General features: G+C 46.6%; 43 protein-coding genes. 7 read left to right on the forward strand and 36 right to left on the reverse strand.

The features are described from left to right. Positions 1-277 precede the first annotated feature (277 nt). Positions 278-430, forward strand: coding sequence for a YpzG family protein (locus H539_RS30835; protein ID WP_081415881.1), 153 nt, complete (start codon positions 278-280; stop codon positions 428-430). A 51-nt stretch (positions 431-481) separates the two neighbouring features. On the opposite strand, the gene galU is transcribed toward H539_RS30835, so the two are convergent. Continuing rightward, positions 482-1,378 (reverse strand): UTP--glucose-1-phosphate uridylyltransferase GalU, encoded by an 897-nt coding sequence (gene galU, locus H539_RS0113750; protein WP_026694000.1) that lies wholly within the window; start codon positions 1,376-1,378, stop codon positions 482-484. 501 nt (positions 1,379-1,879) lie between these two features. Between galU and argS the strand changes: the two genes are divergently transcribed. Continuing rightward, a complete protein-coding gene (gene argS / locus H539_RS0113765) occupies positions 1,880-3,568 on the forward strand; it encodes an arginine--tRNA ligase (RefSeq protein WP_026694002.1) in 1,689 nt (562 codons plus the stop codon). A 45-nt stretch (positions 3,569-3,613) separates the two neighbouring features. Here argS and arcD read toward each other — a convergent pair whose 3' ends face one another. The 8 genes from arcD to H539_RS0113805 all read right to left on the reverse strand — a co-directional run bounded on the left by arcD (position 3,614) and on the right by H539_RS0113805 (position 10,998). Continuing rightward, complete coding sequence (gene arcD / locus H539_RS0113770) at positions 3,614-5,020, reverse strand: arginine-ornithine antiporter (protein WP_026694003.1); 1,407 nt, start codon at positions 5,018-5,020, stop codon at positions 3,614-3,616. A 766-nt stretch (positions 5,021-5,786) separates the two neighbouring features. Then, positions 5,787-7,271 (reverse strand): D-alanyl-D-alanine carboxypeptidase/D-alanyl-D-alanine endopeptidase, encoded by a 1,485-nt coding sequence (gene dacB, locus H539_RS0113775; protein WP_026694004.1) that lies wholly within the window; start codon positions 7,269-7,271, stop codon positions 5,787-5,789. Positions 7,272-7,507: 236 nt separating this feature from the next. Then, on the reverse strand, positions 7,508-8,251 hold the full coding sequence (locus H539_RS0113780; RefSeq protein ID WP_026694005.1) for a hypothetical protein: 744 nt from the start codon (positions 8,249-8,251) through the stop codon (positions 7,508-7,510). Positions 8,252-8,323: 72 nt separating this feature from the next. Then, positions 8,324-8,467, reverse strand: coding sequence for a hypothetical protein (locus tag H539_RS31540; protein ID WP_155890050.1), 144 nt, complete (start codon positions 8,465-8,467; stop codon positions 8,324-8,326). A 25-nt stretch (positions 8,468-8,492) separates the two neighbouring features. Further along, a complete protein-coding gene (locus tag H539_RS30840) occupies positions 8,493-8,648 on the reverse strand; it encodes a DUF1540 domain-containing protein (protein ID WP_081415882.1) in 156 nt (51 codons plus the stop codon). 89 nt (positions 8,649-8,737) lie between these two features. Beyond that, on the reverse strand, positions 8,738-9,646 hold the full coding sequence (locus H539_RS0113795) for a LysR family transcriptional regulator (RefSeq protein WP_081415883.1): 909 nt from the start codon (positions 9,644-9,646) through the stop codon (positions 8,738-8,740). Between the two features lie 83 nt (positions 9,647-9,729). Beyond that, complete coding sequence (gene clpP, locus H539_RS0113800) at positions 9,730-10,311, reverse strand: ATP-dependent Clp endopeptidase proteolytic subunit ClpP (RefSeq protein WP_026694007.1); 582 nt, start codon at positions 10,309-10,311, stop codon at positions 9,730-9,732. A gap of 24 nt (positions 10,312-10,335) precedes the next feature. Further along, entirely contained in the window at positions 10,336-10,998 is a 663-nt protein-coding gene (locus H539_RS0113805) for a sigma-70 family RNA polymerase sigma factor (protein ID WP_162144730.1), read from the reverse strand. Positions 10,999-11,215: 217 nt separating this feature from the next. Here H539_RS0113805 and H539_RS28540 point away from each other — a divergent pair, with 217 nt between their 5' ends. Further along, positions 11,216-12,466 (forward strand): cation:proton antiporter, encoded by a 1,251-nt coding sequence (locus H539_RS28540; RefSeq protein WP_035322664.1) that lies wholly within the window; start codon positions 11,216-11,218, stop codon positions 12,464-12,466. Positions 12,467-12,748: 282 nt separating this feature from the next. Here H539_RS28540 and H539_RS0113815 read toward each other — a convergent pair whose 3' ends face one another. The 4 genes from H539_RS0113815 to H539_RS0113835 form a co-directional block, all read right to left on the reverse strand. After that, on the reverse strand, positions 12,749-13,771 hold the full coding sequence (locus tag H539_RS0113815) for a glycosyltransferase family 2 protein (protein WP_026694009.1): 1,023 nt from the start codon (positions 13,769-13,771) through the stop codon (positions 12,749-12,751). Between the two features lie 26 nt (positions 13,772-13,797). Further along, complete coding sequence (locus tag H539_RS0113820; protein ID WP_026694010.1) at positions 13,798-15,474, reverse strand: DUF6044 family protein; 1,677 nt, start codon at positions 15,472-15,474, stop codon at positions 13,798-13,800. A gap of 242 nt (positions 15,475-15,716) precedes the next feature. Continuing rightward, complete coding sequence (locus tag H539_RS0113830; RefSeq protein ID WP_026694011.1) at positions 15,717-17,942, reverse strand: AAA domain-containing protein; 2,226 nt, start codon at positions 17,940-17,942, stop codon at positions 15,717-15,719. A 126-nt stretch (positions 17,943-18,068) separates the two neighbouring features. Beyond that, positions 18,069-18,989, reverse strand: coding sequence for an MBL fold metallo-hydrolase (locus H539_RS0113835; RefSeq protein ID WP_026694012.1), 921 nt, complete (start codon positions 18,987-18,989; stop codon positions 18,069-18,071). A 138-nt stretch (positions 18,990-19,127) separates the two neighbouring features. Between H539_RS0113835 and H539_RS28545 the strand changes: the two genes are divergently transcribed. Further along, positions 19,128-19,487: a hypothetical protein gene (locus tag H539_RS28545; RefSeq protein WP_051348578.1), complete on the forward strand. Its 360-nt coding sequence runs from the start codon at positions 19,128-19,130 to the stop codon at positions 19,485-19,487. A gap of 108 nt (positions 19,488-19,595) precedes the next feature. Next, positions 19,596-19,895 carry a DUF2268 domain-containing putative Zn-dependent protease gene (locus H539_RS0113845; RefSeq protein ID WP_218970918.1) on the forward strand — a complete coding sequence of 100 codons (300 nt, stop codon included), beginning with the start codon at positions 19,596-19,598 and terminating at the stop codon, positions 19,893-19,895. Between the two features lie 9 nt (positions 19,896-19,904). Here H539_RS0113845 and H539_RS0113850 read toward each other — a convergent pair whose 3' ends face one another. The 4 genes from H539_RS0113850 to H539_RS28550 all read right to left on the reverse strand — a co-directional run bounded on the left by H539_RS0113850 (position 19,905) and on the right by H539_RS28550 (position 24,164). Beyond that, entirely contained in the window at positions 19,905-20,369 is a 465-nt protein-coding gene (locus tag H539_RS0113850) for a (2Fe-2S)-binding protein (RefSeq protein WP_026694014.1), read from the reverse strand. Then, a complete protein-coding gene (locus H539_RS0113855; RefSeq protein WP_026694015.1) occupies positions 20,362-21,204 on the reverse strand; it encodes an FAD binding domain-containing protein in 843 nt (280 codons plus the stop codon). Before H539_RS0113855 ends, H539_RS0113850 begins: the two co-directional genes overlap by 8 nt. Next, positions 21,201-23,522, reverse strand: a complete 2,322-nt coding sequence (locus H539_RS0113860; RefSeq protein ID WP_026694016.1) for a xanthine dehydrogenase family protein molybdopterin-binding subunit — start codon at positions 23,520-23,522, stop codon at positions 21,201-21,203. The genes H539_RS0113855 and H539_RS0113860 overlap by 4 nt, the downstream gene beginning before the upstream one ends. 150 nt (positions 23,523-23,672) lie before the next feature. Next, positions 23,673-24,164, reverse strand: coding sequence for an FUSC family protein (locus tag H539_RS28550; protein WP_218970919.1), 492 nt, complete (start codon positions 24,162-24,164; stop codon positions 23,673-23,675). A 246-nt stretch (positions 24,165-24,410) separates the two neighbouring features. Between H539_RS28550 and H539_RS31545 the strand changes: the two genes are divergently transcribed. Then, the gene (locus H539_RS31545; RefSeq protein WP_155890052.1) at positions 24,411-24,572 is read left to right on the forward strand and encodes a hypothetical protein; all 162 of its coding nucleotides are present in this window, start codon (positions 24,411-24,413) and stop codon (positions 24,570-24,572) included. A 12-nt stretch (positions 24,573-24,584) separates the two neighbouring features. Here H539_RS31545 and H539_RS0113880 read toward each other — a convergent pair whose 3' ends face one another. The 19 genes from H539_RS0113880 to H539_RS0113970 form a co-directional block, all read right to left on the reverse strand. Beyond that, the gene (locus H539_RS0113880) at positions 24,585-24,830 is read right to left on the reverse strand and encodes a hypothetical protein (protein WP_026694017.1); all 246 of its coding nucleotides are present in this window, start codon (positions 24,828-24,830) and stop codon (positions 24,585-24,587) included. A 120-nt stretch (positions 24,831-24,950) separates the two neighbouring features. Then, positions 24,951-26,810, reverse strand: a complete 1,860-nt coding sequence (locus tag H539_RS0113885; RefSeq protein ID WP_026694018.1) for an ABC transporter ATP-binding protein — start codon at positions 26,808-26,810, stop codon at positions 24,951-24,953. Next, entirely contained in the window at positions 26,807-28,537 is a 1,731-nt protein-coding gene (locus H539_RS0113890; protein WP_026694019.1) for an ABC transporter ATP-binding protein, read from the reverse strand. Before H539_RS0113890 ends, H539_RS0113885 begins: the two co-directional genes overlap by 4 nt. A 257-nt stretch (positions 28,538-28,794) precedes the next feature. Further along, complete coding sequence (locus H539_RS0113895; protein WP_026694020.1) at positions 28,795-29,445, reverse strand: GDSL-type esterase/lipase family protein; 651 nt, start codon at positions 29,443-29,445, stop codon at positions 28,795-28,797. Positions 29,446-29,517: 72 nt separating this feature from the next. Then, positions 29,518-29,790, reverse strand: coding sequence for a YokU family protein (locus H539_RS0113900; protein WP_026694021.1), 273 nt, complete (start codon positions 29,788-29,790; stop codon positions 29,518-29,520). 3 nt (positions 29,791-29,793) lie between these two features. Further along, the gene (gene kamA / locus H539_RS0113905) at positions 29,794-31,203 is read right to left on the reverse strand and encodes a lysine 2,3-aminomutase (protein ID WP_026694022.1); all 1,410 of its coding nucleotides are present in this window, start codon (positions 31,201-31,203) and stop codon (positions 29,794-29,796) included. Positions 31,204-31,249: 46 nt separating this feature from the next. Beyond that, positions 31,250-31,717 (reverse strand): GNAT family N-acetyltransferase, encoded by a 468-nt coding sequence (locus H539_RS0113910; RefSeq protein ID WP_026694023.1) that lies wholly within the window; start codon positions 31,715-31,717, stop codon positions 31,250-31,252. A 20-nt stretch (positions 31,718-31,737) separates the two neighbouring features. After that, positions 31,738-33,231, reverse strand: a complete 1,494-nt coding sequence (locus tag H539_RS0113915) for a M81 family metallopeptidase (protein WP_026694024.1) — start codon at positions 33,229-33,231, stop codon at positions 31,738-31,740. Between the two features lie 19 nt (positions 33,232-33,250). After that, a complete protein-coding gene (locus H539_RS0113920; protein WP_051348580.1) occupies positions 33,251-34,708 on the reverse strand; it encodes an aldehyde dehydrogenase family protein in 1,458 nt (485 codons plus the stop codon). A gap of 12 nt (positions 34,709-34,720) precedes the next feature. Further along, the gene (locus tag H539_RS0113925; protein ID WP_026694026.1) at positions 34,721-36,007 is read right to left on the reverse strand and encodes an aspartate aminotransferase family protein; all 1,287 of its coding nucleotides are present in this window, start codon (positions 36,005-36,007) and stop codon (positions 34,721-34,723) included. Continuing rightward, positions 35,991-37,376, reverse strand: a complete 1,386-nt coding sequence (locus tag H539_RS0113930; protein WP_245602184.1) for an aminotransferase family protein — start codon at positions 37,374-37,376, stop codon at positions 35,991-35,993. The genes H539_RS0113925 and H539_RS0113930 overlap by 17 nt, the downstream gene beginning before the upstream one ends. Then, a complete protein-coding gene (locus tag H539_RS0113935) occupies positions 37,361-38,557 on the reverse strand; it encodes a thiolase family protein (RefSeq protein ID WP_026694028.1) in 1,197 nt (398 codons plus the stop codon). Before H539_RS0113935 ends, H539_RS0113930 begins: the two co-directional genes overlap by 16 nt. Next, the gene (locus H539_RS0113940; RefSeq protein ID WP_026694029.1) at positions 38,557-39,231 is read right to left on the reverse strand and encodes a 3-oxoacid CoA-transferase subunit B; all 675 of its coding nucleotides are present in this window, start codon (positions 39,229-39,231) and stop codon (positions 38,557-38,559) included. Before H539_RS0113940 ends, H539_RS0113935 begins: the two co-directional genes overlap by 1 nt. Beyond that, positions 39,228-39,890, reverse strand: a complete 663-nt coding sequence (locus tag H539_RS0113945) for a CoA transferase subunit A (protein ID WP_026694030.1) — start codon at positions 39,888-39,890, stop codon at positions 39,228-39,230. Before H539_RS0113945 ends, H539_RS0113940 begins: the two co-directional genes overlap by 4 nt. A 143-nt stretch (positions 39,891-40,033) precedes the next feature. Continuing rightward, complete coding sequence (locus H539_RS0113950) at positions 40,034-40,363, reverse strand: DUF3870 domain-containing protein (protein ID WP_245602185.1); 330 nt, start codon at positions 40,361-40,363, stop codon at positions 40,034-40,036. A 255-nt stretch (positions 40,364-40,618) separates the two neighbouring features. Then, positions 40,619-41,593, reverse strand: coding sequence for an HD domain-containing protein (locus H539_RS0113955; RefSeq protein ID WP_026694032.1), 975 nt, complete (start codon positions 41,591-41,593; stop codon positions 40,619-40,621). Positions 41,594-41,611: 18 nt separating this feature from the next. Continuing rightward, positions 41,612-42,001, reverse strand: a complete 390-nt coding sequence (locus H539_RS0113960) for a thiol-disulfide oxidoreductase DCC family protein (RefSeq protein WP_425414721.1) — start codon at positions 41,999-42,001, stop codon at positions 41,612-41,614. A gap of 14 nt (positions 42,002-42,015) precedes the next feature. Continuing rightward, positions 42,016-42,333, reverse strand: coding sequence for an MGMT family protein (locus H539_RS0113965; RefSeq protein ID WP_026694034.1), 318 nt, complete (start codon positions 42,331-42,333; stop codon positions 42,016-42,018). A 44-nt stretch (positions 42,334-42,377) separates the two neighbouring features. Continuing rightward, positions 42,378-43,235: a patatin-like phospholipase family protein gene (locus tag H539_RS0113970; protein ID WP_026694035.1), complete on the reverse strand. Its 858-nt coding sequence runs from the start codon at positions 43,233-43,235 to the stop codon at positions 42,378-42,380. A gap of 153 nt (positions 43,236-43,388) precedes the next feature. Here H539_RS0113970 and H539_RS0113975 point away from each other — a divergent pair, with 153 nt between their 5' ends. Next, positions 43,389-44,144, forward strand: coding sequence for a (S)-benzoin forming benzil reductase (locus H539_RS0113975; RefSeq protein WP_026694036.1), 756 nt, complete (start codon positions 43,389-43,391; stop codon positions 44,142-44,144). Positions 44,145-44,450: the final 306 nt, after the last annotated feature.

A 44,450-nucleotide genomic window follows, 5' to 3' on the forward strand; every position in this document is an offset into this window, starting at 1 on the left:
TGTATCCCTATTCTATCAACTCTGACATTCCCTTCGAAAGTACCCAAAGAAGGATTATTTCTACATAATTCCCCTCCCTTCTCATACCATAGTTCCAAGTCCCCGAAGCGCCTGTCGTTTTGTGTCAAATCATCAGGGAAATGGGGACTGTTCCCATTTCCCTGATGATGTTTCTAGCGTATAAATACTCGATGACCAGAAAATACTAGATAAGCTGGTTTTAGCGGCAGGTCCCTTACCCAGCACCTGCAAATATGATCAGGATGGAGTGACTTGAATGAGCTATAGAGATCATTTAGATGCGCGCTCTAAGATGTTTCATCACAATTGGACACGTCCGAAAAGGTCGAAATCCCAAGTGAATGGCCACACGGCCATGTCTCAAACGAATATTATCTTAAGAAGCAACGCAAAAGCCCATCACTGGTAAAATTGCAGAACCATAAGGCGCAGGAGATATTTCCCCTGCGCCTTATCCTTCTTACTCTTCCATTTTCACCGCTCTTTCGGACTCCCTGTCAAACAAGCTCTCGAAGTATTCCAAGAGCTGCCTTCGCAGTTCAGGCCGCTGCAGCCCGACTTCCGCAATCGCCTTGATGTAGCCGAGCTTATCCCCAATATCAAACCGGCTTCCCTTTAATTCCACAGCCAGGATGGGCTCTTTCCTGCATGCTTTCCGGAGGGCATCCGTAAGCTGAATTTCATTTCCCGCCCCCTGTTCTGTCCTTTCCAGGTAGGAAAATACTGAAGGAGTTAAAATGTATCTCCCCATAACGGCGGTAGAAGACGGCGCTTCACTCAGTGAAGGTTTTTCCACTAAATCACGGATCCTGTACAGCCCTCTCTCCTTCCAGCTGGGAGCAATGATTCCATATTTTGAAACCTCTGAAAGATCGACCTCCTGAACCCCGATAACAAGCTTCTCATATTTTTCGAAAACCTCTATAAGCTGTGATAGTGCCGGCTGTTCTGAAATCATAATATCGTCGCCCAGCAGAACAGCGAATGGTTCATTTCCGACAAACTGCTTCGCACAAAGGATAGCATCTCCCAGCCCCTTTGGCTCTCTTTGGCGGATATAATGGATATTAGCCAGGGAAGAAATCTGCCTGACTTCCCGAAGCAGGTCATACTTTTCCTTTTCCTCCAGAAGCTGCTCCAGCTCAACCGACTTATCAAAATGATCCTCAATGGATTTCTTGTTTCTCCCGGTAACAAAAATAATGCTTTCGATACCAGATTGGACCGCTTCTTCAACAATGTATTGGACAGCCGGTTTATCGACGATCGGAAGCATTTCCTTGGGCTGCGCCTTTGTAGCAGGCAGAAAACGGGTACCGAGCCCGGCTACAGGGATAACCGCCTTTTTCACTTTCATTCGTTCCCCTTCTTTCTTCTTTTTCTGCAGGCCGGATCTTCCCTGAAGCTCTGATTTTCACGTAGCTGCACCAGGCTCAAGTGATCCGGGTCTATCTTAAAAGAAAATATATTCATCCCGTTCCCACCTCATGATTGGAAGAAATGAAAATGGCAGAAATGTGTGAATTTTAGGAAAAAAGTTATAGAGATGTTCTTGTAATTCAGAGAAAAACCGGCTATACTTTTTTACAACATTATAATGCCGAAAGTTTTTGATGAAGAGAGTAGCCGGAAACAGGCGGATCCAGCGAACCGGGGATGATGGAAGCCCGGTACCGCCCCCTGGTGAAACGCACTTCTGAAATGCTTATTGCCGGGGACATTCCCCCGTTATCAGGAAAAGTGGTTCTTAATGAACAAGTAGAGTGGCACCGCGGGCACATCCCGTCTCTTATTATAGAGACGGGATTTTTTTATTTCCAGTCCGATGAAAACCGCAAACTAAAATGGAGGTTGAACGATGAATTATCAATTATTGGCTGCAGAGCAGATTGAAGCACACATATCCTCATTATCAAAGGAAGAGATCCTCTCCCTGATGGAAATTCCTAAATTATCAGAGCATGGCGACATGGCCTTTCCCTGCTTCCGCCTCGCCAAGGAACTCCGCAAATCACCTGCTGCAATAGCTGAAGATCTGGCCGGGAACCTTCACCATGAATTATTTCAAACCATTGTGGCTGCAGGACCTTACGTCAATTTCTTTTTGAATAAATGTGTCGTTTCCCATGCCATCCTTACACAGATTCTCGAGGAAAAAGATCAGTATGGGAACGTAAATCTGGGGGCGGGAGGAAAAGTCCCGATTGACATGTCTTCCCCTAATATTGCCAAGCCGTTTTCCATGGGGCATTTACGGTCCACTGTGATAGGGAACTCTATCGCAAACATCCTCACAAAATGCGGCTATACGCCGGTGAAAATCAACCATCTTGGCGACTGGGGAACACAATTCGGAAAACTGATCACGGCTTATAAGGCGTGGGGCGATGAAGAGAAGGTCAAGGCCAATCCGATCGCTGAACTGCTGAAGCTGTACGTCGATTTCCATGAAAGAGCCGATACAGATCCGGATCTCATCCCCCAGGGAAGAGAATGGTTCAAAAAACTGGAGAATGGCAATGAAGAGGCCCTTCATTTATGGAAATGGTTCAGGGAAGAATCCCTGAGTGAATTCAATAAAATATATCAGCTTCTTGGTGTCAGCTTTGATTCCTTCCTTGGCGAAGCTTTTTATAATGATAGGATGGAGCCGGTCGTTGATCTGCTTGAGGAAAAAGGACTTCTTGTGGAAGATGAAGGTGCGATGGTCGTGAAGCTGGATGAAGAGGGCCTCCCCCCTTCCCTGATCAAAAAGTCGGACGGTGCCACCCTCTACGTGACAAGGGATTTGGCAGCAGCCATGTACCGGAATACCACCTATGATTTTTCAAAGGCGGTTTATGTGGTGGGGAATGAGCAGAGCCTGCATTTCAAACAGCTGAAGCTCGTCCTCAAGAAACTTGGATTTGATTGGGCCGATCAAATGGTTCATGTTCCATTCGGAATGATCTTAAAGGATGGAAAGAAAATGTCCACACGTAAAGGAAAAGTAGTCCTCTTGGAGAAAGTGCTTCAAGAATCGATTCAGCTCGCAGAGAAAAACATTCTGGCAAAAAATCCGGAGCTGAACAATAAAGAAGAAGTGGCACGGCAGGTAGGGGTCGGTGCGGTCATCTTCCATGACCTGCGTAATGACCGGATGAATAATATAGAATTTTCACTGGAGGATATGCTGAAATTCGAAGGAGAAACCGGCCCATATCTACAGTACACTCATGCAAGGGCCTGCTCCATCCTTCGAAAAGCAGAAAATCCCGAATGGGAAACTCAAGATGCAGGCCTTGGTGACCCGATGAGCTGGGAAATCGTCAAACAGCTTGCCGATTTCCCGAAATACATTGAAAGAGCCTGCCTGAAACTGGAGCCTTCCATTATCTCTAAATACCTGATTGACCTGGCACAGGCCTTCAACAGCTATTATGGCAATGTCCGCATCCTCGAACAAGACAGCAGCCTAAAAGAGAGGCTGAACCTCGTCTGCGCTTCAGCCCTCGTCCTAAAAGAAGGCATGAAACTGCTCGGACTGGAAGCGCCAATGGAAATGTAATCCTGGGAAATAAAAAGGGAAATGGGGACAGTCCCCATTTCCCTTTTAGATGGATATTTCTCCACGTATGAGCATGATGATGGCGACTACTGAAACTACCAGGATAGTTGCTGCCACCCACGGTTCGTATCCTTTGAATAATTTCTGCTGTTTCTGTTTCTGTGCAGCTGAATAGATGAGCATGCCCGGCAGGTATAATAAGATGGTCAATAACAGATAACCCAGCCCGCCTGCATAGATGAGCCAGACCGAATAAGCTGCCGCAATGATTCCAAGCAGCAGGTTCCATATCCTGTTTTTGCTTTTATGCTGCCATGAATGCTTAATCTGATACAAGGCAGAGAAAAGATACGGAAGCAGAATGGCAGAGGAAGCCAGGGAAAACGCCAGCTGGTATGGCTTCTCTGAGAATAGAAAGGTCAAAAGGAAAATTTGGACCAACAGATTGGATACTAACAGGGACCGGCTCGGTGCCTGGTTTTTATTTTCCTTTAAAAAGAAGTTCGGAAACAATTTCTCTTTTGCTGCTGCATACGGAATTTCCGCCGTTACAATAGTCCAGCCGAGCCATGCTCCCAACAGGGAGACGATCAGGCCGATATTCACGAGGGAAGCACCCCATTTTCCTGTCACTGCCTCCAGTACATAGGCAAGCGAAGGGTTCTTCAGCTTAGAAAGCTCTGCTGCATCAAGCACCCCCAAGGACGCAACAGAAATAAGCACATAAATGGCAAGCGTGGAGATCAAGCCAATTACGGTTGCCCTTCCAACATCACGGCGGTATGCTGCCCTTCCCGAAAGTAAAACCGCTCCTTCAAATCCAAGGAATACCCATAATGTGATGAGCATGGTGCTCTTTACCTGAGGAAATACATCTCCCAAGGAAAAATCAGCTGTTCCCCAGAATTGAGTTTTAAAGACTGCAGGATCAAATGCAAAGATGGTAATCACGATAAATAATAAAATCGGAATCAGCTTGGCTGCGGTTGTGATCATATTCACAATCGATGCGGATTTTACGCCCTGCAGCACCAAAATATGCACAGCCCACAATACAATGGATGCCGCAACGATAGAAGAAACATTTTTCCCTGTGAACTTCGGATAAAAATACCCTGCTGCATTGATGAGCAGGGTAGCAAAGGCAACATTCCCCAAAAAAGCGGAACACCAATATCCCCAGGCGCTATTAAAACCTATGTATTGACCGAAGCCTGCCTTGGCATAAGAAAATATTCCGCCATCTAAATCAGGACGCCTGTTATTTAGATTTTGAAAACTTAGGCCCAGAGCCAGAATTCCGATCCCTGTTATCAGCCAGCCTATAAGAATAGCCCCTGTGCCTGCTCCCTGTGTAATATCACTCGGCAGATTAAAGGCTCCTCCCCCGATGACCGATCCTATTACAAGCGCTACCAGCGGCAGCAGCCCTAACTTTCCACGAGCCTGCATTTCCTGTTCTTCCATTAAGTTCGGCCTCCTTCAATTCATTTGTCAGTTTTTCCAAAAGCAGCTTACTTATGTAAGAGGTTTTCCTATAATAAAGGAATTCAGGTTTTCTGACCGCGAAATTTAAAAATAGCACAGGGCACCGTTCCCTACAAGGATTTTTTCCATGGAAATGTGACCCAAAGATGATGGCACAGCTGCTTTACAGGTATGGAAGGGATTCTTCCTACCAATAAAATCGCCATTAATAAGAAAGCTCTATTCTAAGGCTCTTTTTTAAAAGATTGTTGTTTTTTTAAAGAGTCTGAAAGGGACCCCCATTATTAAACAGGTTGATTGGAGCGGAAGGTGCTAGACTCCTGATCCAGCTCCAAGCTGAGCCCCTCGAGTCATAAGCCAATCCGTCTATGGGAAGAAAAACACTCCCCACAGCCGGCTCGTCTTATGCTTGTCGGGTCTCTGCCTGCCAAGAGGTTCACTGCTTATTTTAATATAGATGAACATTGACCTCTTAATATTGTCATATTTAGCAGGCACCGCTTTCCGCTTTTCTAAGCGGGATTAGCGGGACAGGTGAGACCCCGCAAGCGCAGCCGAGGAGGCTCACCGCCCGCCCCGCGGAAAGCGAGCATCCTGGAGCGGAAATCAACCACCTTGTTCCAAAGCAACAAAGTTTGCGATAACAGCCTTCTAAAAAATCGTTGCTTAGGAACGGAAGGTGCTTAAATACAGCCTAAAAAAAGAAAAAAGCAGCGCGGCTGCTTTTTTCTTACTGATTCGCAAGGATGGCTGCTGCTTTATCTTCCACTTCCTTTCCTTTTGAATCGTCTATCAAATTGTTTAACAGAATGGAAAAAATCAATTTCTTCCCGCTTTTCGTCTTAACATATCCAGACAAGGAACTGACAGTCGAAATCGAACCCGTCTTCGCAATGATATTCCCTTTCAGCGGCGCAGTCTTCATCCTGTTCCGAAGTGTCCCCCCTGTCATCCTGTCACTGGCTCCTGCGACTGGGAGTGAATGCAGATAAGAAGAAAACCATTCCTCATCCTGTATGTGATAAAGCAGGTTCGTTACTTCATTGGCCGTAACGAGGTCCACGTGGGAAACCCCTGAGCCGTCCCTCATCACCATTGTCTTGGTGTTCACGCCAAATTTCGGCAGCTCACCATTTATTACCTCAAGGCCTTTTTTCCAGCTGCCTTCCCCTTTTTTCTTTTTACCCATTTCCTTCACTAGCGTTTCTGCATGTGTATTGTTGCTGAGTTTCATAAACGGAACAAAAAGATCGCTCATACTCATGGATTTATGTACCGCCAGAACCTTGGCTGTCTTGGGAGCTGTACCATCCTTTTCGCTGCCCGTCAGTTTGATTCCCTGTTCCTTCAGTGACTGTTTAAATACATTCCGTGTGTATCCAGTCGGGTTCCAGACAGCGGCCCATTCCTTTACGGCAGAAGCCTTGGCAGGAATGGTCCCTTCTACGGTGATCGTATTGCTGCCGTGATCCCTTTTATAGGAAATGTTCGATTTTCCGCCAGCTGCTGAAGTCTTTGCTTTGTTCACGACTTTCACATAATCATTTTTAGGGGTCACAGTGACAGACGCCTGTTTTCCAGCCGCAGAAGCCGGAACGATCGTTAGAATCACCGTCCCTGCATCATAATCTTCATTGGGAGAAAGAGTAAGAGCGGAAATCCCTGCCCCATAATACTCCATCTCATCGCTCCACGGAAGATCCAAGGAATATCGTTCCTTATCATACCAGCTGTCGTCACTGATAAGGCTTCCTTGAATGGTATAAATTCCTTTTTGCTTTAAATTCTTTGCCAGGTTATCCAAATCCTTCTCAAGCAGGGTTACATCCCCTTTGCCCCTTAAATAAACATTTCCCTGGAGCTCATGCCCTTTGATTTTTCCGTCCATTAAAACTTCCGTGCTGAACTTATAATTCTCACCCAGCACTGAAAGGGCAGAAGCAGCTGTAAACAGCTTCAGATTTGACGCCGGCCTTAGTCTTGTATTCCCAATATGCTCATAAAAAATTTTCCCATTATCCGCAGACCTGACACTGATTCCGGCAAGGCCGCCTGACAGAATCGGATCCTTGTTTAAAAGAGTATTCAAGCTGTCGGTTAAACTCCCTCCGCTTGCTCCCGCTTTTACTGCGGAATCATGGTCTGCGACCAAGGGGACAATGGCAAAAACCAAAATCAGAACCGAAACGACAACTATTCTTACATTTTTCCTCAATAAAAAGGCCCGCCTTTCCTATATTTTATATCTTAATTCGCCAAAAGTGCGAAAAATCCCTTTTTTTGTCATATAAATAAAAGAATTAGCGAGCCCTGCATAGACAGTTTGGAAATCATAAGCAGCAACAGTTTAGTATATACCTGCCGCCCAACATTTAGGACAGGGTATACATATCAAAAAAACCAGGCCTCCGCCACCCACTTCGTAAAGTGAATGCCGGGCCTGGCAGTTTATTAATAATAATCCATTTCTCTCATATGATCCATATTGCTTGCAATCATGGCAATGATCGTGCCTGCCTCTTCCTTGCTGAAAATAAAGTTGGTTTCATCCTTGATGAGGTCGTCATCCTCTGTCCAGATTCGGTTTACCCGTCTCAGAACACCGTCGCCCGTTTCCTGGACCACGCCGAATTGGTAAGTCACTTCTACCTCATCTTCCTTCATATAAGCCGTAACCTCAGGTGTTTCCCATTCCACATCCACCTGGTCGAGCATCTCGGATTCAACATCTTCATCGTCATAATCATAGTAGGTGTCATCCACCGCAGTAAGATCATCTGCGTATTGATATTCCACTTCAAACTCATCGTCCTGATCAGCAGCGGCATAGTCGAGTTCTTCATCTTCCGTGCCATCCGTTTCATACGTTTCATCGTTCAGATAGTCATGGAAGCTTTGGTGGACGGCATCGATGATGTCCTCAATATCGGACAAGACAATTTTCGCTGACTGCAGAAGGTCCGGTTCGAAGGAATCCATGTAAAATTCCTCATTATTAGGATCATAATTGAGTGTACAGAAATAATCTCTTTCTTCATCGCCTGCTACATCCTCAAGTTCTACATAAAATTCTATTCTTGGGTGTTTGGACGCTCTTTCTATTGACATATAAGCCATTTGGTCATATTTATCACAGATGGATTCCAGATGGTCCTGAAGCTCTGCGGCTGTTCGATCAAACCATTCCAGGGACATGGTATCAATCCTTTCAAAGGAAAATTTTATCATACTGGCTGACTTTGCGTGTTACTGGTCATTAAAGAGTAATCAGTCCTGATTTTGTGTCTGATACTCATGCAGATAAAGGTTTTCCACAGTTGCAAAACGGGCGGACTCCAGGCTTTCATTCGGATTCAGCCCGAATAATTCATCTATTGTTTTTTCTTGTCCCAGCGGGGAGGGCTTATCCATTTCTTTCCCTCCTGTCACTATATTGTCAATCATTCGGCTCGAAGGTTTTGCAATCAGTTTCCCGGCTGTTTCCTGCTCTTTCACCTGTGTGGCTTACAACATAAATTTCTGTGGCTCCACATTTCTGACCATGTACATTATGAACACAGTTGGCAACCTCACATAGGACATCCTGGGCCATGATCATTCAACTCCCTTCGTATATAGATTTGCCTGATTCGAAGGGAGAAATGTCTTGTAAGTCTTTACAGCTTTTGAGGAAAATGCTGGCTAATAATGCTCATTGAGCCACAGAGTGGTTGCGGCAATGAATTTCTCTGCGGAAGGAGAGAGGCTTTTTAAGGAAAGAGCGCCAATTCCAATGGAAATGGCGGATCCGCGGTCTGTAACCGGAATTTTCCTCACCCCTTCTGGTTCACCGGCGGCAATTTCGGGAAGGATACTGATTCCAAGCGAGGACTGTTTCACAAGGGACAATATGGAATGCTCATCCTCAAGCTGAAACAGGATAGCTGGCTGGAATTTTTGCTTTTTGCATAACTGGGTGATGAACCCGGCCGAAGACTTTTGCAGGATCAGCTTTTCTTTTTTCAGCTCACGCAGGCTGATTTCCTTTTTTACAGCCAGAGGATGAGAAGCAGCAGCCAGGCAGTACAGAAGCTCCTTAGTCAGATGCAGGACTTCAAATTCTTCAGAGGGCGCAAGAGAGAGAAACCCAAAGTCAATTTCTCCATCCAGGATCCAATTTCGGATTTCGTCCTGCTGGCCTTCCAGCAATTCTATTTTAATGTCGGGATACAACTCATGAAATCGCTGCAGGAGGCCAGGCATCCACCTCTGAGTAACAGAAGAATAAGTGCCGATCCTCACTGTACCAATTTCAAGTCCGCTGATTTCGCCCGCTTCCTGAAGCATTTTTCCGTTCAAATAGAGAATTTCCCTTATATAGAGAAGCATCCGCTCCCCATTTTCAGTGAGTTTAATTCCCCCTTTATTCCGTATCAATAATGAAAAGCCAAGTTCCTTTTCTAAATTGGCGATGGCATGGCTTACGGCGGATTGAGAAATATTGAGGGCAGAGCTCGCTTTTGTTAAACTTCCGGATTCAACCACTTTATAAAAAATTTCATACCTGGCAATCGACAAAAGTTCTCCCTCATTTACATCAATTTTGCTCATACTATATCATAAATCATTCCAATCTTTCATCTGACACGAATGTGAAAAGGCTGCCGATCGTCACGGCAGCCTCCATTACAGGATTATTTCGGGTAAATAATTTCGTCAATGATTCCATATTCTTTTGCTTCTTCCGCACTCATAAAATAATCCCGTTCTGTTTCCCGTGCCACTTTTTCAATCGGCTGACCCGTTCTCTCTGCAATGATCGTATTGATATGCTCCTTCAGCTTCAGGATGCGGCGGGCAGAAATTTCGATTTCGGTCGCCTGTCCGCGGGCTCCTCCAAGCGGCTGATGAATCATGATCTCGCTGTTCGGGAGCGCCATTCTTTTTCCTTTGGTCCCCGCTAAAAGGAGCATGGCACCAAAGGAAGCCGCCATTCCCGTACAGATGGTCTGAATTTCAGGCTGAATATGCTGCATGGTATCAAAAATGGCAAATCCTGCAGATGTGGAGCCGCCCGGGCTGTTTATATAAATGGATATGTCCTTTTCTGGATTGTCTGCTGCAAGAAACAGAAGCTGTGCTACTACACTGTTGGCCATTTGGTCATTGATTTCATCGCCAATCATGATAATCCGATCCTTAAGCAGCCTGGAATAAATATCATAAGACCGTTCTCCCCTGTTGGATTGTTCGATTACATATGGAATGGTACTCATATCGTTTCCTCCTTGCAAATGTGGCTATGCAGCCAATAATAGAGGGTTTGCAGAGTAGGAAATCTTCCTGTCTTTTGAAAAAAGTGCCTGGATGCGGACATGCTTGATCAATGGTCCGGGATCCTGATGCCGAATTGAATCTGCAATCAAAGGCAGCAGCTCCTCCTTCATGCGGTGATCCTGGGCTTCATAAAGCTTTCTGCCAATCTGATCTAGGCATATTCTCTTCTTGGCACGGTGGAGGATGGATTTTACACCCGTTTCATTTAGTCCGGCCAATTCCCCGATTTCCCTGGCTGTATAGCCAAAACCTTCCTTTAATAAGAAGATCACTGCCTGTTTCGAAGTGAGCTTCTCTAAAAGAAGTTCGGCTATTTCCAGGCTCTCTTTTGATCTGCTGCTAAGATTTTTACATGGATTCTCCTCGAGGATTTCCTTTTTTCTTTTCCGTGTCACATCAATCCAGGAGTTGTAGGCCATTTTTTTCAATAAGGACGGCTTCATCCCTTCAGATCCATAAGATTGGACGGCCTTCAGATAGACATCCTGGGCAATATCTTCACCATCCCACTTATTCTGAGCAAGAAAGCAGCAGTATTTGAGGAGCGTGTTATAGCAGCTCTCCATTTCATCCGATCCGCCGGCTATGTTAGTCATTTTTCTTTGATCATCTGCATTGGTGTACATGTTTTCCACTCCTTTTGAACCCTCTGCTTTTAAAACGAAACAGGAAGGGTAATTAGATACGGGTTGTGAATTTCTTTTCATGCAGGCATCCTTTTATAGTTGAAAATTGTGCAAGTTACCGATGCAAATGAAAGGTTTACGGGGATAGTAAACACAAGCGAAAAAAACTGCCACGTCTTATTAATCTTTATTTCACTCTAGAAGGAGATTATATAATATGCACAATTTTAATGAAATTTTCACGCAGATCTTATTAATCCTTGCAGTATCTGTAGGGGTGATCGCGATCGCCAAATTGTTCAGGCAGCCATATTCAATCGCGCTGGTTCTTACCGGTCTTATTCTTGGAATAACTAAAGCTCCGTATCTTGAGGATGCAGAGCAATTCATCACCGAATCCCATATCTTCCAGACCATTGTGATCACGTTATTTCTCCCCATCCTTCTTGGGGATGCGGCCATTAAGCTTCATTATTCTGATTTGATGAAACAAAGGAAGCCCATTCTTGCTCTTTCTTTTCCGGGAACATTTCTTTCTTTTTTGATCATAGGTTTTTGTTCCTATTATCTGACGGGACTTCCTCTTTCTATTGCCTTTACATTTGCAGCCTTAATGAGTGCGACAGATCCCATCAGTGTTATTTCGATCTTTAAATCTCTTGGGATATCAAAGAATCTTGTGACCATTATAGAAGGCGAGTCTTTATTTAATGATGGCATTGCAGTCGTCCTTTTTCAAATCTCTTCCATATTTTTGTTATCTTATATCGAAATGGGATGGATGGGACTTCTTCAGGGAATTCTGCTATTCATCAAATTCGCCTTTGGCGGTATTGCGGCTGGTGTTATTCTCGGTTTTATTTTTTCGCAGATACTCCGGTTATATGATGATTACCCGCTTGAAATAGCCTTTTCAGTTATCCTTTTTTTCGGCAGCTATTTCATAGCGGAGCATCTCCAGGTGTCCGGTGTCATTGCCGTAGTGGTGAGCGGGATTATCTTCGGTAATTATGGGTCCAGAATTGGAATGTCCGAGACGACCAAAACCAATATTGATTCTTTTTGGGATGTGATCACATTCATTGCAAACTCGTTTATCTTCCTAATGATCGGCCTTGAAATCCGTAATATTCATCTCAAGGATGATTGGAAGCTGATCGCTGCCTCCATTGTAATTGTTCTGGCTGCACGTACAGCTGCCCTTTATTTGAGCCTATGGCCGATTAAGGGCTTTTCTGAGAAATATAAAATCCTGCTCAATTGGGGAGGTCTCAAAGGGAGCCTGTCCATTGCCCTGAGCCTAAGTCTGCCGCAAACCTTTGAAGGCAGAGAAACCATTATTATTCTTACCTTCAGTGTTGTTTTATTTTCGCTCCTGGTTCAAGGTTTGACCATCAAGCCTCTGATCTCCTTCCTCGGCATCAAAAAAGAACCTGGCGAGACGTCTGCGGTAAATTCCGAGAATTAACAAAAAGCAACTATGCACATAACTAAAGGGTTCCAGCTTGAGATGCATTAAATGGATCGACTAACCAGCCAAAGTAAAATAAGAGAAGGTTTTCCGGTTAAATGCAGAATGGAGTTCGTTTCGCGGGATATAAGGGTAATTTCTCCGTCATGTTTTAGGTACATGACCTGATTCTCCAACCGATGATCCTTGATCCGGCTAAAATTCATGATGAAAAGACGTATGATCCTTCATACGTCCATTCTTGTATCATTTAATAAGAAAACAGAACCATTTAGCACACTACCCTTTCTCCCTCATGTCCGGCAGTTCCATATGGGGCAGGGAATCAGTCAGGTCCCGTTTTCCGGCTGCGGCCATAAAGGGATTGAAATCGATGATATATTTAGGACGGCGCTTTGTTTCCTTATAAATTTTACCGATATATTCCCCGATCAGCCCCATGGCAATGAGCTGCAGTCCTCCGAGCAGCCAGATGGAAGTGATCAGGGAGGTCCATCCGGATTCTGTCTGTCCAAATAATTTGAGAATAAAGAAATAAATACCACTGGCAAGGCTTCCAAAGAAAGAGAGCAGCCCAACCAACAGAACCATCCGGATAGGTGTAATGGAAAAGGATGTGATTCCGTCCAAGGCGAAGCTGACCATCTTCTTGAGCGGATATTTCGTTGTACCGGCCACCCGTTCCTTTCGGTCATAATATACCTTTGCCGTCTTGAAGCCGATCAAGGGCACCACGCCTCTAAGAAACATATTCGCTTCCTCAAAACGCTCCAGCTCATGAACGGCCCTTTTGCTCATTAACCTAAAATCCGCGTGATTGTAAATCATACTGACGCCAAGTTTAGCCATCAAAGAGTAAAACCATTCTGCCGTTTTTCTTTTAAACAGGGTGTCCTTGTCCCTGTTTTTCCTGACTCCATAAACAATATCACAGCCGCCGAGGTACTCTTCAATAAAATCCGGAATGACTTCTATATCATCCTGCAGGTCGGCATCAATGGATATCATGCAATCCGATACTCCCTTAGCGCTGAACAATCCGGCAAGCAGCGCATTCTGATGTCCTGCGTTTTTTGACAGCTTGAGTCCCTTAATGGATGGATTTTGCAGACTTGCTTGATAAATGATCGGCCATGTACCGTCACGGCTTCCATCATCCACATAAAGCACCCTGCTTTCTCTAGAGACCGAGCCTCCCTGTTTCATCCGCTGTAAAAGCTCGTCCAGCTGCTGGAGGGTATATGGCAGGGCTTCTTCTTCGTTATAGCATGGCACCACAATGGTCAGCACCGGTTCCAGCATAATAAGTTCCTCCTTCCGGTCCAAAGCTATAGGCTGACTTTATACAAATAAATTTTCCAGACAGCTTCTTTGGAAGAAAACGTTTTTTCAAGCACTAGATGATTTTCTTCAGCATTCATGATGGGGACAGCCGAAAAAATGTATTTCCCGCCAAGCTTTTTGAACGGCTCCATATCAAGCTGAAGGTGTTCCAGACGTTTTTTCGATTGTTTCTTAACCATATATTTTTTGCCAAGCTGAGAAGTGAATAGATAGCATCTGCCGCCCCACTCGTCAAAATACTGTTCGATGGTTTTGTTTTTATCCAGTTCTCTAGCAATGATTTTCCTGAATTCATGCTTGTAAGACAGCGGATAAAAATTATTGTATGTATCCAGGGTGTAAAAGCCATTATACTGGGCAATGGCAGGATGGAGTCCGATATTCGCGACCCGATAGCTTTCCTGCGGCTCCCCGATATAGTCTTTTATCTGGGCAAATAGTTTTTCAGAATAAAATTCTCTGACTGTAGGCTTGGAATGATAAATAATTTCGTCATTGCATCCTGCAAGCACACAGATCTGGAAAACCAGAAACCAGGCAGCTCCCTTCCTGTTGAACACTCTATGATTGAAGAGGATTTTCAGGGACAGAGCGAATAAAACATATAAGATGAGGGGCCTCAAAAAATGAAACCTTGCGAAATTGAAGGTATTCAAAAAGTGAAATTTAACAGTGGCTGGCTCCCAGCCCTTATAAAACCAGAAGGCATACCAGATGGAAAGCAGAACATTTACACCCATTAACAGGACGAAATGATATTCCTGCTTCCACAGCTTGTGTACCCATACAGCATAAAGGGCAATAAAGGTAAGCGGCAGGATGACCAGACCGTGGACCGTCATGTCATGAGTGTGCCCAAGCACGTAGTTTTTGACGGATAATTTCACTGCATCCATGAAGGAAAGCCTTGCATGCAGGTATTCATCCCTGCTGTTTGGTTCACCTGCCAGGAAAAAGGATGAGACCAGCCGATATTCAATACAGAGGTAAATCAAGGTCATCAGGCTGAGCGATCCAAGAAACCTCAAATTCACCCCCCTGCCCCGGATTAGATCGGTAACCCAGAGAATGCCCATTGCGCTAAGAAAGAAAAAGAACCCCAGCACAAAGCTTGAATAAAAGGGCAGAAAAACAAGAATGAGAAAATCTTTCCATGAATATCTACCTTTCCTTATATTCAGAAATGCATACAGAGCAAGCGGCATTCCAAGCGTACTCAGCATTCCGGATGGCCAGTAAGGAGTTAAAGCGAAGGTAAGAGAAGCTCCGGCCGCAATGAAGCCCCATTCCTTCTTTGGGAGGAAATGCCTTTTTAGCAGCAGATACATTCCGAGAAAGGCAATCATCCTAGTAAATGCCTGATTGACGGTGTAGGCAGCCATGGTCGGGAGCCAGGCAAAAATCCAGACAATGCCGCTCCATTCTGTCCCAAACGCATTCCGCGGCAGGCCATTAATGATCTGGGGAATCACCGCATGAATGGAACCGAACATTTGTCCGCTTGAAGCCAGCACCTTATACCAGGCGAGATTAGAATCCAGATTATCATGGACCCGGATATGTGCATCCTCCCCCAGCAGAATCAAAGGAGACAAATACAGCAAAATGATCAAAATCCCAAATCCAATCTGCCTGCGCTCACTTTCCCAAAAAAACCACACAAAACCACCTCCCCGTCCTTGTGCTCCAATAACCATAATGTGTGCCAGCATAAGAAAAATTATGCAAAATGAAGTGAGCTAAGCCCGAGACTGTTCCCATTTTCCAGAAACAAAACCCTGCCACAGCGACCTTCTTCCGGGGTCTGCCTCCCCATTTTCCAAGACCCGCCGGTCCACTCCAGAAAAAAAGGACTCCATGGGGGGTACAACATCCCCTTGGAGTCCTTAAAACGGTTATCGCCTTATTCAGTTACCGGCAGCATGCGCAGGAAGGCTTCTATAAAGGTCTTTGATTCTAATCGTACCGCGACTGAAGGCGGTCTCGTGTTTTTGATATTTTCAAATGGCATGCCGTACCACAGATATTTTTGATCAATCATGATAAAAGGAAACGGAAGCTCTCCTGAGAGCTTTTCGTCCGCTTTCACACCTGCAGCCATTCCTCCTGAAATGACCGTTTTCTTCACTTTCGTACGATTCACCATCTCCTGCCAATCCTTAGTCAAAACCATTCCCTCCGGCAGGGAGATAAGGATGGAGGATTGGGCACCTGCCAGATCCTGTCTGACTCTTTCCAAGTTTTTCGCATGAAACCATCCTAGTCTTGGATGATGATTTTTCACCCATGTCCCAATTTCCCCGGGATGAACGGCCTGATGCCCTGATGCCTGGTAATCGACCAGCTGCCTGATCGTCTTGCTAGGATAAACATGGCTTCTGATATAATTCATGTCGCTGATATGGATAAACTTGCTCTTGGATCTTGTGATGGCTACATTAATCAGCCGGCTGCTGTCTTTCCCTGTCAGCAGCATACCTGGCCGCGGGAAGGGGTAGGAGTCCACACTGTCAAAAACCATGACCTCCCGCTCACTTCCCTGGAAACGATGCACCGTCGCCGATGCCAGATTCCCCTGCGCCTTTTCTTCCTTATACAAATCATCAAGCAGAATGCCCATTAAATCAGCCTGGGCCCTGTAAGGAGTCACATAGCCGATGGACCTGCTCCCCGCCTCATACGACTCGTGAATAACCTGAAAGGCTTGAAAGAGATGCCAGGGATTCAAACGCGAATTCGAGAGCCTTGCACTGATGCTGTGCTCCCCCGTATAGCTGGTATCCACCAAAACAGATGCCTTTCCAGGAAACGGAGCAAGCCCGGCCGCTTGTTCACGGTTTTCCCTTACACTCTCATGATCCTCCACCAGGGAGTGATAAATATAGTTATTTGTAAAAGCCGAGATGTCAGGATGCATCCGCCTCTGCTGATTCAAAAGGAACAGCTGTGGATGAAGATCACCGTCTTTATTGGGCGCCACCCCTGCTTTTTCAAAGATATCCTTTCGCAGCCACTCATCTGCCGCATGGCTTCTGGAGGCCGCAATAGGAGGCAGCTGCTTAAAATCTCCGCATACAATGACCCTTTTTCCAAGCGATGCAGCAAATGCGGCCTGCGGGATATACGCCTGGCTGATTTCATCGACGATCACTAAATCATATTCATTTTCATAGATTGCAGGGTCTGTTGCGGCTTTCGCAAGGGTCGTCCCGATAATATCCGCATCCTTCATGAACTGGACTTCCTTCTGCCTGATTTTTTCCAGCACTCTGGCAATCTTGGTTTCAATCTCAAGCAGACGGCCCGAATCCCTCTGGCTGTAGGAGCCGATGAGATCCTGCTTTAAAAGCCGCCTTTCCTCTGTGAGCTGCCATTTATCCTGAGCAAGTTCAGGAAACTGTTTTTCCAGCAGGGCAGCTGTGGCAATGCTTTGGGCAAGCTCCGCACTCTGGGAACCAAACCGGAGAATGTCTCCTTCATGAAACATGTCCTTTTTTTCCAAAAAAGAATATACTTCGTTCATCAGCACATCTACCGCCTGATTGCTGTGCGATAAAATCAAAACTCTCTGCTTCTTTTTATATTTATTGGCCGCAACTCTTGCAAGCGTATAAGTCTTCCCGGTCCCAGGAGGTCCCCAGACAAAGGTTGCTGAATTGTACTTCGACCGTAAAATCAGCTCATGAAGGCTGCTCTTGGTTTCCTTTGGATGCAGGGATTCCCCTGAGGGCTCCATCAGGCTTTTTATTCTTTTACGTTTTCGCTTGCTTGTTTTCATTTCATCCAGACGGGAGGATAACTCATCAAGAAGCTTCCAGGGATCGTGATATAAAAAGCCCTCAGGAATCAAATCTCCAATGTGCCGGGTAAAGCTGATGATGACTCCTCTTCCTTCAGAAGAAAGGATCCTGCCCTCTTCACTGGTTCCCTGCCATTCAAAACGCACTTCTGTTCCATTGGGAATCCGGATGTTTTCCCCACTTTCAAAAAAATAAGAATAAGTATCCGAGCTTGCTGCCAGATGGCCATTCTTAAGATAATATTTTGTACTTCCATATTTCTTCAGGTGATAAATTTCCGCTGACAGTGCATCCTGCCATTCGGCGATATATTTTAAAGTTGAGGTCATTGCTAGTACTTCCTTACTGTAAAAAAGGAGACGGCCGCATGGCCTGCTCCTTCATAAAATTCTATTTAGATGGGCTGTACACCCAAACATTATATAACTATAACATGTTTCAGTTAAAAACACAGCCTACAGCCAAAGAGTCTCCCCGATCAGAAGCGCCTTCAGTGAACGTTCCGCAAGCTTCCTCTTTTCCCATTCTGCCAATAGCCGCCCTAACGCTTCCGGCCCTGTGTCATCCGCTAGTCGGTAAGCACCGTAATGCATGGGGATGAAAAGCTTTCCGTTCATTTCTAAAAATGCCTTTACTGCATCTTCCGGGTTTATATGGGAAACCGACATGAACCATTCCGGCTCGTATGCCCCGATCGGCATTAAAATAATATCGAGCTCAAATTTCTCCCCGATTTCCTTAAACCCCCGGAAGTATCCGGAGTCTCCAGCGAAATAGATCGACCGGCCTTCCTCAGGCTCCATGATCCAGCCTCCCCAATGGGAGGTGTTGGTATCCCGGAGTGTTCTCCTGGTCCAATGCTGGGCAGGCACAAACGTCAGCTTAAGCCCTGCGTGTGTAAAGTCTTCCCACCAATCTGCCTCAATCACCTTCTGGTATCCTTTCTTATTGAAAAGGGCCTTCAGTCCCGCAGGCACATAAAAGACGGGAGATCCTCCGATCTTTTTGATTGTCCCAAAATCAAGATGATCATAGTGTCCATGAGAGATTACCACAATATCAATGGCAGGAAGTTGTTCGATCGGAACGCCAGGAAGGGTCAGCCTTTTTTGCACACCCATTCTCCTTGCCCAGACTGGGTCCGTCAAAATGTTCAAGCCGTCCATCTGAATCAGGAAAGTAGAATGCCCGATCCAGGTAACGGAAGCCCTTGTTGTATTTTTCTTGATTTTTTCTGCCTGAATTTCAGGGGCATGGGGAATCTGTGTGATGAGGTCTTTCTTTTTCCCCCTTCGCTCCTTCGACCACCTCAGCATATCCCGAACGCCTTTTACATTTTCAATTCCATCCATATTTGCATATATTCTGCGTGCCATCTATAACTCTCCTTCTATTCCCGGTCATTAGCTGATTCTATTATTCCATATTTTTTTAGTTTCTAAAATGAAAAGGTAGATTAATCCATCCATCAGGGTGGTACTAGTAAAGAAATTGACATTAAGGGAGCTGTTGGCATGAAGGAGGATAAACAGAGCTATTACGTCGATATCGCAAACGGAGAGGTTCTGCAGGAAAGGATAGACGGAAGCCCCAATTTCCGCATCTATGCAAATGAGGAAGAATTGGCGGACTTAAGAGGCTGGTTCAGGGCAAATTATAATGACGATCTCAAAACATTTTCAAGATCGCATGTCCCTTTTTTAGAGCCCTCCAAAGATTCGCAGAATGATAAATATGAACACTCCATGAATGAAATTTACAAAATGATCTATGACCTTGGCGATGAGGAAGCCCGGAATTTCATTGAGGAACAAAATCTGTTAATTTCCTATAACGAAAATGACCGTGATGACATTGAACGCATGAAGGAATAATCCACGCCAGCAATCCCCCCGGGTATTAGAAGCCGGGGGGATTGCTGCTTCAAGGACATAAAATGACTATCTCCCAAAAATATACATTTTATGGTAATATGGTGGATAATGGATATTCAGGGGGTAACAAATGAAAAATATTCTAGTTGTTTTACTATGCAGCCCATTCCTGATGAACAGTTGAAAGAAACGTTATCCGGATTAAAAAATGATCGTCTTTCTTATGATCAATTGATGTTTGGAGATGAATCAAAGAACATCCCAAAACAAGCTAATTATATCGTCGGCTATAAAATCCTGCAGAGTTATTTAAAGCAGCATCCGCAAGAAAAAGTTGAAGACTGGACCACCCTGGATACAAATAAAATTATTCAAAACAGTGATTATGCAGATTTGATCAACAAATAAAATTTCTATTTATTCCTCTGCTAAAATAGACGCCACAGCCTCCTCAATTTCCTGATAGCTTGTGCATCTGCATATATTGGATTGCATCCATTCTTTTATGACAGCCTTGTCAGCATGCGGCTGCTTTTCGGCGAGGGAATGGCAGACCATAATGAAGCCGGGAGTGCAGTACCCGCACTGAAAGGCAAAATGCTTGATGAAGGATGCTTGCGTTTTCGTGTTGATTAAACCTTCAATCGTCGTGACTTTATGTCCCTCGGCTTCGATGGCAAGCATGATGCAGGATTTCATGGGAATTCCGTCTACCAGAACCGTGCAGGCACCACAGTCGCCATTCAGGCAGCCAGGCTTTGCTCCTGTCAGACCGAGTTTTCCGCGGAGCACTCCCAGAAGGGTATCAGCCGGCCTGAATACAATGTCTTTATCCTCATCATTTACGGACAGTATTAATACTTTTTTATTTGTTTCAGGCATTCTGCTCAACCTCCCATACAGTGAGTATATCGGTCAATGTATTTTTCAAAACAAAAAGGCGGTATTCCGCAGAACCTTCAATATCATTCAAAACCGGTGCTGGAATATGGCGCAGTGCACGGTCCATTCTCACATCCAGGGTTCCATCTTTTCTATTCAGCTCATCTTCCATTCGTTTTGAACGAAAAGGAAAAGAACATAGACCGCTGAATGCTGCCCTGATTTCCCCTTTCGCCTTTAGGGCAGCTATTGTGACGAGCGGATAGCCCGTTTCCCACTGCTGCCTGATTTTCACACTCATATATGGCATTCCTAGAAAATCTTTTCTTGTCAGGGTCTGGATTAGGAACTCTCCCCTTCCAAGCTGCATCGTCTGCTGAAAGGCTTCATGGGCTGGAAGGATTTTCACCCCTTGTGGTCCGCCTATGACAAATAAGCTGTCTGTCAACAATAGGGGCAGGACGGCTTCCCTGTAAAAGATTTCGCCGCAGATATTTCCTCCAAGCGTTATTTTATTACGGGCTGTATGGTCCGCAATTTCTTTTGACACAGAAGTTAATAAAGGAAAGGCGTTTCTTTCTTCAATTTGGGTTAACGTCAGGGAAGATCCAAGAACGAGGTAGTCCTCTCCCAATATATGCTCTCTGCATTCGTGAATGGCTTTAATATCGATAACGGCTTTGGTTTGAATCAAGTCCAGGCGGAGCAGCGTAATAATTTCGGTTCCGCCTGAATAATAAAGGGGAAGCATTTTCTGTCTGTCCAGCTGTTCATGAAGCCTGGCTGCCTCCTCAATGGACTCTGGCTTATAGTAGTCAAAATCAACAGGAATCATCTTTTACCCTCCTGCAGGGTCCTCCAGATCAACTCCGGAATCAGAGGAAGATGTATCATTTCTACTCCAGCTGCAATGGACAGTGCGTTCGCAAGTGCTGCAGGCATTCCAAGCAGTCCATGCTCCCCCGCTCCCCTTGCGCCAAAAGGGGCTTCCACATGAGGAGTATTCACGAACTCCACTACATACTTGGGCTGTTCCCCGTACCGGATCGGACGATACGTCCGCAGCTGAAAATTCAGCACTCTCCCCATCTCATCGAAATAAAATGTCTCCCTTCCTGCAAAAGAGAGCCCCATGCTCATCGCCCCCATCACCTGGCCCCTTGCAGCCCTTTCATTGAGCACTCTTCCAATATCCACCACTGAAATCGCCTTTAGAATCCTGTATGTGCAGTCCCTGGTATCAAACTCCACTTGGACGGCCTGTGCCCCTACAGCCCATTCAGGCCCTGGCCTTCCTGCACCTGTTTCTTTATCTATATTGGTCATGTTCCGGAGAATATAGCTACCCCTGCCTATGATCTGCCCGCCAATCGCATTTCCATTTGGATAGGTGTACCCATATACAACTTCCTTGAAAGAGAGGCCGATCTCAGGCTCCGCCTTTACAAATACTCGTCCCGAATCAATGTCCAGATCCTCTTCCCGAACCCTTAATGCACAGGAAGCAATCTCCTTGATCTGGCGGATCGCATCTTCTGCAGCCGCCATCACAGCCCTTCCTCCCATCAAGGTCCCCCTGCTGGCCACAGTCTTCCAATGCTCCGGCGTAGTCTGGGTATCAACGGTCATCTTGACATGGATCATTTCAACCGGAAGCCGCAGTTTTTCCGCCAGCATCTGGGCCAGAATGGTTTTCGTCCCCGTTCCTATTTCCACAACTCCCGACATCAAATTCACGCTTCCATCCGGGTTAAAGGTCAGGATCACACCCGAGCTTGCATTTGTATCGATCGTGGAGTTCTTCCATACACACGCTATACCTGCCGCCCGGACTTTACGGGGGTCATGCCCCGCATTGGGCTCCCATTCCTCTTCCATGATGTCCTTCAGCCTTTGAATGCAGCCCCTCACATCCCCTACATTGCTTTTGTTCACCAAAACCTGGGTTGGGGTTGTATGCCCCGGCAGAATAGCATTCTTAAAGCGAAGTTCAAGCGGATCCATCCCAAGTTTTTTCGCCAGAAGGTCCATGGTCCTCTCAAAGGCAAACAGCACTTCCGAATGTGCAAACCCCCGAAATGGTGCCGGATATGGGTGATTGGTATATAAGCAGTACGAATCGCACCATATATGTTCAATATGATAAGGCCCCGTACAATCCACAGCCCCTGCCCTGCATAAATCAGGCGATTTATCCGCATAGGCGCCTCCGTCAAAAAGATAGAGTATTTCAGCAGACTTCAGGATCCCTTCAGAGGTGCAGCCCAGTCTGATCGTGGCATCAAGCCCAATATGGCATGGTGCTGTCAGGATGTCTTCTTCCCTCATGTATCTCAGCTTTACCCTTTTCCCCCCTACGGCCCTTGATGCAATGAAGGCCAAGAACTCCCATTGTACAGATGCCTTCCCTCCATATGCGCCTCCTACCAGCGGCGTTTTTACGATGATTTTTCCTGCTTCAATATCAAAATACGAACCTATTAATTTCTTGATCATAAAGGGCGCCTGAGAGGAGGAAGTGATCAAAACATCTCCATCAGCCCGGATTTCAGCCGTACAGCTTCTCGTTTCTATGGCCGCATGGTCGGACGGACCGAAAGAATAACGTCCCTCAACAAATACAGCACTTTCACCGATTCCCCTGCTGAGATCCCCTTTTCGGATTTTTGTTTTGTGGGCGATATTTGTTCCTGGTTCTGGATATACATTCTGTCCTCTTTTATAATGTTCAACATGTTCATGGACCAAGGGAGCACCAGCCTGATACGCCTGGCTTGGGGAGTTCACTGCTGAAAGCGGCTCATAGTCGACCTTTATCAGGGAAGCAGCCAGAGCTGCCTTATCGAGCTTTTCAGCCACGACCAGGCACACGGCCTCACCATGATGGCGGACCTTTCCCTGTGCAAGAGGCGGCCTGTCCGTGATCTCTTCACCTGTCAGAGGCAGGCCTTCCCCTGTTAAAATCGCACGGACTCCGCTTACCTTCTCCGCTTCACGGGTATCGATGGATTTGATCAGGGCATGAGCAAAAGGGCTTGTCACGAGCCTCGCATGATATATACCTGCAGAGCTGAAATCATCTGTATACCTCGCCTTTCCTGTCACTTTATCAGGCGCTTCTTTCCGGATTACGCTTTTCCCGATGATATTCATCTTCCTGCCTCCCTGCTGAACCGATTCTTATGTATCAAAGGCAGCCATATGTCCTCTATATTTGAAAGCTGTCAGTTTTTTGTAATTGGCGGGATCTCTCCTTCCAAAGTCAGGAAATCCCTTTGTCATTATATGTGCCTTCAGGGGCACTCATTCTGAGGATTTTTGAACCTTCTTCCGTTTTTGCCGCCTGATTTGAAAATGAAGCAGCTGCAGGAAAACAGCCACCAGTATACCTATTAACGTATCCCGTATCCGGTCTGCCGGGTAATGTTTGGATTCGTGCTCAAGCCCTATGACTAACAACACACTCAATGCCGTCTGTTCCATCACTTTAACATCCATCCCCAGACAGAGTGCAGTTAACATCCCCAAAAATATAGACAGTGCCAAAGTAAGATAGCCGGGTGAAACATGCGAGAAAAACAGTACAGTGAACATTACGCCAATGATGGTCCCAATGATCCTCTGGATGGAGAAGCGAACAGATTTTTCCAGGCTCGGCTGCACACAAAGGATAACCGACAAAGGAGCAAGATAAGGGTGTATGGAGCCAAAAAATTCGGCCGTTTTCCACGCGAAAGAAGAACCGGCCGCCAGCTTGCAAAGGTAAATGAATTTATGCAGAAATGGTTTTTCCATAGGCACCTCTTGAAAAATGGAGTAGAGGTTATTATTTGTCACTATGATAAGGTTCATCCAAGATAATTGGGGATCCAGGAAAGGTACAAACTGGATATGGCTGATACTCATAGCCGCGCTTGTATTCATGAATTCCTTGGCCAATCTACAGCACCGGAAGATGCAACCCCCTTTATGGCTGTCTGGTATATCCATAGGTTTACTTGGCCCCTTAATAGCTGTCGCAGCTGGTGATATGTTTACGGAATGGATGTAAAAACCGGCGGCACCGGAGAAGGAGCAGCAATTGCAGCTGCTTTCATGGGTATCATTCTTGTACTGGATGGGGTCATCTATCTAATTTCTGGGATTGTGATAAGCGGCCAAAGGTTCAGCATAGCAGAAAAACAGGTAAAAAAGGCTGTCTGAGGAGATGATCCATTAATATTTATACATTAGAACCAATGCACCAACTATGGCGGCTGCCAGGTATAAGAGACCCATACTCTTCATTTTTCTTTGCTTGTTGATTACATTCTCAATTCCTCCAAATAAAAACATACTCAGCATCAGGATCTGAATCGTTATATGATTATTCTCGGAATCATCATTCCAGCTATAAACGGAATAAATCAACAAACTTAAACCGCTCAGTATCGATAACAGATTAAATATCTTTATGAACATAGGAACCTCCGAATTTTAATTTCCTTTTTCAACCGTAACTAGACGGATAAAAAGAAGACGGCAGGCTGACTCGATACATCTCGATTATGCCTTCCGTCTTTTGTGTTTTACATTTACCTGCTATGCAAAAGCTGTCTTCTCTTTAAACTGGCTGTTATACAAATCGGCATAGAATCCATTCAATTCCAGCAGCTCTTCATGGGTTCCTTTTTCAACGACATTTCCCTGGTTCATCACAAGAATGATGTCTGCTTCACGGATGGTAGAGAGCCTGTGGGCAATGATAAAGCTGGTTCGCCCCTTCATGAGCTCATCCATCGCTTTTTGGATCTGGAGCTCTGTCCTGGTATCCACACTGCTGGTCGCCTCATCTAGAATTAAAATTGCAGGATCGGCAAGGACGGCCCTGGCAATGGTCAATAGCTGCTTCTGTCCCTGAGAAAGATTGGAGGCTTCTTCATTAAGAATGGTGTCATAGCCGTCAGGGAGTGTTCGGATGAAGTGATCGGCATTGGCTGCCCTGGCGGCGGCCACGATATCTTCCTCGGAAGCTCCTACTTTGCCATATGCAATATTGTCACGGATGGTACCGTTAAACAGCCAGGTATCCTGGAGCACCATTCCGAATAGGCTTCTCAGGCTCTCTCTCTTCATCTCTTTAATGTCAAGGCCATCGATGGTAATCCTGCCTGAATGAAGCTCGTAAAAACGCATCAGCAGATTGATCAGTGTGGTTTTCCCTGCTCCTGTCGGGCCAACGATCGCTGCCTTCTGCCCTGGCTGAATTCGGATGTTCATATCCTGGATGACCAGGTCGTTCTCTTTGTATCCAAACGAAACTTCCTCGAACCTCACCTCTCCCTTTGGAGATTGGAGGCTGACTGCTCCCTCTGCCTCAGAAATTTCCTCAGGTTCATCCAATATTTCAAAGGCTCTCTCTGCGCTGGCAATCGTGGATTGAACGATGTTCGCGATATTGGCAGCCTGTGTGATCGGCTGGGAAAATTGCCTCGCATACTGGATGAAAGCCTGAATATCCCCGATTTCAATTGCGCGCCTGGTCACCAGAATCCCTCCGGCAACTGAAACAAACACATAGCCTATGTTATTAATGAAGGACATCAAGGGCATGATCATTCCTGAAACAAATTGTGCCTTCCAGCTTGATTGATAGTGCTCCTCGTTGATTTCTTCAAAAACCTGCTGGGATTTTCTCTCATGACCAAAGGCTTTGATTACTTTATGTCCCGTATACATTTCCTCCACATGGCCGTTTATCTGACCAAGGGCCTTCTGCTGGCCTTTAAAAAAAGTCTGAGATTTTTTCGCGATCCTGGCCGTTGTCAAGAAACTCAATGGAATGGTCAGCACCACAATCAGTGTCATCAAGGGACTGATGGACAGCATCATGACCGTGACGCCCAGGAGGGTCACAACGGATGTGATCAGCTGTGTCAGGCTCTGCTGGAGGGTGGTGCTTATATTGTCTATATCATTGACTGCACGGCTCAGGATCTCTCCATGGCTGCGGGAATCAAAATAAGAGAGCGGAAGACGGTTCAGCTTATCTACCACTTCTTTACGAAGCTGATACACGGTTTTCTGGGCGACTCCTGCCATGATATATGACTGCACATACGCAAATCCTGCACTGACCAGGTACAAACCCACCAAGAGCAGGATCAGCCTGCCGATGTATTCGAAGTCAATCCCGGCACCGGGGCTCATGAGTCCTTCAAAAATCTTGGTGGTTGCTTTCCCAAGGATTTTAGGACTGACAATGGTAAAGATCGTACTTACAAGGGCCGCCGCAAAAACGGAAATGAGATGCCATTTATAAGGAAGCAGATAGGTCATGAGCCGTCTTAGCGTCCCTTTAAAATTCTTAGCTTTCTGGACAGGCATCCCCATGCCGCCGGGTCCCCCAAAGGGGCCCCGGTGGCCCATTCCTGGACGCGCTGTATGATTTGGTTTACTCATGCGATTTCCTCTTCTGACATTTGTGACATGACAATTTCACGGTAGACTGGACTATCGGCCATCAATTCCTGATGTGTGCCGATCCCGGTAATCTCTCCATGATCAAGGACAATGATCTGGTCGGCATCGACGATCGTGCTTACCCGCTGTGCGACAATCAATACCGTCGAATGAGTGGTCTCTTCCTTTAAAGCTGCACGGACCGCGGCATCGGTCTTTACATCCAGTGCTGAAAAACTGTCGTCAAACAGATACACTTCAGGCTTTCGCACCACTGCGCGGGCAATGGATAACCGCTGTTTCTGACCTCCAGAAAGATTGGTCCCTCCCTGGGAAATGGCCGTTTCCAATCCTTCAGGCATTCTGGAGATAAACTCTTCAGCCTGGGCAGTTCGGAGCGCATGAAGAATTTCCTCTTCTTTTGCTTCCTCCCTGCCGTACCGGATGTTTTCTGAAATCGTACCTGTAAACAAGACCGCCTGCTGCGGAACTAACCCGATCTTTTTCCGCAGATCCTCCTGCTTCATGTCCCGGACATCTACTCCATCGATCAGGACGCTTCCGCTTTCTACATCATAGAATCTGGGAATCAACTGAAGGAGGGTCGATTTACCAGAGCCGGTTCCTCCAATAACCGCTGTTACTTCACCCGGATTCATGGTGAAGGAAATATTTTTCAACGCCGGCATTTCAGCTCCCGGATATCGGAATGATACCCCGCGGAATTCAATTTTTCCTTTTGTCTCCCTGTCAGGATCAGCCGGCCGCATGCCATCCTTAATAACACTTTGGATTTCAAGGACCTCATTGATGCGCGCAGCAGATACGGCTGCCCTGGGCAGCATGATGAACATCATCGACAGCATGATAAAGGAAAACATAATCTGCATAGCATACTGGATAAAGGCCATCATATCTCCTATTTCCATATGGCCATGGCTGATCCGTATTCCTCCGAACCATACGATGGCCACTGTCGAAAGATTGAGAATCACCATCATGCCAGGCATCATGGCTGCCATGATTTTATTAACTCTTACCGATGTTTCTGTCAAGGACCAGCTCGCTTCATCAAATCTCTGCCTTTCATGCTGAATGCGGTTAAAGGAGCGGATCACCCGGATTCCCGTTAAATTCTCCCTTAAGATACGGTTGATGGCATCAAGCTTCACCTGGATGACCTTGAACAATGGAACACCTTTTCTCGCGACAAGAGTAATGGCCGCTACCAATATGGGAATGGACACAGCGAGCACAAGGGTCAGCTTAACATCCTTTGATAAAGCCATAATAATGCCGCCAATACTCATCATGGGAGCCAGAATCATCACTCTCATTAAAACCACGAGCACCTGCTGAATCTGGGTGATGTCATTCGTTGTCCTTGTAATCAAGGAGGCAGTTCCCAGCGTGTCGATTTCCTGCTGGGTGAAATGGCTCACATGAGAGAAGACTTTGGTTCTCAGCGACCTTCCAAATCCAGAAGAAATTCTGGCAGTAAAAAAGCTTGCGGAAATGGAGCAGATCATACCCCCCGCTGCCACCAGAAGCATCCAGCCCCCTATCTTCCAGATATACGTCGTATTTCCCGCTACAACGCCCTTATCCACAATGTCGGACATTAACGTGGGCAGATAAAGCTCGGATAATGACTGCAGCATGACCAATGCAAGAACAAATGTGATAAGCCCCCGAAAAGGCTTTAAAAATCCAAAAAGCTTGATCAAACTCCCAGCTCCCTTCCTGATATATACCATACCAAAGTGCTATTTTTGCATAATTCGAAGAATGTGATAGTTTACATGAACGCCGCTTTTTTATTTTATAGGGAATTAGACCTTTTTTACAAAAATAAACTCAAATCTTAAGCTCATAAAATATTTACTTACTTAATTATATTCACTTTGTATACCACCCTTCAAATTTTACTTTATAAATGAGTGGAAATAAAAAAAGAGCCGGAAAGGAATCTTTCCGGCTGGATTTATTCTTGCTTTATTTTCGCCAATGGAGCATATTCCAGCCTCCGGAGCTCTTTGGCAATGGCCTGATGCCCGAGATTGCTGGGATGGACCCGGTCGACGGAGAGGTAATCAGACTCATGTCCTTTAAAGGCCGAATACAAATCGGCAATCTTCACGTGCGGAGCCCCGCAAAGCTTCTGAAGGTGCTGATTAAAGGCCATGATCCATTTATCTGCCGGAGGAACCTCCGGGAATGGATTATACAAATTACACAGCCTGATGATATAGGTATGGCTTTTATGCTCCTTTATTTGATAAATTCTGTTAAGAATCTTTTCAAAGTTCGTCTGTGCATGTTCAAGAGCTTCACGGTACGGAGCAGGATCAGTGATGTTCCCTGTCTTTTCAAGCGTATGAATTAAATCATTTCCTCCAGCCGTAATCGTTATGATCTCAGCATCGCTGATACTTTTTTGAACATCCCTTCTTTCAAGAGAGCAGAGCACGTCCGCTGTCTCGAACCCAATTCTGGCGAAATTCCTAAGCTCAATTCTTTCTCCAAGATCAGAGGAAGCAAGACTCCTGTATCTTGGTGCAAATCCTGGAGCAAGAAAGGATGCACCCATTCCTACAGTTATGGAATCACCAAGCGCCGTATACTGCAATTCCATGATTATCCCCCCAACGCACCAATTATTTCCGTATAATATGGTACGCAGGAAGATGGAGAAATGCCACTCTGCCTAAAACTTAAAATAATTCCGCTTCAAAAGCCTCGGCTGGGCCATCAGATCCTGAAAGGTCAGGGTCTTGGGCAGCGTTTTAGTATCGATCAAAAAGAGCTGGTCTTCAATTTCAGATACGAGCTCATCCGATTGGCAGGTCATGCCGCAGGCCGGACAGGAAATGGCCGGGGTCTCCGTGATTTCAATGGCCCGCGATCCGTCGGGCAGCTCCCAATAGACCGTTCCTGTGGTTTCTGCTGCTTGATCCGAGTTGCACCATTGGCAGTCCACATTCTATTCCCCCTTGCTGGTGGAAGTGAATTCTTTTGATTTTTGGGCGAGGTATTTCTTTTCCTTTAGTACATCACGTTTTTCCCTTTTGCTCTTCAGGCTGTCATGCAGAGGGTCCTCTCTATAGGACTCCCTTTTATCAAGCCTTGCGAGGCCTTCCGGATTAATGGTGAGTTTCGTGTCATCCATGACAGCCAGGATTCCCGTGCTATTGTAATTTTCATAAACATCCGGATACATCTCTTTAAAATAGACATCTGCCCTGCCGGCCTGGTAATCTTTCGGCTCCGGATAGGAGGTAATGACTCCTTCAAAGTTTCGGAGAATGACCTTGTTGGCACTCTGGGAAAGAATATAATTCGGCTGCAGCGGAATCTTGCCGCCTCCTCCCGGAGCATCCACAACAAAGGTAGGAACTGCATAGCCGCTTGTATGTCCCCTGAGACCTTCCATGATCTCAAGCCCCTTTGAAATCGGCGCCCGGAAATGGCCGATGCCCTCGGATAGATCACACTGGTAGATATAATACGGCCGGACCCGGATTTTTACGAGGTCATGCATCAGCTTCCTCATGATCGGCACGCTGTCATTGATTCCCGACAGAATCACCGCCTGATTCCCAACAGGCACACCCGAATTGACGAGCATTTCGCAGGCCTTTTTCGACTCCTCCGTTATTTCAATCGAGGTATTGAAATGGGTATTCAGCCAAACAGGATGATACTGCTTTAAAATGGCGCAAAGATTTTCCGTGATTCTCTGAGGAAAGACAACCGGCGCCCTCGTACCAATCCGGATGATTTCCACATGCGGAATGGCCCTTAAATTCTTAAGGATATATTCAAGGATGCTGTCATTGATCAAGAGGCCGTCTCCTCCTGATATCAATACATCCCTGACTGCAGGCGTTTCACGGATGTATTGGATGGCGGCATCCAGCTGTTTTTTAGGAACCCCCATTCCGATCTGGCCCGAAAATCTCCTTCTCGTACAATACCGGCAGTACATGGAGCATTGGTTCGTGACAAGGAATAATACCCGGTCTGGATATCTGTGAGTCAGGCCCGGAACCGGGGAATCTTCATCTTCATGCAAAGGATCTTCTAAGTCATAACGGGTTTTGTTCATTTCACTGGAAATTGGGACAGACTGCATTCTGATCGGACAATGCGGATTATCCGGATTCATGAGTGAAGCATAATAGGGGGTGATATTCAACGGGATGGTCCTCGTCGCGATTCGTACCCCCTCTTCTTCATCCGGCGTCAGGTTGATCACCTTTTTTAAATCATCCAGCGTCTTAATGGTATGAGTCAGCTGCCAGATCCAGTCATTCCATTGCTCCTCTGTGACATCCTTCCATAATTCAATCTCTGTCCAATGCCTATCGGGTTTGAAAAGATTGTATTGCATGACATCCCTCCTAAAAGATTAGCTATTGGAATTGCCCCGTAGATTCCTAAAGGTCTCTGGACATATAATACCGGTCCTCTCCTGCTCCGAATTCCGAATGCCTGGTCTCTTTTATTTCATAACCCGCTTTTTTGTATAGCTCCACTGCGGCAATATTATTGATGCTTACAGTCAGGCATACTTCCTTAAAGCCATCTCCTCTCAATACCGAGTGGACTTCCTTCATGAATTTCTTTCCTATGCCTCTCCCTTTTTTATCCGACCTGACATAATAGCCAAAAATATAGGCTTTATCAGGATGGTCATAGTCCCGCATTACCTCACAGACGGCAATGGGTCTTTCATCCCCCTCCTCACGGCAGAGGATGATTTTCCCATAGCGGGCCAGGGGAACCAGTGTCTGTTCATCGACCGCGCCAAGTCCTGGGAATGCGTCCTTTTCCAGCTCCATCATCATCTGCTGTTCCCCGGGTGATAACTTCTTCGGGATTTCAATATAATAATTAGACTCCATGGTTCACGATTTTCTCCTTTCTAAGGGGTGATTGGAAATTCTATTTTTTTAAACGGCCACATCTCTTCCGGAATCCGCCGATATGGAAAAATCGAGAGGTCATTGGAGGCGACTCCGGGAGCATCCACATAAATGACCTCCTCAATGAGCGGATCAAAAGCCGCTCGGAAATGGTTTTTGACTTTCAGACCCAAGACCTTATAATCTGCCGGTTCAATTCCGATATGCCTGAACATTTCTGGATCATTTGCGCTCATGGGCCTTCCAATCAATAAAATATCTACATGGCCGACTCTTATATAGGCGGCTCCCTTAACATCCACACGAAGATTCTGGTTGAATGGGCCGCTGTTATAAAATACTCCGTCAGACAAGTTCAATATCTCTGCTTCAGCTTCGATGGGACTTCCGAATTCGGGGGCATGCTTTCCTCCAAGCTGCAAAACCGCCCTGTTTCCGCTTCCCTTCTGCCTGCAGATCTCTATCGACTCTGGGTCAGTCAGGCCGCCAAATAATGTGCCGGGCTTGTTCATCCTGATTAATTCTCTGAGCAGTTCTGTCGTATCGCCGCTCCCGCAGCTGAGCGGATTATCGGATATATCCGCAAGCACAACCGGCTTTCTGCCGGACTTTGAGAAAGCAAGCTTTACTCCCTCTGCTGCCTTCGGGATATCCACCAGAAAATCCTCCTTGAGCTCCCAAAAGCGATCCGCACACGCCTTTACTGCTTCACGGGCCTGTTTTTTGGTTTTAGCAATAGCAATGATGCTTGCCCCTGCTACACTTACATCCGAGTAGGGGAAGCCGCCAAAGATGGAGATGTTCAAAATCCCCTCCCTGCCTTCCCATTCTCCTGCAAGGGTGATCAGCTCATGCATGGGTCCTTCCGAAGTCCTCATATTTAATGAAGGCGGCATCATCGGGATTTTAATAAATGCCGCCTCCCAGCGTCTGTCCTCCTGTACATGCCCCAAAAGGGCGCGGGCAGCATTTACACCCTGGTCATACATATCAATATGAGGATACGTTTTAAATCCAAAGTGATAGGGAGTGAGGTCTGTCATGTCACTGCTTAGGTTTGCATGCATATCAAGGGTGCCGGCAATCGGAACATGCGGCAGCAGCGTTCTGATCTTTTTCAGGAGAACAGCCTCCGGATCATCCACCCCTTCCACAGCCATTGCCCCGTGAAGGGCAAGGAGCAATCCGTCCAGCCTGCCTGCCTCCATAATGGAAGCGATCATTTCAGATTCAATATGTGTATAAGTCTCATATTCTACCATTCCAGATGGAACCGCTGCAGCACAGAGAAGCGGCACAGCCTCGATATCCTCTCTGGCATCCAGGGTATCCAAAAAACCGCCCACCTCTGTCTTCGTCCCCGAATAAGCCCTGAAGATCTCTTTTCCTTTGAACCAGCCTTCTTCCTGAAAATTCTTAAGTGTGGTTTTGCCTGGGGCAAAACTGTGTGACTCATGATAGAAGAAGGCGACCCCGATTCTAAGCTTCTTCATAGTGACACCTCTTTTGAAACTAGTAGTTTATATAAACCGATTTCCATTCTGTCATGATATCAAAAACATGATGGGACACTTCCCTGTGGCCGTTGCCGGATTGTTTCATTCCCCCAAATGCCACACCCATCTCCGCATTAGAGGTCCCATTGTTTATATAAACAAGGCCGCTCTCTATTTCCCTTGCCCCTTTATTGGCATAGTGGAGACTGTTTGTAAACAGAGAGGTGGAGAGGCCGTAAGAGGTGTCATTGTTGACTTCAATGGCCTCTTCAAAATCCTTGACCTTGATAAATGAGAGAACAGGGCCGAATACCTCTTCCTGCGCAATCCGGTCAGACGGCTTGACAGAGCTTAGGACAGCCGGTTCCATGAAATAGCCTTTGTCTCCTGGAATCCGTTTTCCTCCGCACTCCAACTGTGCCCCTTCCCTGACTGCCGAATCGATATATTCCATAATGAGATCAAGCTGCTGTTTATTTACGATAGGGCCAATATCTATTCCGCTTTCTAAACCGTTTCCTGCTTTTAAGGCCTTCGTTTTCTCGACGACCTTCTCGAGGAGGGAGTCATGAATATCTTTTTCAGCTATGACCCGGCTCGCAGCCGTACATCTTTGGCCGGTGGTTGTAAAGGCTGATTTGATGATGGCCTCTGCTGCAAGATCCAAATCTGCATCCTTTAAGACGATGGCGGCATTTTTTCCGCCGAGCTCAAGCGAGATTCTTTTCAGGCTCCTGCTGGCTGTTTCCGAAAGCTTTATACCGACCTCGGTGGAGCCGGTAAAGGAAATCACCTTTACATCATCATGTGAAGCAAGCTGTGCCCCTACCTTGCTTCCGGAGCCTGTGATGAGATTCAGCACTCCTTTAGGCAGGCCGATTTCGTGAAAAACATCGGTGAACAGCTGCGAGGATAGAGCGACCTCAGACGCAGGCTTCCAGATCACGGTATTGCCGCTGATCAATGCAGCTAGAATCTTATAGCCTCCCATCGCAACCGGGAAATTCCAGGGCGTGATGCAGGCCACAACTCCAACCGGCTCGCGGATCATGGTAATCTGCCTGTCCGGCGCTCCTGATGCGACGGTTTCGCCGAACATCCGCCTGCCTTCTCCCGCCATATATTTGCAAGTCTCAATGACCACTCCCACTTCTCCGAGGGACTCAGCCAGGACCTTTCCCATTTCCTTTGTCATCATTTCAGCTATTTCGCCTTTCCTTGTCTCAAACACCTCGGCTGCTTTCCATAGATAACCTGCCCTTTCAGGAAGCGGAGTCCTTTTCCAGGCTTTAAACGCACGTTTGGCACACTCGGCTGCCTGGTTTACCTGCCTGCTTGTGGCCAGGGAATACGTGCCGACCACTTCCTCTGTGGCCGGATTGATGCTTTCGCCGACAGCCTGGCCTTCCTCCACCTCCCAGATTCCATTGATATAGAGGCCCCTATTTCTCCGCATTGCGGTCTGCTGCGTCATTGCCTTCCCTCCTCATAAAATGTCCTTAATCGCATTTTCCAGGATATCCAATCCTTCAGTAAGATCTTTCTCGTCAATATTCAAGGGAAGCATTAAACGGATGGTCTGGCCATATACTCCGCAATTCATGATCAAAAGATGATGTTCGAGTGCCTTCTCCTTTATGGATGGCACGGCCGTGGCTGCGAGGTCCCATTCGAATTCGATACCGATCATAAGCCCCACTCCCCTGATTTCACGGATGCCCGGCAAGTCTTTTAAGTTTTCCCTGAGACGGTTGACGATCCTCTCGCCGAGAAGACTGCTTCTTTCTACCAGCTTCTGCTCTTCGATCACCCCGATATTGGCAAGTGCAGCTGCGCAGGAAACAGGATTTCCCCCAAAGGTCGACCCGTGCCCTCCTGTCGGCCACTTCTCATGGATTTCCCTCTTGGCCACGATGGCACCAAGCGGGAGTCCTCCTGATAAGGCCTTGGCAAGGACCAATATATCGGGAACCACACCGGAATGCTCGGCAGCAAACATTTTACCGGTCCTTCCAAACCCCGTCTGTACTTCATCAAAGACCAGCAGAATTCCATGCATATCGGCAAGCTTTCTCAGCTCCTGAAGGAACGCTTGCGGTGCCGGATAATATCCTCCTTCTCCCATGACCGGTTCAATGATAAAGGCAGCCACCCGGGATGGATCGATCCGCAGATCAAATAATTTATGTATCTGATGCAGGCAGTATTCAGTGACTTCCTCCTCCTTAACTCCCTTTAGTCCAGCAGGATAAGGATAGGGTGCGTGATACACCTCGCCCAGAATGGGTTCATAGTACTTTCTATATTTCGAGCTCGAGGCTGTAATCGCTGTTGCCCCAAGTGTCCTGCCATGGAAGGAACCTTCGAACGCAATGATGCCAGGCCTGCCCGATGCAGCCTTCGCCAGCTTGATGGCCCCGTCCACAGCCTCTCCTCCTGAATTTGAGAAGAAGACCGTATCTAGTTCGCCTGGAGTGATTTCAGCCAGCTTCTCTGCCAGATTGGCCGCCGATTCATAATATCCATAATTGAGACCGAAATGGATCAGATTTTCAGCCTGCTGCTGAATCGCCTTCACCATCCGTTCATGTGCGTGGCCGACTGCATTCACAGCGACCCCAGACACAAAATCAAGGTACTCCTCTCCGTCTGCTGTCCAAAACCTGGCTCCTTTGGCTTTTTCGACAGCCAGCTCAGTCACACGGGTCAATACAGGAGATAAATGCTTTCTCGCCTTTTTTTGGATTTCTTCTGCTTTACTTTGAAGCTTCATTCAAAACAACCCCCATCATTTCAGTGATAAAATCATGAAGTGCTCTTCTTAAACTATGAATCAGTTCATCTATTTCTTCCTGATTTATGGTTAAGGGAGGACTAATGATCAGATGGTCGCCCCTCATGCCGTCAATGGTACCGCTGCCTGGATAGAAGACCGCCCCATGCTCCATGGCCAGTTCGTTGATTCGTTCGGAAGCCGCCGCCTCAGGAGGAAAGGGCGTCCCTGCTGCATCAGCCGCAATTTCGACCCCAAGCAGAAGCCCTTTTCCCCTTATATCATAGATAATGGGCACCTCTCCCTGAAGCTCCTTAAGCTTTTCATACAGATAACTGCCGGCCATCCTTGCTTTTTCACAAAGATTCTCCCGTTCATAAATCTGTAAGACCGCAAGTCCTGCTGCAACGGATACCGGATGGCCGCTGTAGGTGTATCCGTGCATGAATTTCCCTTTGCTGTGTTTCAGGAGCCCCTCTACAATATCTTCATGCACAATCATTCCTGCAAGCGGGGCATAGCCTGCAGCAACTCCTTTTCCAAAGGTGATGATATCCGGTATGGCTCCATAATGATCGATAGCAAAGTGGCTGCCGGTCCTGCCGAAGCCTGTCATGACTTCATCAATAATCAGAAGGACATCATATCGATCACATATCACACGGACTCTTTGAAAATATTCTTCCGGCGGCAGGACAGCCCCAAGCTGGCTTCCCACAATGGGTTCAGCAATAAAAGCGGACACATTTTCCGGTCCAAGCTCCAAAATCAAACGTTCGAGGCTTTGTACACAGGAAGGGTTCTGATTTCTGGAACATTCATCCAAGCTCCGCTGGTAGGGGCACCTCAGACAGTTGGGAGAGTAAATATGCTCGAAATCCAGTAAATTAGGAGTATACACGTGGCGCCTTTTAATGTCGCCTCCTGCAGACAGGGAGCCAAAGGTGTTGCCATGATAGGACTGCCATCTTCCGATCACGATGTGTTTTTCCGCTTTTCCTCTGTCTCTATGGATCTGCCTTGCCAGCTTAATGGCACTTTCATTGGCTTCAGAGCCGCCTGAAGTAAAATAAACCCGATCCAGTCCTTCCGGAGCGATGGAGGCAATTTTCTTTGAAAGGGAATGAAGCACTTCGGTTTCAAATCTGAGTGTATGGACAAACGCAGACTTTTTCGCCTGCCCGGCCATGGCATCTGCAATTTCCTCTATACCATGGCCAAGGTTTGCCGCAACGGCCCCAGAACATCCGTCCAGATACCTTTTTCCATCTTTGTCATATAAATAGACTCCCGAACCGTGAGTAATGATGGGATAGCTTTTTGAAAAATCCCGATGAAACACATAATCCTCCATTACGAATCCCTCCATCTTTCTACCACCATCGCAAGCCCCTGCCCTCCTGCTGCACATAATGTGGCAAGGCCAAAAGTTCCCTTTGTTTTATGCAGCTCATGAAGGAGGGTAACCAAAATACGGGCTCCGCTGCAGCCAAGAGGATGGCCCAGTGCAATGCCTCCCCCGTTTACATTTACCTTTTTCCTATCCAGGTCCGGCCAGTGATACAGGCATGCGAGCACCTGAGCACTGAACGCTTCATTGATTTCCACGAGATCCATATCCTCTAAAGAAAGTCCGGCCCTTTTTAAGGCTTTCTCAGAAGCAGGGACAGGTCCGAGTCCCATTTCTTTCGGATTGACCCCCGCCTGTGCCCATGACCGGATTCTTGCCAGCGGGGTCAGCCCTAGCTTCTCTGCCATTTCCTCTGCCATGAGCATAAGCATGGCCGCACCGTCATTTCTCCCTGAGGAGTTTCCGGCCGTTACACTGCCCCCTGTCTTAAAGGCAGGCCTGAGAGCGGACAGCTTCTCCATGTTTGTCAGCCTTGGGTGCTCATCCACAGCAAATAATGTATAATCATTTTTCCCCCTTTTAACCTGGAGAGGGACAATTTCATCCGCAAACCGGTCTGTCTCGATTGCTTTTAACGCCTTATTCTGGCTTTCCAGGGCAAACTGATCCTGCTCCTTCCTGGTGATCATATAAGTTTCAGACAGCCACTCAGCCGTCTGTCCCATCGTAAAGCTGCCGTAAATGCTCTGCGGCTGGGAACAGGGCTGGCTCCTCAGATTCGAATCGTACAGTGTGACATCACCCGGCGGAATCCCTGATCTTCCCCCCGTAAAATAATAGGGTGCCTGGGACATGCTCTCGACCCCGCCGGCAAGGACAACCTCCGACTGACCCTCCTTAATGGACATAGCCCCGCTGATGACAGCCTGCATGCCGGACCCGCATTGCATATGGACCGTGTGGCAGACAGCCGTCTCGGGAAGGCCGGCACTGAGCGCTGCCACTCTGGCAATATTGGGAGCTTCCGCACTCTGCTTGGTCTGGCCCGCTACCACTTCATCCACTATGGCAGCAGAGTAGCCGATTGATGATAAATTATTATTTATGACAGCTGTCAGTAAATCTTCAGGTGCATAGCCTGAAAGAGTTCCTCCATATCTTCCGATGGGCGTCCGAAGCGCACTGACAATGACGACCATCAGTCAGCCCCCGCCCCAGGCTCTTTTCCTTCATACTCTTTACCTTCTTTAACCCTGAAGTCGGCGCCTGTGTTTTTTCTAAGCTCCTCCATCGTCACGTTCTCAGAGGAAGATACAAGCAGCAGTCCCCTCTCATCTGTTTCGAATACAGCCTTCTCAGTTATGATCAAATCCACTCTTCTTTGGGACGTTATAGGATAATTCAGCTCCCGGACAATCTTTGGCTCTCCCTTCTTGGTGGTGTGCATGGTCGTCACAATCACTTTTTTGGAACCCTCCAATAAATCCATGGCGCCTCCTACCCCAAGGACGCTTTTGCCTGGAACTGCCCAATTCGCTACCCTTCCCAGCTGATCCACCTCCAAAACCCCCAAGATGGAAACATCGATATGCCCCCCGCGGATCATGGCAAAAGAAGCTGCACTATCAAAATAGGATGCTCCTTTTATCACCGTCACCGGGAGTTTTCCAGCATTGACAAGGTCTTGATCCTCCATGCCTGCTTCCGGTGTCGGACCAACACCCAGAATTCCATTTTCTGTATGAAGGAAAACCTGGACCCCTTCCGGAAGATAGTCAGCCACAAGAGTGGGAATCCCGATCCCAAGATTCACCACATCTCCATCATTCAGATATCCGGCAGCTTTTTGGGCGATGATTTTCTTCACACTCATTTTCCCCGCTCCCCCTTAAGCACAATATAATCCACAAAAAGATGAGGCGTCACAATATCCTCCGGCGGTATCTCTCCTGCCTCAACCAGTTCATCAACCTCCGCGATCACAAGGTCTGCGGCAGTAGCCATGATGGGGTTGAAATTTCTGGCTGATTTGGAATAGACCAGATTCCCAAGCTCATCGCAGTGTGAAGCCTTTATGAACGCCGCATCTGCCTTGAGCGCTTCTTGAAGGACATGCCTTTTATCAGCAAATGTCCTTTCTTCTCTTCCTGCCGCAATCTTTGTCCCGGCACCGACAGGCGTGTAAAATGCAGCGATCCCTGCCCCGCCTGCACGGATGGCCTCCGACAGAGTTCCCTGCGGCAGCAGCTCTATCTCAAGCTCTCCAGCCTGGTAAGCAGCTGTGACATCCGGATTGGAAGTGAAATACGATCCGATCCCTTTTTTTACCTTCTTTTCCCTGACCAGAACGCCCAGGCCTTTCCCCGGCTCCCCTAGATTATTGCTGATGATCTCAAGGTCTCCAATTCCTGTTTCGGACAGCGCCCGGACCAGTGTCAAGGGACAGCCAACCAGGCCGAAGCCACCCACCATGATCCGGCTGCCGCTTTTTATGAAGGTCATGGCCATTTCTGGCGTAATCAGCTTCCTCAAACCAATCTCCCCCTAAGTTCCTTGTTGGTAAATAAAAAGCCGGGCAGGACCCATCAAAACCTGGAATACTATCATTCCGGCTTTTTGTGTCCGCCCAGCTTCAATAAGACCATGGGAGAGGGTGTTCCCCCACTTTATCAAACCTAGTCGTGTTCCATATTTAAATGGTTGATATGATCCCAATACCTTTGGACCGCTGACTGCAGGGCCACGATGATGGCCTGCTGGGATGGTGCGAAATAGTGGGATTTAATGAGTTTAATCAAGGGCTCCAGTCCCTTCTCAAGGGAATAGCCGATCAGGATCCGTTCAAAGAAGTCCTTCGTCAAAGAGGTAATAAAGGTGAAATCCGTTCTTTCGATCGTATGAGTGCGATAGTTAATCTCAAGCACCACGCCGGCATGTTTATACAGCTCATACATCGACGTTCCCTGAGGAGCTTTCGCATAACCGGTCACAATCACCGTATCCATATTTTGAATGAGACCCCCTCCCATCCGAAAGACTGAAGTTTCAATTTTCTGTCTTTTGAATCCATCATACAGAATCCGCTTTTACACTGTCAACACCCCAAAAGGCTCTTTACAAAAACAATTTTACTGATGCTATCTTTAGAATTTTGTAGAAAAATGGCGCAGTACAGCGCTTTATTCCGTTAAAACTAAAAAGTGGCAGAAGGTTAAAAACTATATTGATATAAAAATTCCTGCTGGCTTGTAAAGAATGAATTATCTTGGATACGACAGAACTCGTATGTATGTGCCTTCTTCGGATTTCCTGATTGCTTCCTCATTCATGGAACGAATTCGGCCTGATAAGGAGGATGAAGGTATGCAGCTTTCTTTCATCATGATAGGGGGATCTATGATTCTTGCCTTCTTTTTAATATGAAGATCGTATTGTTCTGGATCTTCGATGACCTTCTTGGTGATAGATTCTATAAGATCAGACAAACGATTAGAAGCAGAAGAGCGTATTTTTGCCCAAAGGGATTCATCATCCGTTCTAAAATCTTCCATTCGAATGATGCCCTCTTGCAAGGCTGCCTTTAAAATTTCGGTCAGTACCGCATATCCATAGGCATTCTCCGCGCACAGAAAAAAACCTAAAACCTCCTGGTAATAAACTTCCGTGAACCACTCGGCCATTGGGAGGGAAGTAAGGCAGATGGACTGATCGACGATCGTGAGCGACTCCAAAAAACATTGTATATCTGCTGATGGGAGCTCCCGATAACGCGCCATGTCCCGCAGTGTGTAATCGATACGGTCAGCACATAGACCAGGCAGCGGCTGCTCAAGGATGCCCCATTTCGCAAGCGGAAGTAAATCATGGACGCTGTACCCGTACTTTTCCAGAATTCCCGGTATTTTGGAAGAATAAAAGACTTCCTCAAAAATTTCCTCATGATAATTTTGTTCTTCATGTTCAAGAACAAAATCGACAACATGGGAAAAGGCCGTATGTGAAAGATCATGGAGAAGCCCCGCAGCCTGTTCAAGCAGGGATCCGCCCAGTTTTCTGATGAGAAGCATGACACCCATGGAATGCTCGAACCTTGTAACGTTCCATTCTGGATTCACAAGATAGCTCGCGCCGCCCTGATGAATTCTTTTAAGCCTCTGTACCTCTGCTGTGTGTATTAGTTCACATAAGAAATCCTCGATTTCAAAGCTGCCATACAATAAATCATGAATTTTCACATACCTCACCTGGTTTCTTTATTCTAGGAATCTTGCTCTTATGTCTTTGGTAGGAATCATACATTCTTCTTTTTTCCCGAACCATTTATATCGGTTTTTCGCTATGAAGGTATAGACCCTATTTCTGATAAAAGGAGGCACGATGAATAAAACAGCAGCAGTCCTCCACGCTCCCTTTAGTCTGGCTGCTATTTTCAGCGCTGCACTGGAATAGTAAAAGACATGGCCGTCTTCTATCAAAATAATGGAATCGAGGTGTGATGGAATATTATATGCTGCGATCATGTTTTTGCCGATGTCAGACTGCAGGGATGCAAAGGAAAATCGGGCGTGGGGGTCTCTCTTGATGATAAACCTCACGGCTCCGCTGCAAAAATTACAAACTCCATCAAATAAAATGATACTCATTTGCATCCCGCCTTTCATTCTTCGATTTTTAAAGGATGATACTGATATCTTTCAAGCTGAACCTTATTCCCAGTAACCTCGACCCCTTCTGCCCTCAATCTTTGTATCTGGGTCCATGAGCCCTCATCAGAGGCAATCGAAATTTCTCCTTTGACATTGATGACCCGATGCCAGGGAAGGCCATATTTAACAGACATCGAATGCAGGATCCGGACAACCTGCCTCGCCCCCCTGGGACTGCCCGCCATTCTCGCAATCTGGCCGTATGTCATGACCTTCCCTGCAGGAATGGAGAGGATCAAATCTATTGCCTTCTGTGTAAATTCATTCAATGTCTCTATCTCCAGTTCTATTCATTAAACATGCCAGCAGGGATCTATACAAGGACAGCCTGTAAAAACGCCGTGAGTTCACTGTGCATGCTCCCAGCTTCTTTATAACCCTGTTCATACAATTTCAATAGTTTTTCCGGATTCCTTTCCACTCGCCCTACTTCCAATTTTTCCTGTGGCCGTATAAGTAAAACCTCGCCTTTTGCTTCTTTTCCCTCCAGGTAGGAAAGGATTTGATTATATCGATTATGGCGGTCCAATATGGCGCGGATAAGGCCGGGATGCTTCCGATAGCGTTTAAGCAGCCAGCCAAATGACGGCTTGCTTTTTTGATAGCCCTTATTCCGGGTAAGGACGACAACATTCTTCACATTTCCATCCTGTTCAGACTTCTTAACGGGAATAGGGTCCGCAATTCCCCCATCCATAAGGAATTTCCCCTGATAAGAAACGACAGGTGCCATGAACGGCAGGGAGCTTGAAGCTCTTAAGATGGTCAGCATATCCTGCTTTTTGTCTGTCTTTTCAAAATAGACCGGTTCCCCGGTATGGCAGTCGGTAGTGCCGACAACAAAGCGTTCCTTGGCAGAGTTAAAGGCCTCAAAATCAAATGGAACCATTTCATTTGGAAGAGTATCAAATAAAAAATCCATTCCAAACAGCTCTCTTTTTCGAAGATACCGCTTTAAAGAGATATATTCAGGATGATTGATATAATCGATATTTACTGTCCGGTTTCGTTCCTTTTGCCGGGATATGTAGGATGATCCATTACAGGCACCGGCCGATACGCCGATCACATAGGGAATATAAATATCATGATCCATTAAATATCTCAGAACGCCGGCGGTAAAAACCCCTCTCATTCCTCCGCCTTCCAATACTAATCCGGTCTGGTTCATTACAACCCGCCTCTTCATTGTTTAGATTGCTAGCAGTCACAAAGGCATACTGCTATAATAATTCATACGATTGATTTCCAATCATATTTTACCATATTCAAGACAGAGGCTGTCCATTGTTTCAGCTTTGTCGGATAAAGGAGATGCAAATACATGGCGTATGCCGTTGTGACAGGAGCCTCTAAAGGGCTGGGAAAAGCAGCCGCTTCCAAACTGATTCAGAATCATATTTCACTGATTGCAGTATCACGGAGCGAAAATGAAGATCTAAAAAAAATGGCTGAAGAGCAGGGAACAGATTACCGGTTTTATCCTTGTGATCTTTCCAATCCGGAAGAAACCGAACGAACATTCAATGAAATCGCTGATTTTTTATTTGCGAACGAAAATGAAATCATCTACCTGATACATAATGCAGGAATCGTGGAACCGATCGACAGAGTCGGCAGGCTGGAGTCTCATCAGGTACAAAAGAGCATCCAGATCAACCTGACATCTCCCATCACGATTTCAGATTTATTTATCCGCAGGGCGGAAGGACATTCCGCAGAGCTTCGGATCATGAATATCACTTCAGGAGCTGGCGAGCGTCCCGTTCACGGCTGGAGCATTTATGGCAGCACCAAAGCCGCGCTGAACCTGTTTACGCAGGCAGCAGCCCTGGAGGCAGAAAACCGCGGGGCCAATATCAAAATAAACGCCTTCAGCCCCGGGATCATGGACACTGATATGCAGGGCGTCATCCGCTCTTCCTCCAAGGAGTCCTTTAACGACGTGGAAACCTTTCAAAATTACAAAGACCAGGACCAACTGAGATCCCCCGAAACCGTGGCCGGCTGCCTGGTGGACGTCATGCTGTCGCAATCGATCATCAACGGGAAGATTTATTATATTAAGGATTTACTGTAAGAGTCATTCAGACTGCCAGCGGCTTCTGGCGGAATTCCGCCAGAAGCCGCTTCTTCTTTAGACGGCAAGGTAACTCTTGGGGGCCAGCGTGTTTGAAGGCGGAGCGGGTTCGGACTTCTTTGTTCCCATTGCCTCCCTGCCTGTCCGAAGGCGCACCAGGTTCGGACTACTTTGATGCATTTGCCTCTAAACCTGTCCGAAGACGATCCAGGTTCGGACTACTTTGATTCCTTTGCCTCTCAGCCTGTCCGAAGGCGCTTCGGGTTCGGACTACTTTGATGCATTTGTCTCTCAACCTGTCCGAAG

It is taken from the genome of Peribacillus kribbensis DSM 17871, from assembly GCF_000430765.1.
Taxonomy (GTDB): Bacteria; Bacillota; Bacilli; order Bacillales; family DSM-1321; genus Paraperibacillus; species Paraperibacillus kribbensis.

Coding starts and splice junctions, on each gene's coding strand:
- H539_RS30835 (WP_081415881.1), top strand. CDS start 278: ATGAGCTATAGAGATCATTTAGATGCGCGCTCTAAGATGTTTCATCAC.
- galU (WP_026694000.1), bottom strand. CDS start 1,378: ATGAAAGTGAAAAAGGCGGTTATCCCTGTAGCCGGGCTCGGTACCCGT.
- argS (WP_026694002.1), top strand. CDS start 1,880: ATGAATTATCAATTATTGGCTGCAGAGCAGATTGAAGCACACATATCC.
- arcD (WP_026694003.1), bottom strand. CDS start 5,020: ATGCAGGCTCGTGGAAAGTTAGGGCTGCTGCCGCTGGTAGCGCTTGTA.
- H539_RS0113780 (WP_026694005.1), bottom strand. CDS start 8,251: ATGTCCCTGGAATGGTTTGATCGAACAGCCGCAGAGCTTCAGGACCAT.
- H539_RS31540 (WP_155890050.1), bottom strand. CDS start 8,467: ATGGATAAGCCCTCCCCGCTGGGACAAGAAAAAACAATAGATGAATTA.
- H539_RS30840 (WP_081415882.1), bottom strand. CDS start 8,648: ATGGCCCAGGATGTCCTATGTGAGGTTGCCAACTGTGTTCATAATGTA.
- H539_RS0113795 (WP_081415883.1), bottom strand. CDS start 9,646: ATGAGCAAAATTGATGTAAATGAGGGAGAACTTTTGTCGATTGCCAGG.
- clpP (WP_026694007.1), bottom strand. CDS start 10,311: ATGAGTACCATTCCATATGTAATCGAACAATCCAACAGGGGAGAACGG.
- H539_RS0113805 (WP_162144730.1), bottom strand. CDS start 10,998: ATGTACACCAATGCAGATGATCAAAGAAAAATGACTAACATAGCCGGC.
- H539_RS28540 (WP_035322664.1), top strand. CDS start 11,216: ATGCACAATTTTAATGAAATTTTCACGCAGATCTTATTAATCCTTGCA.
- H539_RS0113815 (WP_026694009.1), bottom strand. CDS start 13,771: ATGCTGGAACCGGTGCTGACCATTGTGGTGCCATGCTATAACGAAGAA.
- H539_RS0113830 (WP_026694011.1), bottom strand. CDS start 17,942: ATGACCTCAACTTTAAAATATATCGCCGAATGGCAGGATGCACTGTCA.
- H539_RS0113835 (WP_026694012.1), bottom strand. CDS start 18,989: ATGGCACGCAGAATATATGCAAATATGGATGGAATTGAAAATGTAAAA.
- H539_RS28545 (WP_051348578.1), top strand. CDS start 19,128: ATGAAGGAGGATAAACAGAGCTATTACGTCGATATCGCAAACGGAGAG.
- H539_RS0113845 (WP_218970918.1), top strand. CDS start 19,596: ATGGATATTCAGGGGGTAACAAATGAAAAATATTCTAGTTGTTTTACT.
- H539_RS0113850 (WP_026694014.1), bottom strand. CDS start 20,369: ATGCCTGAAACAAATAAAAAAGTATTAATACTGTCCGTAAATGATGAG.
- H539_RS0113855 (WP_026694015.1), bottom strand. CDS start 21,204: ATGATTCCTGTTGATTTTGACTACTATAAGCCAGAGTCCATTGAGGAG.
- H539_RS0113860 (WP_026694016.1), bottom strand. CDS start 23,522: ATGAATATCATCGGGAAAAGCGTAATCCGGAAAGAAGCGCCTGATAAA.
- H539_RS28550 (WP_218970919.1), bottom strand. CDS start 24,164: ATGGAAAAACCATTTCTGCATAAATTCATTTACCTTTGCAAGCTGGCG.
- H539_RS31545 (WP_155890052.1), top strand. CDS start 24,411: ATGGATGTAAAAACCGGCGGCACCGGAGAAGGAGCAGCAATTGCAGCT.
- H539_RS0113880 (WP_026694017.1), bottom strand. CDS start 24,830: ATGTTCATAAAGATATTTAATCTGTTATCGATACTGAGCGGTTTAAGT.
- H539_RS0113885 (WP_026694018.1), bottom strand. CDS start 26,810: ATGAGTAAACCAAATCATACAGCGCGTCCAGGAATGGGCCACCGGGGC.
- H539_RS0113895 (WP_026694020.1), bottom strand. CDS start 29,445: ATGGAATTGCAGTATACGGCGCTTGGTGATTCCATAACTGTAGGAATG.
- kamA (WP_026694022.1), bottom strand. CDS start 31,203: ATGCAATACAATCTTTTCAAACCCGATAGGCATTGGACAGAGATTGAA.
- H539_RS0113910 (WP_026694023.1), bottom strand. CDS start 31,717: ATGGAGTCTAATTATTATATTGAAATCCCGAAGAAGTTATCACCCGGG.
- H539_RS0113915 (WP_026694024.1), bottom strand. CDS start 33,231: ATGAAGAAGCTTAGAATCGGGGTCGCCTTCTTCTATCATGAGTCACAC.
- H539_RS0113920 (WP_051348580.1), bottom strand. CDS start 34,708: ATGACGCAGCAGACCGCAATGCGGAGAAATAGGGGCCTCTATATCAAT.
- H539_RS0113925 (WP_026694026.1), bottom strand. CDS start 36,007: ATGAAGCTTCAAAGTAAAGCAGAAGAAATCCAAAAAAAGGCGAGAAAG.
- H539_RS0113930 (WP_245602184.1), bottom strand. CDS start 37,376: ATGGAGGGATTCGTAATGGAGGATTATGTGTTTCATCGGGATTTTTCA.
- H539_RS0113935 (WP_026694028.1), bottom strand. CDS start 38,557: ATGGTCGTCATTGTCAGTGCGCTTCGGACGCCCATCGGAAGATATGGA.
- H539_RS0113940 (WP_026694029.1), bottom strand. CDS start 39,231: ATGAGTGTGAAGAAAATCATCGCCCAAAAAGCTGCCGGATATCTGAAT.
- H539_RS0113950 (WP_245602185.1), bottom strand. CDS start 40,363: ATGGATACGGTGATTGTGACCGGTTATGCGAAAGCTCCTCAGGGAACG.
- H539_RS0113960 (WP_425414721.1), bottom strand. CDS start 42,001: ATGAGTATCATTTTATTTGATGGAGTTTGTAATTTTTGCAGCGGAGCC.
- H539_RS0113970 (WP_026694035.1), bottom strand. CDS start 43,235: ATGAACCAGACCGGATTAGTATTGGAAGGCGGAGGAATGAGAGGGGTT.
- H539_RS0113975 (WP_026694036.1), top strand. CDS start 43,389: ATGGCGTATGCCGTTGTGACAGGAGCCTCTAAAGGGCTGGGAAAAGCA.